47 protein-coding genes and 7 pseudogenes (1 of these 54 running past the window's edge) are annotated in these 57,671 nt (G+C 60.9%); 27 read left to right on the forward strand and 27 right to left on the reverse strand.

Annotation, left to right across the window (positions count from 1 at the left end):
- On the forward strand, positions 1-182 hold a 182-nt coding region (locus NKH57_RS17580; protein ID WP_352945737.1), incomplete at its 5' end, for a hypothetical protein.
- A 1,471-nt stretch (positions 183-1,653) separates the two neighbouring features.
- On the opposite strand, the gene NKH57_RS17585 is transcribed toward NKH57_RS17580, so the two are convergent.
- Positions 1,654-1,947 carry a hypothetical protein gene (locus NKH57_RS17585; RefSeq protein WP_352945739.1) on the reverse strand — a complete coding sequence of 98 codons (294 nt, stop codon included), beginning with the start codon at positions 1,945-1,947 and terminating at the stop codon, positions 1,654-1,656.
- Between the two features lie 91 nt (positions 1,948-2,038).
- Here NKH57_RS17585 and NKH57_RS17590 point away from each other — a divergent pair.
- Positions 2,039-2,199 (forward strand): annotated as a pseudogene (locus NKH57_RS17590) (Dyp-type peroxidase); the annotation flags it as partial.
- 239 nt (positions 2,200-2,438) lie between these two features.
- Here NKH57_RS17590 and NKH57_RS17595 read toward each other — a convergent pair.
- The 10 genes and pseudogenes from NKH57_RS17595 to NKH57_RS17640 form a co-directional block, all read right to left on the reverse strand.
- A pseudogene (locus NKH57_RS17595) lies at positions 2,439-2,862 on the reverse strand (type II toxin-antitoxin system VapC family toxin).
- The gene (locus tag NKH57_RS17600; protein ID WP_352945741.1) at positions 2,862-3,104 is read right to left on the reverse strand and encodes a type II toxin-antitoxin system Phd/YefM family antitoxin; all 243 of its coding nucleotides are present in this window, start codon (positions 3,102-3,104) and stop codon (positions 2,862-2,864) included. The pseudogene NKH57_RS17595 and the gene NKH57_RS17600 overlap by 1 nt, the downstream one beginning before the upstream one ends.
- Positions 3,105-3,649: 545 nt before the next feature.
- On the reverse strand, positions 3,650-4,972 hold the full coding sequence (locus NKH57_RS17605; protein WP_352945743.1) for an NAD(P)/FAD-dependent oxidoreductase: 1,323 nt from the start codon (positions 4,970-4,972) through the stop codon (positions 3,650-3,652).
- 11 nt (positions 4,973-4,983) lie between these two features.
- Entirely contained in the window at positions 4,984-5,871 is an 888-nt protein-coding gene (locus NKH57_RS17610) for an ABC transporter permease (RefSeq protein ID WP_031260063.1), read from the reverse strand.
- 10 nt (positions 5,872-5,881) lie between these two features.
- Positions 5,882-6,832, reverse strand: a complete 951-nt coding sequence (locus NKH57_RS17615) for an ABC transporter permease (RefSeq protein ID WP_352945745.1) — start codon at positions 6,830-6,832, stop codon at positions 5,882-5,884.
- 103 nt (positions 6,833-6,935) lie between these two features.
- A complete protein-coding gene (locus NKH57_RS17620; RefSeq protein WP_352945747.1) occupies positions 6,936-8,606 on the reverse strand; it encodes a peptide ABC transporter substrate-binding protein in 1,671 nt (556 codons plus the stop codon).
- A 59-nt stretch (positions 8,607-8,665) separates the two neighbouring features.
- Complete coding sequence (locus NKH57_RS17625) at positions 8,666-9,997, reverse strand: NAD(P)/FAD-dependent oxidoreductase (protein ID WP_352945749.1); 1,332 nt, start codon at positions 9,995-9,997, stop codon at positions 8,666-8,668.
- A 2-nt stretch (positions 9,998-9,999) separates the two neighbouring features.
- A pseudogene (locus NKH57_RS17630) lies at positions 10,000-10,718 on the reverse strand (SDR family NAD(P)-dependent oxidoreductase).
- The gene (locus NKH57_RS17635; protein WP_023758780.1) at positions 10,715-11,206 is read right to left on the reverse strand and encodes a MarR family winged helix-turn-helix transcriptional regulator; all 492 of its coding nucleotides are present in this window, start codon (positions 11,204-11,206) and stop codon (positions 10,715-10,717) included. The pseudogene NKH57_RS17630 and the gene NKH57_RS17635 overlap by 4 nt, the downstream one beginning before the upstream one ends.
- 265 nt (positions 11,207-11,471) lie before the next feature.
- The gene (locus NKH57_RS17640) at positions 11,472-13,103 is read right to left on the reverse strand and encodes an ABC transporter ATP-binding protein (RefSeq protein ID WP_352945802.1); all 1,632 of its coding nucleotides are present in this window, start codon (positions 13,101-13,103) and stop codon (positions 11,472-11,474) included.
- Positions 13,104-13,209: 106 nt separating this feature from the next.
- On the opposite strand from NKH57_RS17640, the pseudogene NKH57_RS17645 reads away from it, so the two are divergent.
- From NKH57_RS17645 to NKH57_RS17655, 3 genes and pseudogenes are all read left to right on the forward strand, one after another.
- Positions 13,210-13,424: pseudogene (locus tag NKH57_RS17645) on the forward strand (DUF1236 domain-containing protein); the annotation flags it as partial.
- A 201-nt stretch (positions 13,425-13,625) separates the two neighbouring features.
- The gene (locus NKH57_RS17650) at positions 13,626-13,763 is read left to right on the forward strand and encodes a hypothetical protein (protein ID WP_352945751.1); all 138 of its coding nucleotides are present in this window, start codon (positions 13,626-13,628) and stop codon (positions 13,761-13,763) included.
- A gap of 124 nt (positions 13,764-13,887) precedes the next feature.
- Positions 13,888-14,090: pseudogene (locus tag NKH57_RS17655) on the forward strand (CsbD family protein).
- Positions 14,091-14,366: 276 nt separating this feature from the next.
- Here NKH57_RS17655 and NKH57_RS17660 read toward each other — a convergent pair.
- A complete protein-coding gene (locus tag NKH57_RS17660; RefSeq protein ID WP_352945753.1) occupies positions 14,367-14,804 on the reverse strand; it encodes a DUF7940 domain-containing protein in 438 nt (145 codons plus the stop codon).
- Between the two features lie 511 nt (positions 14,805-15,315).
- Here NKH57_RS17660 and NKH57_RS17665 point away from each other — a divergent pair.
- A complete protein-coding gene (locus NKH57_RS17665) occupies positions 15,316-15,663 on the forward strand; it encodes a hypothetical protein (protein WP_023758767.1) in 348 nt (115 codons plus the stop codon).
- Between the two features lie 176 nt (positions 15,664-15,839).
- On the opposite strand, the gene NKH57_RS17670 is transcribed toward NKH57_RS17665, so the two are convergent.
- From NKH57_RS17670 to NKH57_RS17680, 3 genes are all read right to left on the reverse strand, one after another.
- A complete protein-coding gene (locus tag NKH57_RS17670) occupies positions 15,840-16,565 on the reverse strand; it encodes a DUF4055 domain-containing protein (RefSeq protein WP_352945755.1) in 726 nt (241 codons plus the stop codon).
- Between the two features lie 54 nt (positions 16,566-16,619).
- Positions 16,620-16,973, reverse strand: coding sequence for a hypothetical protein (locus NKH57_RS17675; RefSeq protein ID WP_352945757.1), 354 nt, complete (start codon positions 16,971-16,973; stop codon positions 16,620-16,622).
- 397 nt (positions 16,974-17,370) lie between these two features.
- A complete protein-coding gene (locus tag NKH57_RS17680; RefSeq protein ID WP_352945804.1) occupies positions 17,371-18,279 on the reverse strand; it encodes a LysR substrate-binding domain-containing protein in 909 nt (302 codons plus the stop codon).
- Between the two features lie 92 nt (positions 18,280-18,371).
- On the opposite strand from NKH57_RS17680, the gene NKH57_RS17685 reads away from it, so the two are divergent.
- The 3 genes from NKH57_RS17685 (at position 18,372) to NKH57_RS17695 (ending at position 22,393) form a co-directional block, all read left to right on the forward strand.
- Complete coding sequence (locus tag NKH57_RS17685; protein ID WP_352945759.1) at positions 18,372-19,922, forward strand: trimethylamine methyltransferase family protein; 1,551 nt, start codon at positions 18,372-18,374, stop codon at positions 19,920-19,922.
- 30 nt (positions 19,923-19,952) lie between these two features.
- A complete protein-coding gene (locus tag NKH57_RS17690; RefSeq protein WP_352945761.1) occupies positions 19,953-21,602 on the forward strand; it encodes an ABC transporter substrate-binding protein in 1,650 nt (549 codons plus the stop codon).
- Between the two features lie 95 nt (positions 21,603-21,697).
- On the forward strand, positions 21,698-22,393 hold the full coding sequence (locus tag NKH57_RS17695; RefSeq protein WP_352485956.1) for a cobalamin B12-binding domain-containing protein: 696 nt from the start codon (positions 21,698-21,700) through the stop codon (positions 22,391-22,393).
- Here the strand turns inward: NKH57_RS17695 and NKH57_RS17700 are convergent.
- The 3 genes from NKH57_RS17700 to NKH57_RS17710 are packed head-to-tail and all read right to left on the reverse strand — an operon-like array spanning position 22,388 to position 25,855.
- Positions 22,388-24,373, reverse strand: coding sequence for an oxidoreductase (locus NKH57_RS17700; protein WP_352945763.1), 1,986 nt, complete (start codon positions 24,371-24,373; stop codon positions 22,388-22,390). The two genes, NKH57_RS17695 and NKH57_RS17700, sit on opposite strands and share 6 nt — an antisense overlap.
- A 44-nt stretch (positions 24,374-24,417) precedes the next feature.
- Positions 24,418-25,212 carry a pyrroline-5-carboxylate reductase family protein gene (locus tag NKH57_RS17705; RefSeq protein WP_352945765.1) on the reverse strand — a complete coding sequence of 265 codons (795 nt, stop codon included), beginning with the start codon at positions 25,210-25,212 and terminating at the stop codon, positions 24,418-24,420.
- Positions 25,213-25,225: 13 nt separating this feature from the next.
- Complete coding sequence (locus tag NKH57_RS17710; protein WP_352945806.1) at positions 25,226-25,855, reverse strand: TetR/AcrR family transcriptional regulator; 630 nt, start codon at positions 25,853-25,855, stop codon at positions 25,226-25,228.
- Positions 25,856-26,002: 147 nt separating this feature from the next.
- Between NKH57_RS17710 and NKH57_RS17715 the strand changes: the two genes are divergently transcribed.
- The 4 genes and pseudogenes from NKH57_RS17715 to NKH57_RS17730 all read left to right on the forward strand — a co-directional run bounded on the left by NKH57_RS17715 (position 26,003) and on the right by NKH57_RS17730 (position 29,743).
- Positions 26,003-28,039 (forward strand): oxidoreductase, encoded by a 2,037-nt coding sequence (locus NKH57_RS17715; RefSeq protein ID WP_352945767.1) that lies wholly within the window; start codon positions 26,003-26,005, stop codon positions 28,037-28,039.
- A gap of 50 nt (positions 28,040-28,089) precedes the next feature.
- A pseudogene (locus NKH57_RS17720) lies at positions 28,090-28,690 on the forward strand (dimethylsulfoniopropionate lyase).
- A gap of 581 nt (positions 28,691-29,271) precedes the next feature.
- Positions 29,272-29,589 (forward strand): IS66 family insertion sequence element accessory protein TnpB, encoded by a 318-nt coding sequence (locus NKH57_RS17725; RefSeq protein ID WP_352945769.1) that lies wholly within the window; start codon positions 29,272-29,274, stop codon positions 29,587-29,589.
- 19 nt (positions 29,590-29,608) lie between these two features.
- Positions 29,609-29,743, forward strand: a complete 135-nt coding sequence (locus tag NKH57_RS17730; protein WP_023758752.1) for a hypothetical protein — start codon at positions 29,609-29,611, stop codon at positions 29,741-29,743.
- 628 nt (positions 29,744-30,371) lie between these two features.
- Here the strand turns inward: NKH57_RS17730 and NKH57_RS17735 are convergent.
- From NKH57_RS17735 to NKH57_RS17765, 7 genes are all read right to left on the reverse strand, one after another.
- Positions 30,372-31,412, reverse strand: a complete 1,041-nt coding sequence (locus NKH57_RS17735; RefSeq protein WP_352945771.1) for an EscU/YscU/HrcU family type III secretion system export apparatus switch protein — start codon at positions 31,410-31,412, stop codon at positions 30,372-30,374.
- Positions 31,413-31,529: 117 nt separating this feature from the next.
- Positions 31,530-32,069 carry a pilus assembly protein N-terminal domain-containing protein gene (locus NKH57_RS17740; protein WP_352945773.1) on the reverse strand — a complete coding sequence of 180 codons (540 nt, stop codon included), beginning with the start codon at positions 32,067-32,069 and terminating at the stop codon, positions 31,530-31,532.
- 48 nt (positions 32,070-32,117) lie between these two features.
- Entirely contained in the window at positions 32,118-34,280 is a 2,163-nt protein-coding gene (gene sctV, locus NKH57_RS17745) for a type III secretion system export apparatus subunit SctV (RefSeq protein ID WP_023758749.1), read from the reverse strand.
- Positions 34,277-34,480, reverse strand: a complete 204-nt coding sequence (locus NKH57_RS17750; RefSeq protein WP_352485947.1) for a hypothetical protein — start codon at positions 34,478-34,480, stop codon at positions 34,277-34,279. The genes sctV and NKH57_RS17750 overlap by 4 nt, the downstream gene beginning before the upstream one ends.
- 125 nt (positions 34,481-34,605) lie before the next feature.
- Positions 34,606-35,046, reverse strand: coding sequence for a hypothetical protein (locus tag NKH57_RS17755; RefSeq protein ID WP_031260040.1), 441 nt, complete (start codon positions 35,044-35,046; stop codon positions 34,606-34,608).
- Positions 35,043-36,044 carry a SctD/MshK family protein gene (locus NKH57_RS17760; protein WP_352945776.1) on the reverse strand — a complete coding sequence of 334 codons (1,002 nt, stop codon included), beginning with the start codon at positions 36,042-36,044 and terminating at the stop codon, positions 35,043-35,045. Before NKH57_RS17760 ends, NKH57_RS17755 begins: the two co-directional genes overlap by 4 nt.
- Before the next feature lie 116 nt (positions 36,045-36,160).
- On the reverse strand, positions 36,161-36,343 hold the full coding sequence (locus NKH57_RS17765; protein WP_031260038.1) for a hypothetical protein: 183 nt from the start codon (positions 36,341-36,343) through the stop codon (positions 36,161-36,163).
- Between the two features lie 212 nt (positions 36,344-36,555).
- Between NKH57_RS17765 and NKH57_RS17770 the strand changes: the two genes are divergently transcribed.
- Together NKH57_RS17770 and NKH57_RS17775 are read left to right on the forward strand one after the other, a co-directional pair.
- Positions 36,556-37,416, forward strand: coding sequence for a MurR/RpiR family transcriptional regulator (locus NKH57_RS17770; protein ID WP_352945778.1), 861 nt, complete (start codon positions 36,556-36,558; stop codon positions 37,414-37,416).
- A gap of 2,512 nt (positions 37,417-39,928) precedes the next feature.
- On the forward strand, positions 39,929-47,329 hold the full coding sequence (locus NKH57_RS17775; RefSeq protein ID WP_352945780.1) for a hypothetical protein: 7,401 nt from the start codon (positions 39,929-39,931) through the stop codon (positions 47,327-47,329).
- A 17-nt stretch (positions 47,330-47,346) separates the two neighbouring features.
- On the opposite strand, the gene NKH57_RS17780 is transcribed toward NKH57_RS17775, so the two are convergent.
- A complete protein-coding gene (locus NKH57_RS17780; protein WP_352945782.1) occupies positions 47,347-48,279 on the reverse strand; it encodes a LysR family transcriptional regulator in 933 nt (310 codons plus the stop codon).
- A 3-nt stretch (positions 48,280-48,282) separates the two neighbouring features.
- Positions 48,283-48,868 (reverse strand): annotated as a pseudogene (locus tag NKH57_RS17785) (L,D-transpeptidase).
- A gap of 85 nt (positions 48,869-48,953) precedes the next feature.
- Here NKH57_RS17785 and NKH57_RS17790 point away from each other — a divergent pair.
- The 12 genes from NKH57_RS17790 to NKH57_RS17845 all read left to right on the forward strand — a co-directional run.
- A complete protein-coding gene (locus NKH57_RS17790; RefSeq protein ID WP_352945784.1) occupies positions 48,954-49,886 on the forward strand; it encodes a hypothetical protein in 933 nt (310 codons plus the stop codon).
- 18 nt (positions 49,887-49,904) lie between these two features.
- Positions 49,905-50,537, forward strand: a complete 633-nt coding sequence (locus tag NKH57_RS17795; protein WP_352945786.1) for a hypothetical protein — start codon at positions 49,905-49,907, stop codon at positions 50,535-50,537.
- An 80-nt stretch (positions 50,538-50,617) separates the two neighbouring features.
- On the forward strand, positions 50,618-51,388 hold the full coding sequence (gene sctJ / locus NKH57_RS17800; protein WP_352601165.1) for a type III secretion system inner membrane ring lipoprotein SctJ: 771 nt from the start codon (positions 50,618-50,620) through the stop codon (positions 51,386-51,388).
- Entirely contained in the window at positions 51,385-52,014 is a 630-nt protein-coding gene (locus NKH57_RS17805; RefSeq protein WP_023758736.1) for a SctK family type III secretion system sorting platform protein, read from the forward strand. Before sctJ ends, NKH57_RS17805 begins: the two co-directional genes overlap by 4 nt.
- A complete protein-coding gene (gene sctL / locus NKH57_RS17810; RefSeq protein WP_352945788.1) occupies positions 52,011-52,628 on the forward strand; it encodes a type III secretion system stator protein SctL in 618 nt (205 codons plus the stop codon). Before NKH57_RS17805 ends, sctL begins: the two co-directional genes overlap by 4 nt.
- Positions 52,625-53,983: a FliI/YscN family ATPase gene (locus NKH57_RS17815; protein ID WP_352485939.1), complete on the forward strand. Its 1,359-nt coding sequence runs from the start codon at positions 52,625-52,627 to the stop codon at positions 53,981-53,983. Before sctL ends, NKH57_RS17815 begins: the two co-directional genes overlap by 4 nt.
- A gap of 13 nt (positions 53,984-53,996) precedes the next feature.
- On the forward strand, positions 53,997-54,458 hold the full coding sequence (locus NKH57_RS17820) for a hypothetical protein (RefSeq protein ID WP_156938522.1): 462 nt from the start codon (positions 53,997-53,999) through the stop codon (positions 54,456-54,458).
- A gap of 78 nt (positions 54,459-54,536) precedes the next feature.
- A complete protein-coding gene (gene sctQ, locus NKH57_RS17825) occupies positions 54,537-55,595 on the forward strand; it encodes a type III secretion system cytoplasmic ring protein SctQ (protein WP_352485938.1) in 1,059 nt (352 codons plus the stop codon).
- Positions 55,588-56,241 carry a type III secretion system export apparatus subunit SctR gene (gene sctR, locus NKH57_RS17830; RefSeq protein ID WP_352485937.1) on the forward strand — a complete coding sequence of 218 codons (654 nt, stop codon included), beginning with the start codon at positions 55,588-55,590 and terminating at the stop codon, positions 56,239-56,241. The genes sctQ and sctR overlap by 8 nt, the downstream gene beginning before the upstream one ends.
- Before the next feature lie 16 nt (positions 56,242-56,257).
- Positions 56,258-56,527 (forward strand): EscS/YscS/HrcS family type III secretion system export apparatus protein, encoded by a 270-nt coding sequence (locus NKH57_RS17835; RefSeq protein WP_023758730.1) that lies wholly within the window; start codon positions 56,258-56,260, stop codon positions 56,525-56,527.
- A gap of 9 nt (positions 56,528-56,536) precedes the next feature.
- Positions 56,537-57,352 (forward strand): type III secretion system export apparatus subunit SctT, encoded by an 816-nt coding sequence (sctT, locus tag NKH57_RS17840; RefSeq protein ID WP_352485936.1) that lies wholly within the window; start codon positions 56,537-56,539, stop codon positions 57,350-57,352.
- A gap of 170 nt (positions 57,353-57,522) precedes the next feature.
- A protein-coding gene (locus NKH57_RS17845; RefSeq protein WP_352485935.1) for a D-glutamate cyclase family protein crosses the window boundary here: on the forward strand, positions 57,523-57,671 show its start. It continues 700 nt past the right edge of the window; 149 of the gene's 849 nt are visible here — the first part of the coding sequence; its start codon is at positions 57,523-57,525; the stop codon falls past the right edge of the window.

The following is a 57,671-nucleotide window of genomic DNA, read 5'->3' on the forward strand; positions in this document are numbered from 1 at the left end:
ACACCACCGAAATCGACACCAGGAAGATCGACTTCGACGATGCGGATTTCTCCGCCGCGCTGTCGACCGGCTTCAACCTGAAGATATCGGACTCGACCACCGTCAACGGCGAAGTCCGTGGCAAGGCGTCTTCAGACAGTTCCACCATCGGCGCCAAGTTCGGATTGAAGATCGCCTTCTAGCTAAAAGCAACTCAGGGAAAGTGCGAACGGTTTTCCCTCCGGAATTCTTATGGACGTTCATTCGGTCCTCCGAGAAGCGCTAAAGCTTCAGCAACTTCAGCTTCCTCGCTCAGGGCCGAATGAACGACCTACTGAAACTCACATCTAGATGAGCTTTGATCTCGGAAGACGAGTAACTTTTTCATTGTTACTCTCAGGGGGACGGTAAATTTTTGTATTTTGGCTTTATTTGGCGATAAGCCCGATTTGGGTAAAGACCATTAGTTTGCACGAAATCGGAAATCCACGTTGTGCCGTCATAGATAGCCATGTGCCCGGAAGTATGTGCTTCTATTGGTTGTATAACTGCAACGTCTCCAGCAATTGGCATAATTGTATTTGTCTCAATAAATCCGGAGTCTTTTAGATTCCGTCCGTAATCTTTAGCCTAATTAGTCGGGATTAACGTTATGCCGCCGCTTACAATTGCCTCCCTTACAGATCTTGCACAATGGCCGTCGCTATGCCCAGCATGGCCTTGTGCAAAGGAAATAGCCCTATTTCTATCCCAAGGCATAATAATACTCCCTGGCTTGAACGGTATCAGCTTGCGCAGCAATTTAGCCCAATACCGGCCGTTTGAAAACCGGACACATGCGGGGCAACATTTCCGCCGTCGATCGCCGAAGTACCTTGCGTGTTTTGTGTACCCCCACCAACAAAACGTCTGTGCGATCATCTCCGAGCCATCATCGTCGCACTTCTGGAATAGAATTTTACACCGACCTTGGTCTTTTTGGCGGATACACGTCCGGGGATGTCAGGTTAGACTCGTTCTTTCGCGCAAGCGCCTTGATGAAACGGAACATGTGAGGGCCATCAACGCCACGATCGCCGTTCTCGCTGATAGGACCTGCAGTTCCGGCCAAACGAAGAGGGCCGTGACGATACCCAAGCACCAGCGCGGCTTACGCCTCATGCGGCGGCCAGTGTCCGATAGACGCTACGCTCGCTTATCCCGAGCAGAGCAATGAACGTTGTTCCTCCCGTCGCAAAATGCTAATTTAACCAGCGATCAAACCGCGCTGTCTCATATCATCAATGCTAAGAATTTCAGGAACTCTTCTCAGTGTGGTTCGTCCCGACTTTGGCGGTGGCCATATTCGGCATGGTGTCGAAACGCCAAGTCTCGAAACATGGGAACGTGTCTCGCCGCCGAGGACCATAGACGGGCTTGTTCGAGCACTGCAGCGCCAATTTCCCCACATGGCCATACATCTTACTGGCGGAGTGCGGACAGTCCGCCGACAAGCTGAGTTGATGGCGGAACGACGGCTTTTGAACCGGACGCAGTTCCTGAGGGTATATCGTCAAGCCCAGCATATTAGCGAGATGGACGAATGGGTCACTCAACATCCTCACGCTACTCGATCACAAACCACTGAGGCGTTCGAACAGATAATACACCGCGCCCGCGGACGCGGGGCTACGGTTAGCAATCATTTGGACGACCGCGCCCGCGATATTTCCATTCCACTTGGAAATCATCACCAGCAAGACGACGTGCAGCGCGCGCTGGAAAGTTGGGGTGCGCATGTCGGCCCGGAACCGGATGCAACCCACGGGCCGCATTGGCACGTTGACTACACGCCACCAATCGCGCCACCAATCGGGCGCAGGCCTTGATGAGGCGTTGCTGCAAGAGCGGCTCGAAGCGCTCGCCGCGCGCAGCGCAGTTCCTGATGTCGTTGAGCCGAGCAACCATAGCCGAGATCCAGTCGCTCATGGCTTTGTCAGGACGGGCAGGGCAGCGGATAATCATTACCCGACCGCTAATTGTGACCGCGAAATCCTGACTTAACTACCTTGCTCCTTGCTACGCCCGCTCGCCGCGTAGAATCGAGCCAATGCTGGAGAACATGTTCGTTGGCCGGCCGCCAGGCAATTACGACCGGTTGCTGGATTTTAGCCGCGCATCACCGGCACTCTGTTCTTCGTGCCGTCGGCGACATTCCTCGAAAACGTAGCGACGGAGTAAGCGGTCACCTCGACCGCTGGCCCGGCCCATCGGGCGGACCTCATTCTAATAAGCCGTCGTCGTAGATTCGCAGATCGGATTCCCCAACAGCTGAAATTCGTCAATGAAATCGCTCTCCGAAGCTGCCATTCCGCTCCCGGTATCGCGAGATAGTCCGCGACGATCGCGTCATTCTGCTCGTCGGTCCAGTCTCCGGCCATGGATGCCTCAGACAAGGGCAGAGTGGGAGAGGGCCCGCTTCATGTCATCAACCGCGTCGGCACGCCGAGTGCCGGACCGGCCTTGCCGAGCCGCTGGTCGAGCGTGTGCACCGTGGCGCCATGCTCCGATGCAATGGCGAGATGCAGCGCATCGCCGGCCGAAGCCAAGCATATGCTGATCGGCAAACTTCGCCGCAGTCCGGAATTGCCCGCCCGTCACGCCGAGCACGGTGAAGCTCTCGGCGACCAGTTTGTTGAACATGGCGAGCGCCCCAGCGCGCTGTTCAAGGCTGATCTGGCTGGTCCGCAGCTTGATCGCCATGACCGAAGACATCTCGGTGATGGTCCAGTCGCTGATCAGAAGCTGCGCCGCATCCTGCTCCGCCAACCAAGTCTGGACGCGCGGCGTCATCGCTTCATTGGAGAGCGCCGCGACGATCAGCGACGTGTCTAGATAAAGCATCAGTAGCGGTCGCCGTCCCGCATCGCGCGCACCAGGTCAGCAGCGCTTTCAGTCTGCGGCGGCATAATCGCCGTCAGAGACCGGAGCAGGGCAGCGTCGATTGGTTTGCGAGGATTGGCCACCGCGGTGAGCCGTGCAACCGGCTTGCCGCGCCGAGTGATGTCGATTGAATGGCCTGCCTCGACCCGGTCGACCAACTCGCTCAGATGGGCCTTGGCGTCTGCCAGATCGATCACGTCCATGACATTCTCCTGACCATGTAGGTGGTCATATAGCCAGTTCAGCTTAAGAATTCCAGCGCGACCTCTCGACGTCCGTCGTGGCGAGTACCCCGGTAGAACCGGCGTCGGTTGGCGCGCTTGCCATGCGGGCTTCAACCAGATGCGAATTCCGCGAGTTCGTCGGCCGCTTCACTGATACCGCAGGTAGCCGCGCGCTCGAGCCATAGTCGACCCGCCACCAGGTCAGGCTCGCCGCTGGAACCAGGGGCTGTCGTTGCCACGTTCGGGTTTGGCGGCAGCTTTTGCTGCTATATCCCGTGGTCAAACTTTGTTCCCTTCTATCGAAGCAGAATTGACTGCCGCTTCCCTTTCTGTCGGGACTATAAAGCCCTCCGCCGCGCAAAGCGCTTGATTCAGGCGTTCCTTGGTATGTCTTGTGGGGCTTGACCAGCTCGGGTGCCGGTTTCCGCCGGAACAAGGTCGATCGATCGAATGGCGCATACCTTTGTATGCCAGTGCCAGACTCAGATCCGAAAGGCGTCGCGAAATCTTCCATTCGACCCTGGCTAGGCGTGGGGTGGGAGTTGAGACCCGCTGGCCTTTGCCCGCAGCCAGTCCGAGACGCGATAGTACCGTAACATCGCGGCGGGAGCGAACGACATGAAGAAGGGTGCCCGCCGGAGTGGTTCGAGCTTCAGCGACAGGTCTTTTTCAGGGACGCCCTTCGCCCATTCGCCGAGTATGCCGCCGAGCATGCTTCCGGTCGGCACGCCACGACCGGACAGTCCTGTCAGGGCGACGACGCCCGGCGCGAGCTCATAGAATCGCGGGATGGTGCGCTTCTGCATGTCCAGCTCGCCGAACCAGAAATACTCCCATCTCAGGTCGCTGCTGATCTGCGGATGAAGCCAGCGCAGGCGATCGGACATGAGGCGGTGTGTGAACGCCATGTCCCTTCCACGACGGCCCATCGGGAACATCGAAGCGACGATGCGTCCCTCGGCGTTGTACTTGTAGACAAAGATGTCGCCGCGCCCGTCATGCATCGTCGTGTTGCGCGGCAGGATGGTTTGGCGTTCGCTGGCGGTCAGCGGTTGGGTGGCGGCGACGAACACCCTCTGGATCTTGTAAGTCTGGTCGAGGTCGGGCCATCCGCCGACGGTGTAGGCGCCGGTCGCAAAGATGACCTTGTCGGCGACGACGGTTCCTTCGCCGGCATGCACTGCCCAGGCACCATCCTGCCGCACGACGTCGCGGACCCGCGACCTCGTGTGGATTGTGCCACCTTCCTCCATGACGGCACGGGCCAAGCCTCTTGCGTATCCCAATGGATTGAGGTGACCAGCTTCGGAATGAAACCAGCCGCCATAATATCGCGGGCTGCCGGTCATCTCCTCGGTCGCCAGTCTGTCGAGCACCTGCGTCCTGGCGCCAACGGAATTGTACTGCTGCGCCTTTGCCTCGAGCTTGGCGACGGCACCCGGCGTCAGCGCGCCCATGACGTAGCCGTTCTGCTGCCATTCGCAATCGATGCCATAGCGCTCGATCATCCCGGCGACTTGTCCATTGGCTCCTGTCTGCCGGGCGATCAGCCTTTCGGCCCACGGCTCGCCCAGCATGGCACGCAGTTCAGGCAGGCTGTAATGGGTGAAGGTTGGCGTACAGTGGCCGGCATTGCGCCCCGAGCCACCGAACCCGATCTCCTGCGCTTCGAGCAGAACGACGTCTATGCCGTCACGGGCGAGATCGAGTGCGGTGGTCAACCCGGTGTAGCCACCGCCGACGATGCAGACGTCCGCCCGCCTGCGTCCTTGCAGTGGGCTGGTCTCTGGCGGCGGCGCTGCGGTCGCATACCAGAGCGAGACTTCAAACGGCGAAAACCTTGCCATTCCGGGCGGCTTCACAGCATGTCGCTTCGAGCGTCGAGCGCATCGCGCAAGCCGTCGCCGATGAAGTTGAAACTGGTGACTGCCAGGGTAATGGCGGCACCGGGAACGATTGCCAGCCACGGCGCGCTGTCGAGATACTGCTGGGCGCCGTTCAGCATGTTGCCCCAACTCGGCAGCGGAGGCTGGATGCCGTAGCCGAGGAAGCTGACATAGGCTTCCAGAAGGATGGCGCGGGCTACGGTAAGCGTGGCCGCGACGATGATCGGGCCGATCGCATTGGGCAACAGTTCGCGAAACATGATGTGGCTGTTGCTCAAGCCCAGCATGCGGGCGGCGACGACGAAGTCGCGTTCGCGCAGCGATCGCACTTCCGCCTCGACGATGCGCGCGATTTCCATCCAGCTCGTTGCCGCGATGATCAGAGTGATCATGATCGGGCTCGGCTTGATGAAGGCCGCCATCGCCAGCAGTAGGAAGATGTTGGGAAAGGACAGCATCGCGTCGACGAAACGCATCAGCACCGTGCCGATGCGGCCGCCGAAGAAGCCGGCAGCGATACCGAGCACGGTTCCAAAGACTGTGCTGATGACCATCGCAGCGAAGCCGACCAGGAGCGAAATGCGTCCAGCCATGAAGAGCCGCGCCGCGATGTCGCGGCCGAGCGGATCGGTGCCGAAGAAATGATAGCCCGTGAACGGCGGCGAGAACCGGCCACGCAGGTCGATGTAGAGATCGTCAAAGGGCAGCAGCAAGGGGCCGAAGACGCAGGCCAACACCAGAACGACGATCATCACCAGGCCGAACATCGCCAGTCGGTGACGGGCAAATCGGCGCACGGAGCGGCTTTGCCACCAGCGGTGCCTGGCGTGGGTGGGGATGAGGAAATCCGACTGGGTCATCTATTCGTCCTCAGCTCAATCGAATGCGCGGATCGACGAATGCGACGGTGAGGTCCGCGGCCAGATTGCCGACCAGGACAAGAACCGCGGACATCATCAGCAGACCCATCACGACGGGGTAGTCGCTGTAACCGAGGCTATCGAGGAACAGCCGTCCCATGCCGGGCCAGGTAAAGACCGTTTCCGTCACCAGCGCCCCACCCAGTATCGTTGGCAGCTGCAGCCCCAGCAGGGAGATCATCGGCAGCAGGGCGTTTCCGAGGATGTGGCGGATCAATACGCGCCGGGAACTCAGCCCCTTGGCCCGGGCCGTTCGGACAAAATCCTGACTGATGACGTCGAGCGTGGCGGTGCGCATGTAGCGGCTCCACACGGCGACATTGACCAGCGCAAGAACGATGCTCGGCATGATGAGATGGATCGCGTAGTCGCCGAGCGAGCCATTGCCGATCGTGTACATGTTGCCGGCCGGCAGCCATCTGAGCCGCAGCGAGAATATGTAGATCGCGATCAACCCGAACCAGAAGGTCGGGATCGACAGTGCCACCATCGCGCCAACCGTCGCTGCGTAATCGAAGATCGAGTATCGTCTAAGCGCGCCCAGGACACCAATCCACGTCCCTACAAAGATGGCGATCGCGGTCGATACGCCCATCAGCAGCAATGTCGCGACAAGGTGCTCCCAGATGATATCAAGCACGGGCCTGCCGTCCCGGTAGGAATGACCCCAGTCACCGCGAAGCAGGTGGCTCAGCCAGTCGAGGTACTGGATGGGGAGGGGGCGATTGAGTCCCATTTGCGTGGCGATCCGGTCAAGATCGGCCTGCGTCATTCCTGGCGTGAGAGTGAATTGCGAGAGCGGTCCGCCCGGAGCCAGGTTCAGGACGGCAAAGCCGATCACCGAAACCAGCAGGAGCAGGACGAGACTCTGCCAGAAGCGGCCCAGCAGATAGCGAAACATGCCGGCTGTCTCCGTTTTGCTGTACGTCGGATTCGTCGCGCCAGAGGCACTTTATCGACGATGGAGGACGAGCCGGTGATGGCCGGCTCGGCCTATTCCGGCGCTATGACCAGTACCAGGTGGCCACATCCCAGGAGTCGATGCGTACGTTGATGTTCGGCTCGACGCCTTCGACACCGGACTTGTGTCCGCGCACCGTCGCGTATTGGAACATCGGCAGGAATGGCAGGTCGTTGCGTACGGTCTCCTGGATTTTCAGGTAGGCTTGCTTGCGCTTCTCCGGCACGAATTCAACGCCACCGGATTCGAGCAGCTTGTCCACCTCCGGGCTGGCATACTGCCAGGTATTCTGGCCGGCACCACCCTTGGCCGGAATCGACTTCGAGCTGAGATAGTCCGAAGTGTCGGGATCGGAGCCCGTCAGAAAGTTGATGCCGACGACGACGGAATCGAATTCCGACTTCATCCAGTAGTCGCCCCACATCACGGCCGGCGGCAGGTTGGAGATCACCACCTCGACGCCGATGTCGCGATATGATTGCTGGATGAACTGCTGCGCCTGCTCGCGGATATGATTGCCTGCCGTGGTCGAATTCTTGAACGAGAGGCGGACACCGTCCTTGACGCGGATGCCGTCCGCACCGGGGACCCACCCCGCGTCGTCCAGCAGTTTCTTTGCCTTGTCCACGTCGTATTCCTGCTTCGGCAAATCCGGATTGTAGTAGAAGGACTGCTGCGGCATGTAGGTTTCGGTTGGGGCCGGCAGCCCGTAGTAGAGGGCGTCGATGATCGTCTTCTTGTCCAGCGCATAATACAGCGCCTGGCGAACGGCGAGTTCCTTGAACTGCGGGCGCTCCATGTTGAAGCTGAGCGACTCGACCGTGGCGGCGGGAATGACGGCGACCGACGTTCCGCTCAATGCCTTGGCTTCCTCATAGTGGTCGGCTGTGATCCACTGTAGTCCGATGACGTCGATATCACCGGTTTTGAACTGGGTGTAGAGAACGGTCAGATCCGGAATGTACTTGTAGATCAGGCTCTTCAGGTAGGGGCCGTCGGCGAAGTAGTCGGTGTTGGCGGCCAGTTCGATATGGTCGCCGGCCATGCGTTCCACCCATTTGAACGGGCCAGTGCCGATCGGGGCATTGTTGAACGGCGCGCTGTTCTTGTCCTCCGCCGCACCGAGCACATGTTTGGGAACGATGAAGGTCGCGGCCAGGATCGACGGGTAGGGCGCGTAAGGCTCCTTCATCTTCCATTTGATCTGGGTTGGCGAGACGACAGTCAGGTCCTGGACAAGTTCGTGGCCGGCGCGTCGCCAGCTGCGAAACTTCGGGTCGACCAGCAGTTCGAGCGTGAACTTGACGTCCTCGGCGGTGAACGGCTGTCCGTCATGCCACTTCACGTCGTCGCGCAGCTTGACGTGCCACTCGAGCCCGTCGGCCGAGATGCCGCCGTTTTCGACGGTCGGCACCTCCTTGGCGAGCGCGGGGAAAAAATTGCCCTTGGGATCGACACCAAACAGCGGATCGAAGACGCTGAAGTGTATGCCCTCGTCGACCTCGATATGGGGCAAATGCGGGTTGAAGACGGTGGGCTCCTGGGAAAAGCCGACGATCACCTGTCCCTTGGGTTCGCTCGGCGGGGTTGCCGCGAGGGCCCTGCCTGCTCCCGTCAGGTTGGGCATGGTGAGGCCGGCGGCACCGGCGATTGCCATTCCAAGCGCCTGACGACGCGTCGGTCGAAAGATTATGCTGCTGCTCTTGTCTGACATTGGAGGCTCCTTTTCATAGTGTTCCACTTTCGCTGCGTCACGCTCTCTTGTCGGAGCGCTTATAATCCAGTGATCGGCGCGACCTTCGATCCGTCCGAGAACCGCGACCACCGGAAGTCCTTGGGATCGACGATCGGCGGCCGTCCGGTGACGATATCGGCCATCAGCCTACCTGCCGCGGGGCCGATGCCGAAACCATGGCCCGAGAAACCGGTCGCCACGTGAAAGCCGGGTACGCTGTCGACCGCCGAAATGACGGGAATGGCGTCGGGCGTGACGTCGATATAGCCGGCCCAGCGCTGCGCCACCTGTGCCTTTTCCAGAACCGGAAATGCTTTGCGGGCATTTGCAAGGACGCGCTCCGAGCTTTTCTTGGAAGGCTTTGGATCGAGCACGCGGCAGTATTCGAAGGGGCTCGCCTCATCCATCGCCCAGCGGGTCGGCATCCTTGCTTCGTCTAGGAAACGACCGCCCAGGCGGAATTGCAGCGATCGCCACTCTGTCTTCCAGGCCGGAAGAAAATCGCGCGCATAGCGAAAGGAGTTCGGCACGAGGTCGACGACATTGCTCATGCTGGAGGCGACGGTGTAGCCACCGTCCTGGCGCTTGCGTATGGCGAAGTTGTTTGCCCACACGGCCTGGTCCGGCCCGTTCTCGACCGGCGTCGTGCGAAGAACCGTGTTCATGACCTTCAACTGCGGCAGGTTGAGACCAAGCGTTCCGCAAAACAGGTTCGACCAGGCCCCTCCGGCAAGGACGACCGCCTTGCAGGCAATGAAGCCGCGTTCGGTCACCACGCCCGAGACGGCACCATTCGTCGTCTCCACGCCGCGCACGGCGCATTCCGTCAGTATGGCGGCGCCGCGGTCGCGTGCGGCTTCGGCAATCGCAGGCGCGGCCTTCTGGGGCTCGGCGCGACCGTCGGCGGGCGTGTAGAGCGCCCCTTTGACGTCGAGATTGGAGCCGGGGAGGAGGTCACGCAGTTCACCCGGGCCGATCATTCGCGACTCGAACTGATAGCCTTCGAGATGGCGTCCCCAGCGCTCGTGCTGTTCGTATTCCTTGTCGTCCGCGCATGTGAACACAATTCCGGCCCGGGCATAGCCAGTGTCTCGTCCGGTCCGTTCGGAGAGCCTCGCCCATATGCGCAAGGCCTCCGCCATCAGCGGAACCTCGCGTGGATCCCGCCGGGAAATGCGAACCCAGCCCCAGTTGCGACTGGACTGCTCCTGTCCGATCCCGCCCTTCTCGCACAGGGCGACCCGCAAGCCTGTCTCGGCCAGTTCAAGTGCCGTCGCGGTGCCGATGATGCCGCCGCCGACGACGACACAGTCGACCTCCTTTGGCAGCTCGGTATCTCCATGGACGGGGACGACGAACGGTCCGGGCATGCTCAGTAGGACTCCTCGAGCTGGCAATTGATAGAAAATTCCGCGACGCTCGCATGATCGGGCAGATCGAGAAGCAACCCGATGATCCGTGCGAGGTCGTCCGGATCGGTCATCAGCGCATCGGAGCGATCGGTGATGCCGCGGGCCATGTCGGTGGCGACGAAACCTGGACAGACGGCAGTGGCCCGAATTCCGAGGTCCCACCCCGCCTGCCGAATGCCGTGGGCAGCGCGACTGCGGCAAATTTGGAGATCGAGTAGGATCCCGCGGTCACGGACTTGACCCGCTTGCCAGACAACGAGGCCAGTATGATCACCCGGCCCGCGGGGCTCGCCGCAAGCGACGCCCATGACGCGCGCACCAGACGGCGCGGAGCCTTGACGTTGATCTCGAACATCAGATCGAGATCCGCGTCGTCGATGTCGATGACCGACTTCGGAATCATGATGCCGGCGCTGGCGACAACCGCGTCGATCCGGTTGAAGGCATCAATGGTGCCGTCGACCCACGTTTGTTCACTGCCGGCTTCCGCGGCATCGTACGGGAACACGCGGACGCGTTCGCTATCGGCCCAGTCGGGCTGCACCGATGCGCGCATGCCAAGCGACAATGTCCAGCCCGTCTCGAACAGGTGCCGGGCGCAAGCCGCACCAATGCCGCGGCTGGCACCGGACACGAGTGCCACACGCTGGCCGGCTCGGATTCCCGCGGGTTTCCTCATTGGTCGAGTCCCGCGGTGCGGCGATAGACACGCCGCAATATGTCCAGCAGACGCTTCTGGTCTTTCTCAGGCACATCGGCGAAGAAATCGCTGGATTGCTTGGTGGCGATCTTGCGCACCTTGCGGGCGAGGTCTGCCCCCTTTTGGGTGATGTGGAGCTCCTGTGCGCGTCCATCGTCCGGCGCAGCCTGACGCGTGATCAGTTCGTGATCGATCATCTGGTCGACCAGCCTGCCCATGGCGGAGCGATCGCGCATAATGAGCTGCGCGATGACCGATGGCCGTATTCCTGGATGGCTGTCGACAAGGAGCAGGGTGGTGATCTTGCCCGTTCCCCGGGCAACATCGAGACCTTCCAGACGGTCATCGAGATCGCGAGAAAGCGCTATGTTGATGCTGCGGATATAAAAGCTCAACGTGTCTTCGAGGACATCCAGCCCGACCGTCTCGACAGGATAAGGCGGACCTTTGTTCTTCTTCACCGGCATCGAACACTCTCCAGAGGCTGTCGTGGACAGCCTTCATCGAGATCGCCGCAGCCCCATCCGGGGTTGTCGAGGGTCTTCCAGGGTATGATTGAGCGAGTAGTGGATAAATGCAACTACTTTTAGTGGACAAACGCAACTATTCCACTCAGCAGGAGACCGGCGCGGCACGCATCGGCAGCCTGATCAAGGAGCAGACATGCGGCCGCGCCTTTGTCGGCACGTTCATTTATTGTTCAGGGGAGGAGAGCTTCAGGGTGGCCGCGGCTCAAGCCGCCGGGATCCAATCCTTGCCGGGAATGGCGGAGATCAGTTGCCTCGTATAGGGGTGATGTGGCGACCGGAATATCTGCGACGGCGGGCCATACTCCACGACTTCGCCGCGGTTCATCACCAGAATTTCGTCGCAGATCCGGCTTGCCACCCGCAGGTCGTGAGTGATGAAGATCATGGCGATCTTTATTTCTTCCTGGATGCTCGCCAGCAGATCGAGAATCTGCGCCTGGATGGAGACATCGAGAGCCGAGACCGCTTCGTCGGCGACCAGGACCTTGGGGTCCATCATCAGGGCTCGTGCGATGCCGATCCGCTGACGCTGGCCGCCAGAGAATTCGTGCGGAAAGCGGTCATAGGCACCCTCGTCGAGGCCGACCAGACGCAGCAGCTGCAGCGCCTTTGCGCGCGCTTCCTGGGCAGACAAACCATGCGCCATCGGGCCGACGGTGAGGATCTTGGCGATCGTCTGGCGCGGATTGAGAGAGGCGAACGGATCCTGGAAGATCATCTGGATGTGCGGCCGCATCGGCCGGAATTGGGAGTCCGAAAGTGCCGCGATATCCTTGCCGTCGAACAGGATGCTGCCTCCGTCGCTGTCCAGGAGTTTCAGCAAGACGCGGCCCAGCGACGATTTCCCCGAGCCGGACTCGCCGACGATGCCGAGCGTTCTGCCCTGGCGAACCTCGAAGCTGACCTGCTTGACGGCATGCACGATGCGGGACCGCGAGAAGAAGCCGATGCCCGGGCGATATGTCTTGTCGAGGTTCTGCACCGCCAGCACGATCGGAGTATCCTCGCGTGCCTTCGTTTCGCACCCGATCATATGCGGGACGGCAGCGATCAGCCGCCTGGTGCAGGGGTGGCTTGGATTGCCCAGTACGTCGGCGGCAGCACCTTGTTCGACCATCGCGCCTTTTTCCATGACGATGACGCGATCGGCGATTTCCGCGACAACGCCAAAATCGTGGGTGATGAACATGACGCTCATGTTCCTTTCGCGCTGCAGCCGCCGGATCAGGGCAAGGATCTGCGCCTGGGTGGTGACGTCGAGAGCGGTGGTTGGCTCGTCGGCGATCAAAAGATCGGGCTTGAGCGCCAGCGCCATGGCGATCATGACGCGCTGGCGTTGTCCGCCAGAGAGCTGGAACGGATACTGGTGGCGCAAAACCTCCGGTTCCGGCAGGCCGACTTCGCCAAGCAGGTCGACAACCGCCCTGGCGCGGGTCGCCGAGGTGCCGGACCGGTGTGCTTCCATGACCTCCGCCACCTGCTGGCCGACATTCATCAGCGGATTGAGCGCGGAAAGCGGATCCTGGAAGATGATGGAGACCGAACGGCCACGCAGACTGCGCATCACGTCTTCCGCGGCGCTGGCAAGATCGTGACCCTTGAAGCGGATGCTTCCCTGGGCGATCCGCACCGAAGACGGCAGCAGGCCCATGATCGCGTTTGCGGTGACGGACTTGCCGGAGCCGGATTCGCCGACGATGCAGAGCATCTCACCCATCCGCATGTCGAAGGATATGTTTTCGACCGCGTTCTGCCGCTCCATGTTCTTTGGCAGGCGGACGGTCAGATTTCGAACAGAGAGAACAGTTTGCTCGCTCAGCTCGTGGGTGGTCATTTCGCTCGGCGGCATTGCTTGGCCCTTCAAAGTCCAATGATCTGACAGCATACTAGTCGCACGCCCTGCCATCAGCGCAAGCCCCAACGTGAAGTCGCGTGGTGGGGAGCCTGAGCAGGACACGGTCATCCACGAGTATGTGAAGAAGCAGCCTTTGGCATCGGTGAAGGTTCCCGGCGTGGAACTCAATATCGGCTCACGCTGCCAGACACCGTCGAGCTTCACGAAGTTCCGAAGGTTAAATACCGCTATGTCGTAATCGACAATCGGACGGTTCTTGTCGATCCTGGCACTCGCAAGATTGTCAAGGTCTACGACTGAACCAGCCCTCCGGCCCGCCGCTGGCGGCGAGCCGACCCAACAAACCGTTCTAACAGGCGCAAAAGCCCGCCACCTCCGGGAGAGGTGACGGGCCTCTTAGATACCAGCGAGGTGGACTATGAAATGCTGGCGATCCATAAACGTAAAAAAGCCGACCGAGTTTCCTGAAATATTAGACGGTACGAAAATGGACAAACCGTCGTGATCGTCTCGATCCGCACCTTGTCGCTTGTGCAATTGAGCCCGCGCCACTTGCGGGAGGCGCGGGCCGATCGGGCCGGTGAAATCCCGATCTTCGGCAGTGATGGGGTGAGCATCGCTTGCCGCAATCACAAATAGTTAGAGGTTGCTAATGTTTGGTCAAGCCGTATCGAACGTCGGCTTCCAGTCGCGGTTGTCGCTTCTGCGGTATTGTAGCGGAACCTCACGGCCATACGACCGTTTTTCCAACGAGGTCGCCACCATGGATTGGAACCGCGTCGAAGGAAATTGGAAGCAGGTCAAAGGTAAGGTCAAGGAACAGTGGGGCAAACTCACTGATGATGATCTCGACCGCATCGCCGGTAAGCGCGATCAGCTCGAAGGCAAAACCAGGAGCGCTATGGCATTGAGAAGGATCGCGTACGCCGCGACATCGACGACTGGTATGCTCGACAAGGCTGGTAGGGAAGCGTTGAACCCGTCAATTCAGGGCGCCGTCACGGACCGCGCCCTTTTTTCAGCGGTCGAATGATGTTGGCTTCCAAGTCGCGGTTGCGCTCCCGCTTCTGACCCCCGTAGTCAGGAATGCGGAAGAAGACTGGCCGGCGGTCGCGTCCCGCTGGATCTGGACCCGCTTCTGATCACTGTTGGCGCATTCGTGGAGCGCACGCCACCATGCGCTTCTCATGGTTGACGATATCCTTCGCCGTGATGGCGTCGCATTCGGCCGGCGTCTAGCGCTTACCGGGAAACGATATTCGTGATCCCGGTATGGCCGCGACACACGGTAAGGACAAGGCCGACATCGTAGTAAGGGACATACTTCGTCCCCTCCCACGACCCGGTGTAAGCGGTGGCGGCGGCCAGCAAAGCAAGTCCCGCTGCGCCGGTCTGGAGATAACGACTTTTCATTGGTTTGATCCTTTGGTTGTTGCGCCACAAAGGGGCGATGAGCGCCGCGCCGATCGTGACGAAGAGAAGGGGAGGCGAAGACGTTTGGCGGGACCGATCGCTGTAGAGCGGCAAGACCGCTTCAGCGCCGGAGAGAATGCCGGCAATCGCAAGGATGCGAACCGACCAAGCCCGCTTCAGGACATCGGGCCAGTTGTCGATGATCCTGATTTCGGTCGCACGAAGTGGCCTCCAGACGGCTTTCGCCGACAGAGGGAGGGCAGACATAGCGATGGTCCTTGGTTTGGGATCATTTTCCCGGCGTCGGGAAAATGGTCAGGCCGGCGACAAAAATGCCCCGACCGACGTTGCAGTGGATGAACGACGCTCGACGGAAGTCTAAGGTCGATCTAGCCCGCGCCGAATTGACGAAGATTCTTCGTGACCGGCCGCCAGCAAGGAACATCGCGGTCTGCCACAAAGGGACCGACCATGACGCGCCTTTCAAGCCTGAAGCGGAGCATTTCGTGATTTGCCCCATATGCGGCCAAGAGATCGACATGGGGGAGTTAGGCGAAGTGCTTCACCACGCCGAACCCGACCACAAGCCGTTGCAGTACCGCGACTAGCCGGTGATGCCGTCCGGAGCCGGCGTGATGACGATCAGCTTGACAGCCTCCGCCTCGGCGAAGGTCCTGGCGCGAAGGTTGCTTGCAGACGGCGCGCGAGAATATTAGCGATCGGGAACATACGGTTCCTGCTGGCGTTTATCGGGTGATCGGCCTTCTGGGAGGTTGCTATGAGAAAACTGTTACTTGCTTCGGTGATTGCCATCGCCTCCGCCGCCGCCACGGTCGTGCCTGCGGATGCACAATTCTTCGGTCCTGGCATCGGCTTTTTTGGTCCGTTCGGCGGCCTCGGCCCGTTCGGTGGTGGCCCCTTCTACGGCGGCGGCCCGTTTTACGACTATGGCGGCCGCTATTACGGCCCCCGCTATTATCGCGATTATTATCCCGGCTACGTGGCGCGCTACCCGCATCGCTACTATTACCGGCATCGTCACTATAACCGCTGTCACGTGAAGTGGGTGAGGCACTGGCACCATCACCACCGGGTGCTGGAACGCGTTCGGGTTTGCCGGTACTGACAGGGCCCGATTTGCTGCGGTTGCGCGGTAGGCGTGGAAGGTGCTGCGGCCGTTCATAGGAACACCTTCCAAGCGACAAAGGGGGTGTAGGCGACGCCGACGACGAAGCCGCCGGCCGCCCACAAGAGCCGATCAATCCACGGAGCGACCAAGGCTTTAGCTGCATGATGTGCCTCCTATGCCACGGCCGCTGAAGGGTCATCGACGTAGTCTTTGATGGCGTTCGGGTCGACGTTGTCCGTGGCGTCTTCCTCTGCGCCCATCCCGGTTGCTTCAGACGCGAGCGCATCGGCTTCCTTAACGGCATCGAACGAAGACGAAAGCTCGCCACGGCGCTGCAATTCGCTCCAGAACGTTTCGCGCGTGATCTCGCCAGCGACGCGGACCTTCAAGAGGCTGTCGACCGACTGGCTGTCTTTGCCCGTCTCCTGGTCATACTCCGTCGCGACATTGACCGAGGGCGCCCGAAACGTGTCGGCCGCACCGCGATAGCGCTCCGCGAACACGAAAGCCCTCTCCAGCGCATCCTTCAGGTTGAGCGCCATGTTCTTGATCGCCAAGTTCTCGCGGTTCTCCCCGGCCTTGACAGAGGTCGCCGTGATGACGCCGGAACCCTTTTGGTGCGGCTTCATCGACAGTTCGTCCATTTCGGCCACAAGCCGATCAAGGTCTTTCTGACCGGCCTCGATCGCCTTGCCCTCCGCCTCGACGAAATACCACTTGCCTTGGTCTTCCGTGATCAGCAGCGAGTGGGGGCCGAGTGTGGCGATCGGCTCTTGATCCCGGCCAGGTTTCTTCGCCGGCATCTTCACGCCGGAGCCTGCCAGCATCGGGAAGCGGGCATATTTCAGAATGTTGCGCTGATCAGAACCCGACTGCCAATGCTCGATCAGTTCTTCCATGCGAGATCGAGGAAGGGCGGCTTGACCGCGAACCCGGTCTTCGTGGTGCGGCGGTCAGTGAAGTAGATGGACGATCGAGACTTCGCCGAGAGTGTTCGGGCCGGATTGGATGATGCCCCACTTGCCTTCATTGCCCTTGTCGTCGGTCGCCAGTTCCCACAAATCCCATCCGTCGGAACGCCAATGGCGAACCCGCTTGACCGTGACCTCCGCAAAGCCGACGACGCGCTTGGTGTTCTCCCAAATGCGAGCGTCGATACATTGCGGCTTGCCCGACGCCGTGGTGATCGTGCAGGACAGCACGTCTTCAGCCCGGTAGTGAATGAAGTAGGGCCGAATGTTGCGGACTCGTAGCGATCTGCTGGCGGCGAGTTTGGCCGCAACGTCTCCGTTGCCAATCCGTCCCAAGAGCGCTCCAAACGGCCTCTTCAATGGGCTGATATGATCTGGGCGAAGGACGACTGAAGCCTAGGCCACAACGGCGCATCTCGACTTCCCTGCCGGCCCCCACCCCGTGCGGCAAGCCGAATGGGGACCCCGGGCGCCGCCATTCTTCGCGAGACAAGAAAGTCGTTCCTGCGCCGTCCTCCGCTTTGCTTTGGTCGCAAGCGATGCGTCGTCGGTCGCCTCCGGCCAATTGATCGCTATCGAGGCCGCATGGTGCGGGCTCGGGAACAGAAAACGGAGACTTACAATGGCTACCATCGGCACCTTCAAGAAGACCACCGCGAACGAATTCACCGGCGAAATCGTCAGATGCAGCAGCGCACCACTAGCACTCGATTTTGCATAACTTCGGGGCGACTTAAAACGAACTCTGCTTCGCTAGCCAATCTCTGACAACTGCCACATGCCCGGTAACTTCCTGAGACTTGGACCAGGCGACGTTGAATGATTTTCCGGTACGATGAACATGGTTGGTTATCCGAACCAGGCTCCCATTGCTTACCAGTCGGTCGGTTAGATGTGCCCAGCCGAGGGCAATGCCCTGACCTTCCAGGACCGACTGAATCACCGAGACATAGTCGTTGATGCGAAGGCCCTGGGGGGCGAGGGCGCCGTCAACCCCGGCCGCGGCCAGCCAGTCTGGCCAAGTTACCGCCGGCCGATGCGGCTCATCCAGGTGGATCAGTCGATGCTTGCATAAGTCCTCGATCGTTTGCGGCGTTCCGTGGCGATCGAGATACAAGGGGCTGCACAGAGGATATATTTCCTCTGGCGCCATCGGTAGCAGCCCGTAATCCGGCATGTCATCAGCGTCACCGCCCCTGATGCCGAGGGGTATGCCTTCAGCGGCAAGATCGAGATCGCGATCGCTGGTTTGGATGCGCAACTCTATTCCCGGCAACTCTTCCCGAAAACGCTGCAGTCTAGGAACAATCCATAACGTAGCGAACGCGGTCGATGCCGACAGCGTGACGTGGTTGCCACCGGCAGATGCCTTGAGGCGTTCCGCAGACTTCTGAATATGAGAAAGCCCAAGTGTCACGTCGGCAAAGAAGCGGGCCCCCGGTTCGGTGAGTTCGACTTTTCGATGCCGGCGGACAAAAAGCTTCGTACCGAACTGCTCCTCGAGGCGTATGATCGAGAGTGAAACCGCTGCCTGGGACATGCCAAGTTCCTTGCCGGCTGCTGTGAAATTGAGCAGACGGCCAGCTGCCTCAAAAGCGATTAGCCCATTCGCGGAGGGCAAGAGATGTCGCAAGCTACCCATAATCAAAGCTTATCGCATTGATTAGAATTTTCCAGCGTCACAGCCGAATTTCGTCTCGCTAAGATAACTGAATCTGGGAGGATGGAGTTTCCATGAACGCACCGGCCGCTGAAATAACCGAACCTGCCAACCGTCGAGCGGGTGGCCGCGTGGGGCGCAAGACGCTGCGCGGAATTCCCATGGCCTCTTTTCCGACCCTGGTCCGCAAGATCCCTGTGTATGAAATGGTCCCGGATGAGGCGGTGGAGTTGATCCATCAGGAGTCGCTCTCGATTCTCGAAGAGGTTGGTTGCGAATTCCGCGACGACGAGGCGATTGCCCTGTGGAAGGCCGCCGGAGCCGATGTTTCCGAGACGCGCGTCCGTATCGACCGTGCGCTGCTGATGGAACTGGTATCGAAAGTCCCGTCAGAGTTTACGCTCAATGCGAGGAATCCGCAGCGTACGGTGCGGGTAGGCGGCAACAACTCCATCTTCGTGCCGATGTACGGCGCGCCCTACGTGCGCGACCTCGACAACAACAGGCGTTACGGCTCGCTCGCCGACCTCAACAATTTCCACAAGCTCGCCTACATGGCGCCGGCACTGCACTCGTCGAGCTCGGTCATCTGCGAGCCGATGGAAATTGCGGTGCCGAAGCGTCACCTCCACATCATCCATTCGGCGCTAAAGCATTCCGACAAGCCGTTCATGGGCATCGTTACGTCGAAGGAACGCGCTGAAGACACGATGGCGATGGCCGGCATCGTGTTCGGCGAGGATTATGTCCGCGACAATCCGGTGCTGGTGTCGATTACCAACTGCAATTCGCCGCTGGTCTGGGACGCCACCATGCTGGACGCGATGAAGGTCTATGCGCGCAGCAACCAGCCGGTGATCCTGGCGCCCTTCGCGCTGTGCGGCGCCTCGACCTCGGCCTCCGCCGTGGGGGCGGTCGCGCAGGTCAACGCGGAAGCGCTGGCGGGTGTCGCCTTCACCCAGCTGTTGCGACCAGGGTCGCCGCAGATCTATGGCCAGTTCATGGTCACCGTCGACATGAAGACCGGCGCTCCGATGGGCGGCACGCCGGAGGCCGCGCAGATGATGTATCTGATGGGTGCGCTGGCGCGGAAATACCGCCTGCCGTGGCGCACGTCGGGCTTCCATGTCGGCTCGAAGCTGAACGACGCCCAGGCGGGCTACGAGGCGAACATGCTGATGCATGCCGCCATCCTTTCAGGCGCCAACTACATCTGGCATTCCGCCGGATGGCTCGAGGCCGGTCTGAGCTGCGGCTATTCAAAATTCGCGACGGACTGCGAACAGCTTGTCGGCTGGTACAAATATGCCGGCGGGCTTCCGTTCGACGATTTCAAGGAGGCGATGGCGGCAGTCCGCGAGGTGGGCCCGCAGGGCCATTTCCTCGGCACCAAACACACGCTCGAACATTTCGAGTCGGCCTTCTTCATACCCAGCATCATGGACTTCAATTCGTACGAACAATGGAAGGCTGAAGGGGCGAAGGACCACGACACGCGCGGTCGCGAGAAGGCGCGCAACATGCTCGCCGACTATGAGGAACCGAAGCTTGACGAGGGCATCGCCGACGGCCTGACGGATTTCATCGCGCGGCGCGAGGAGCGGCTGCCGGACAGCGTCAGTTAAAGACGTAACGGGAACAAAAGGGAGGAAAAAATGACACTCTTCAGAAGCAATGGCGACCGCGTCCCGGGCGCTATCGAGGCAATGGCGAAAGAGACGCGTGCAGGCCATATGGACCGGCGCGAATTCCTGGCGCTGGCCAGCGCCTTCGGCGCGTCGACGGCTTTCGCCTACAGCATGATCGGCCTTGCCGAGCCGACCAAAGCCCTGGCTGATGAACCGAAAAAGGGCGGAACGCTGCGTGTCGCGATGTCGGTCAAGGCGCAGAAGGATCCGCGCACCTATGACTGGACCGAGATGGCAAACGTCACCCGCAGCTGGCTGGAGCCGCTCGTCCGCTACACGCACGAGTTCACCTTCGAGCCGGTCCTGCTCGAAAGCTGGGACGTCAATGACGACGCCACCGAATACACACTGCATCTGCGCAAAGGCGTCACCTGGAACAATGGCGATGCCTTCAACGCCGATGACGTGGTCGCCAATCTGAACCGCTGGTGCGAGAAGGGTGCGTCCGGCAATTCCATGGCGGCACGCGTCGGCGCGCTGATCGACACAAAGACCGGCAAGGCCAAGGATGGCGCCATCACCAAGGTCGATGACCTCACGGTCAAGCTGAAGCTGACCGAACCCGACATCGCGATCATACCGGGCTTCACCGACTATCCGGCGCTGGTCGTGCATCGCGACTTCGACAAGGATGGCGCCGACCCGATCAAGAAGCCAATCGGCACCGGACCTTTCGAAATGGTGTCTTATGCGGTGGGTACGAAGGCGGTCGTCAAGCGTCGCGAGAACAGCAAGTGGTGGGGTGGCGAAACGCCGCTCGACGGGGTCGAGTTCATCGACTACGGCACCGACTTCAACGCCACGCTAAATGCCTTCGAGTCCGGCGAGATCGACCTCGATTTCGAAACGCCGGCCGACTTCATCGACGCCCTCGACAAGATGGATCTGGTAAAGTCGGAGGTCGCGACAGCGACCACGCTCGTTGCCCGCACCAACATCACCCACAAGCCCTATGACGACCAGCGGGTGCGCAATGCGCTGCAGATGGCCGTCGACAACAATGCCGTCATGCAGCTCGGCTACGCCGGGCTCGGCACGGTCGGCGAGAACCACCACGTCGCCCCGATCCATCCCGAATACTATCCGCTGCCCAAGAAGACACGCGATGCCGCCGCCGCCAAGAAGCTGATGGCGGATGCGGGGCAGGCCGACTTCGAGCACGAACTGATCACCGTCGAGGACGAATGGCAGAAGAACACCGGCGATGCGATCGCCGGCCAATTGCGCGATGCCGGCATCAAGGTCAAGCGTACGGTGCTGCCGGGCTCGACCTTCTGGAATGACTGGACGAAATATCCGTACTCGATGACCATCTGGTACATGCGGCCGCTGGGCGTCCAGGTGCTGGCGCTCGGCTATCGCACCGGCGAAGCATGGAACGAAACGGCCTATGCCAACCCGGATTTCGACGCCAAGCTGAAGCAGGCGCTCTCGCTGGCCGATCCTGCCAAGCGCAAGGAAGTGATGAAGGACGTCGAGCAGATCTTGCAGGATTCCGGCGTCATCATCCAGCCGTTCTGGCAGAAGCTCTACTGCCACATGAGCAAGAAGGTGAAGAACTACGGAATGCACCAGACCTACGAAATGGACTTCCAGAACGTCTGGCTGGACGCCTGATTTAACTCCCGCGACTTGCAAGCAAATGCTGCCGGCACCTATGACAAAGGTGCCGGCAGCCCGTAAATCACTGACAAGCAATTGGCGTAGGCAAAATGTCCGACGACGAGATCATCCTTTCCGAACTTTCCGACGACGAGTTGGTGCAGCAGATGCACGACGATCTCTATGACGGGTTGAAGGAAGAGATCGAGGAAGGCACCAACATCCTGCTCGAGCGCGGCTGGGCGCCCTACAAGGTGCTCACCGAGGCGCTGGTCGAAGGCATGCGCATTGTCGGCGAGGATTTTCGCGACGGCATCCTGTTCGTTCCCGAAGTGCTGCTGTCGGCCAACGCCATGAAGGCCGGCATGTTCATCCTGCGTCCGCTGCTCGCCGCCACCGGCGCGCCGAAGCAGGGCAAGATGGTGATCGGGACCGTCAAGGGCGACATCCATGACATTGGCAAGAACCTTGTCGGCATGATGATGGAGGGCGCCGGCTTCGACGTCATCGACCTCGGCATCAACAATGCGGTCGAGAAATATCTCGATGCGATCGAGAAGCATCAGCCCGACATCATCGGCATGTCGGCCCTGCTGACTACGACCATGCCCTACATGAAGGTCGTCATCGACACGATGAAGGAAAAGGGCATCCGCGACGACTATGTCGTGCTGGTCGGTGGCGCCCCGCTAAACGAGGAATTCGGCAAGGCCGTCGGTGCCGATGCCTATTGCCGCGACGCGGCGGTGGCGGTCGAGACCGCCAAGGATTACATGAAGCGCAAGCACAACGTTCGCGCTTCATAGCCCCAAGGCAATCTTCCGTCCTTCGTGGAAGGCATAGGGCGCCTGGCGCGGGGCGACGCCATCGCCGACCTCCATGAAAGGCTGGGATGTGTTTTCCAACTCTTTTGCCAGCCAATTCGCTGCCACATTGGTGGTTGCGAGGACAAGGCAATCGCCGGGCACGAAGCTTTCTTCACCGGTGTTGTGATCAACGATGGTTGCGCCATCCCCGTGCCACGCCAGCACGCTGACATCCACCAGCCATGTAGCGCCAAGCTGACGCAATGTCCGCCGCAGCGGGAAATCGGCAGCGGTGCGCTGCAGTTCCTTGCCGACCAGCGGATCGGGCGTGAGAATGGTGACTTGGTGGCCATCCTCGGCAAGTTTCCAGGCTGTGCCACCGCCTCGCCAACCGCCGCCCTCATCGAGCAAAAGCACGCGCTTACCCGGCCGCGCAACGCGGGCCATAACGGATTCGATCGAGAAGACATTGCCTTTTTCGATGCCGGGCAGGCTCGGCATTGCCGGCAGAGCTTTCTGAAACCCGGTTTCAGGAGACACGGACCCCGTAGCAAGGATGACGGTATCAGCTTTGAATGAGGCGATTTCCGAAGCTTCGACATAGGTGTTCAGTCGTACGTCGACGTTCAGTTGGCCGAGCTGGCGCTCATACCACCCAAGAAGGTCGAGGATTTGGCCGCGGCGCGGCTGCAGCCCGGCAAGCAGAAAGTTCCCGCCCAATCTGCTGGAGGCTTCGGTCAGAACCACGTCGTGACCCCGCTCGGCGGCAACGCGAGCCGCCTCGAGGCCGGCGGGACCGCCGCCGACGACAAGCACCCGTTTCTTGATGGCGGCTGCCGTGAACCGGTCACCACCCCACTCAAACTCGCGCCCCGCCGAGGGATTGATAAGGCAGCTGATCCAGTAGTCGCGGGAACGGCGGCCCCAGCACATCTGGTTGCAGGATATGCATCCGCGCACGTCTTCCGGCCGGTCCGCCGCGGCCTTGCGTGCCAGGTGCGGATCGGCGATCTGGCCCCGCACGATCGAGACCAGGTCTGCAGCCTTCTCGCCAAGCACCGTTTCGGCGTTTTCAGGCGTCCTGATATGGCTTTCGGCGATCACGAGCGCCGTCGTGACCACACCCTTCAGGACCGTCGCGAGATCGGTGCCAAGCTTTTCCGGATAGAGAAAGGTCGGCATTATCTTGTAGAAATCGAGGTAGCTGCCGGTGCCACAGGTCACGTAATCGATCAGCCCCTGCTCATCATGCAGCCGAACGATCTCCGCCAGTTCCTGGCGACTGAGCGCGACTGGGTAGTCGGGCTCGTCGCTGACCGACAGTCCGACGATAAAATCGCGGCCGCATGTTTCGCGGATGCGGGTCAGAATCTCGCGGGAGATCCGCGTGCGGTTTTCGAGCGAGCCTCCCCATTGATCCTCGCGTTGGTTTGTCCAGGGTGTCCAGAACTGATCGACCAGTCCGAGATAGGCCGCCCAGACTTCGACGCCATCGAAACCGGCCTCCTGGCAACGGCGGGCAGCCTGAACAAAGCTGTCGATGGTCTCCCAAATCTCATCCTCGGACATAGCGTGGGAACCGTCGCTGTCATGGTAGCTTGGAAGGCCCGAGGGCGACCAATGTGCATGAAACGAGTTGTCCGAATCGCCATGCGCACCGACATGATAGAGCTGCTGGATGGCGATCGCCCCGTGGTCCTTGATCGCGCGTGTGACCCGCTCGAAATGAGGAATGACGCTATCATCGCCAGGTCGAAAATTGCCGCGTGTCAGTACGGCGGCCTGATGGACGGGCATGGGCTCGACAACAATCATGCCGGCCCCGCCGATAGCTCGTTCAGCATAGTAGGCAACGTGTCGTTCGGTCGGCACGCCATTTTCGGCCATGTTGGCCGTATGAGCCCCGAACACGATCCGGTTTCGCAGCGTGCGGCTGCCCAGCTTTACCGGCGAGAAGAGATGCGGAAAGAGTTTTGACATAGTATCTCACCAGCGGTCGGAGGGAGGCACGGCTCGTGCGGCTGTCAGGTGGCTTGTCCCATAGTCACGGATTTCTGAAGCGCTGCGGCAAGGCCGTCTCGCACGGCGGCTTCAAACCCGGCTGCGCGCATGGCCTCGATCGCTGCCGCGGTGGTGCCGCGGTAATCGAGGAAGGTCTGGACGATATCTTTGGGATTGTCTGCGCGGGCCGCGAGGAGTTTTCCGGTTCCAACGAGCAGCGCGCTGACGCCCCGCCGGGCAATATCTGGGTTCATTCCTCGGCTGACCGCATCGTCGATCATCGCTGCCGCCAAAAGCGCCGGAAAGGCTGGGCCGGAGCCTGTAAGGCCCGTCATATAGTCGATATCTGCTTCGCTTTTGACCTCATCGGCAGCACCACAGGCCTCCAGAATACGGCGAACGACATTGCGGTCATCCGCGGTGACCTCCTGGGAGCCTATCCAGGGACTATAGGAATACCGCACCTCTGCCGCTGCATTCGGAAGCGTGCGGACGACACGGTCGGTCTTGAGACGTTTAGCCAATTGGTCGAGAGGGATTCCGGCCATGACCGACATGACGAGCTTGCCATACGCAGAAATCTCGATAGCAGGCCAATCCTGGGGGCGGACCGATACGATGATGACATCAGATCGATCCGCCAGCTCCTGATTGTCCCTGGTCCATGTTGCGCTTGGCTGAAAGCCGGGTTGCCCGCTTCTATGAGAGAGAGTGAGTTGCTCGGGGGACACTATTTGCGCATCGATGATGGCCTCGGCGAAGGCGCGTCCAAGCCAGCCACCTCCGCCGATTATTCCGATGCTCAAGGGTTCGCCCATTGTCAAACCTGCCTCACCCCCCCGAATAGCCATGTCTGGCGAAGAACCGGTCTAGCTCGCGCTGCTGCGGGGCCTCACCTGTAAAGATCTCTACGTACCCGGGAATGCGGTTCATGCGGTTCGCGAGATCTTCCTTGGTCTGCATTGAGATGTAGCCAATCTGCACAAGGTAGATGGTGCGCGCTCGAACATCGGCTGAGCTTTCCTTGTAACCGAAGCGGACGAACATTTGGCTCATTGCATTGAGACGCGCCTGGTCGGCTTTATGCACCTCTGAGAGAATGTCAGGGGATTGAATCGCCCAGCTTCTGACTGCGAACTCAAACTGGGCATCGAACAAGGACTTGTCGAGCCAGCAGTCGAAAACGTTCAGCATCGCTTCGGCCACCGTCTCGGCATACGCCTCGGCCTGCTTGACGAGGTTGCCAGTGTTCTTGTCGCGCCAACGGGTCACGAGGGCAGCCAAGAGTTCTTCTCTGTCCTTGAAGAACCAATAGAAGCTGGTGCGCGACAGGCCCAACTTCTTGGCCAATGGCGAAATTCTCACCGAGTCGACGCCGGATTCGAGAAGCAGGTCGTAGGCGGCTTCAAGCCATCCCTCCGGCGATCCGCGCCACCCGCTATCGTTTGAAACCTGCTCCATGAGCGGCCAGCCTAACAAAATGTCAAAGTGAAAACCAGCAAAATGTACACCTATGTCGACTCTGCCGACTTCCTGGAAACTAAACTTGACATGCATGTACATTTCCAGATAGCGTTCGTACTTGCCCTCCCAGTCTCGGAGTCCGTCATGTCGAGCGATCCCCTTCTGCAGCCGTACAAACTCAAGCATTTAACCCTGCGCAATCGCATTATCGTGACGTCCCACGAGCCTGCCTATCCGGAGGATGGCATGCCGAAGCAGCGCTATCTTGCTTACACGGTGGAGCGGGCGAAAGGCGGTGTGGCGATGACGATGACGGCCGGGTCCGCGGCCGTCTCGAAAGACAGTCCTCCGGTTTTCAACAACCTGCTCGCCTACAAGGACGAGATCGTGCCGTGGATCAGGCAGATGACCGATGCGGTGCACGAAGAGGGTGCCGCCATCATGATCCAGCTAACCCATCTTGGACGGCGTACACGCTGGGACAAAGGCGATTGGCTTCCGGTTGTGGCGCCGTCCCATCATCGAGAAGCCTCACACCGCTCATTTCCCAAGAAAATTGAAGACTGGGATATCGAACGCATCATCAAGGACTTCGCGGACGCAGCGGAGCGAATGAAAGCAGGCGGGATGGATGGCGTCGAGCTCGAGGCCTACGGCCACTTGCTCGACCAGTTCACGTCTCCTCTCACGAACGAACTTGACGGTCCTTATGGCGGTGCGCTTGATAACCGCATGCGCTTCTGCATGGATGTCTTGAAGGCGATCCGGTCACGGGTCGGCGAGGACTTCATCCTGGGCGTGCGCTATACTGCGGATGAGGCTCTTCCAGGCGGCAATGGCGTGTCGGAGGGAATAGAAATCTCCAAGCGCCTCAAGGAAAGCGGACTTGTCGATTACCTTAACGTGATCCGCGGCCATATCGACACCGATGCGGGCCTGACGGACGTCATTCCGATCCAGGGAATGGCGAATGCGCCGCATCTTGATTTTGCCGGCGAGATTCGCGCCGCGACCAACTTTCCAACCTTCCATGCAGCGAAAATACCGGATGTGGCGACTGCGCGCCACGCGATTGCATCGGGCAAAGTTGACATGATCGGCATGACGCGTGCCCACATGACTGACCCACACATCGTGCGGAAGATCATTGAAAAGCGCGAAGACGAAATCAGGCCCTGCGTGGGTGCCAACTATTGCCTTGACCGCATCTATCAGGGCGGAGCGGCATACTGCATTCACAACGCCGCGACCGGCCGCGAACTGACCATGCCGCACATCGTCCCCAAGGCAGAAACCCGCAGGAAGATTGTCGTGGTCGGCGCAGGTCCGGCTGGCCTCGAGGCCGCCCGCGTGGCGGGTGAGCGAGGACACGAGGTCGTGGTCTTTGAGGCCGCCAGCGACCCTGGCGGGCAGATCCGCCTGACAGCGCTGAGCCCGCGCCGCAAGGAGATGATGAGCATCATCGACTGGCGCATGGCCCAGTGCGAAAAGCATGGAGTGACCATCAAGTTCAATAGCTGGGCGGAGGCCGAAACCATCGAGGCGGAAAATCCCGACGTCGTCATCGTTGCGACGGGCGGGGTGGCGCATACCGACGTCCTTTCCAAGGGCAACGAGTTCGTGGTGTCGTCATGGGACATCATTTCCGGAGACGTGAAGCCGGGAAGCAATGTCCTCATCTTCGACGACGCCGGTGACCACGCGGCACTCCAGGCCGCGGAATTCCTCGCTGGCGCGGGAGCGAAGGTTGAGATCATGACACCGGACCGGTCCTTCTCACCCGAGGTCATGGCTATGAACCTCGTGCCCTACATGAGATCTCTTCAAAAACTCGATGTGACCTTCACCGTTACCTATCGACTCGAGTCTGTTGAAAAGAATGGCAACCAGCTCATTGCAAACGTCGGCAGCGACTACGGCGGTATATCCAAGCAGCGCGTCGTGGACCAGGTTGTCGTCAATCACGGCACCCTTCCGCTCGATGACATCTATTTCGAACTGAAACCGAAATCGACCAATCACGGCGAGATTTCGCATGATGAGCTCATTGCCGGACAAGCGCAGTCGGTGGTGCGGAATCCGCAAGGCCTATTCCAGCTCTTCCGCATCGGAGATGCCGTTTCAGCTCGCAACACCCACGCTGCGATCTACGACGCACTTCGCTTGGCGAAAGATATCTGATTGCCGGGCGGCGGACGACAACGTTCGCTCTTCATAACAAGGGTTCGGTCATGGTCAGAAGTGACGCGCTGCAATATTTTGTAGACACCGCATTCGTGGCATTCGACCGGTTCTCCCACGACCTGCGGTCGCGCCGATCGATCATCCAGCTCTTCGCCCAAGCGGAGGTTCCCGGGCCTGAAAGGACCACGGCTGGGAGCCGTTTGCTTCTGTTCCTATCTCGGCCCGGCGTTGGCAGAAGAGACGGTTCCGTCCACACTTCGCAATCTGGTCGAACGCTTCAAGGCGATCGAGCCGTTGCTCGAATGGCGGCTGAAATCGAACCCCGACCCGTCTGCAAGCAGCAATTTCCGCGACGGTCATGCCAACGCGATGATACTTGGCCCAGGCGGCATTGAGGACAGAAACGATCTGTGGCTCGGCGTCACGTTGATGGCGCCTCACGTCCGCTATCCCGACCACGATCATCCGCCGGAAGAGACCTACCTCGTGCTTTCACATGGCGAGTTCAAGCAGGGTGACAAGGCCTGGTTTTCGCCGGGCATCGGCGGATCATTCTACAATCCGCCAGGCATCAAACACGCCATGAGATCGCTGGATGCGCCGCTGTTCGCTTTCTGGGCGCTGTTGGTGGATCAAACTCATCACTGAGCTTGGCCGAAACCCGGCCGCGGCTCGAGGAAGCAGCCAATCAAGGTTGCCCTGTCGGTGAAGCGCGTTTCATCAACAGCTTCGCCTATCGACTTGGGTTGACCGCGGACCGTCAAGGCGCCGCCGCGCTTGAAGACGCACCTTGATCAAAGATCGCGGAATGGTTGCTATACGTCGACTTTCACATGGCCGACCGGGTTCGAACAGCAAGCAAGGATATAACCGTCGGCAATCTCTTCGTCGGTGTGTCAATTACCACCGAATCGGACCCTGGTTTTTCGCGCAAAAGGAATTTTGTACGCCGATCCACACATTGCGCAGCCTGACGGCTCCTTTGCCTGCATACCGGTTGGATGACGCGCGAGACGGCGACGCACTTCAAGCTGTCGGCGGAGCCGCAGTTTTCCCGTAACCGCCCGATTGTCACCGCCTGCCTGACATCGTCGTGATGGCGTCGTTTGCGGCGTGTCTTGTGCGACGTTTGCGATGCGTGTCGAGATTCTTGGTGCTGAACGGCGGCGTCGCTGGGGTGATAACAAGAAGCTCGACATCGTCATGTCGGTTGGAATTGAGGGGCGACCGTGACTGAGGTTGCCGAGCGGCATGATGTGACGCGGCAGCAGATTTACATCTGGCGGCGAGAGCTGAGGAGGAAGGGGCTCTTGTTGCCGTCGGCGGGTCCCATGTTCCTTCCCGTGGACATGCCCGTGGCGCAGAGCGAACCCCGTATGGGCAACGGCACTGACAGTTTGTCAGCGTCGCTGGTTGAGTTGCAACTATGCTGTGGGCGGAACCTGCGCTTTGACAGAGAGATCGATCTTGCCACTCTGACCCGGCGAACAATCGCGGCCGGATCGAGAGAGAGCTTGCCAAGCGGCGCGGTGAATTGGAGCGGATGATCGACCTCGGATCAAAGGCGTGATCTCGGCCGATCGCGTGGTCGAGCGCAAGGCTCCGCTCGACGCCGAGATTGCTTGGCTTGAGGCCGAGCTTGTCGTCGCGCCGCCGATCAGTGCCGTGGAACTTCATCCGGGCGGGCGCCTTCGCCTTTGAAGGAGAAGTTCTGGCGCGGGCGTTCCAGACGACCTTCGAGCGCCGTGAAACGCCGCTTCCCACCGAGACGCCATTGGCGCTGACGACGGGCTTCGCCGAGGCAAAGCAAGTCCAGTGGGCGGCGTTTCTGAGACGGACCGAGGTCGCCCTCGCACAAGAACCACTTCGGAAATCCAGGCGCGCATCGCCGAGCTTGTCATGCCGCCCACGATCGCAACGACGGAGGCTGCGCCTTTCAATGCGCGTTGGGCGGCAGGCGGTCCCTGGGTCGACAGATAAACATTTGCGCAACATCAATGCAGCCAGTGCCGAGACCTGCCGAGACCCCGATGGCATTGGTTTTCTAAGCGCGATATGGTTTGATGACGCTGGTTTTAGGGGCAGATTCGGGCGCGTCGCCAGAGGACGAGAAGGGCATAAATCGTCCGACTGGTCCCGATAGTTGGCGAAACCTCATAAAAATTTTCACGGCGATTTTCTTTTTAAATTCAATACTGTGACTTTTTGACGGGCCCAGCTTCGGAATCTTCTCACCGTCAGAATAAATTTGTCAGCAATTTCAGTTGGTGCATACTGTTTAAACAATTGAGTGGGAATGCTTGCCGGGCACTTCTGCGGCGATCCTGCCTCAGGTGAGCCCGTGCCGGACGAGATGGCGAACGACCGGCGAAAACATCTGCTGGCCGATATAAGATCCGGTGTTCGCCTGCTCGAAGAGTGTTTCGGCGGCTGCCGCATCCTCAACTATGGGGATACCTGCCTGGCGCGCTTGAGCCATTATCTCGTGGGCGGCGCGGCCCTGACCCTTGCCGACGACCGTCGGCACAGGCGTTTCGCCCTTAACGTAGCGCAACGCCACGGCGCGGTCGGCGGACGCGAAAACGATGACGGCATTTTTCACGCCCAGCTTCGCAGGTTGCATCACCGTTTCGCGCCGCTGTCGCTGCTGTTCATGGCGGATCAATGGATCTCCTTCGAGATCCTTGTGCTCGCGCTTGTATTCAGTTGTCGTCATGCGCATGTCGCGAAGGAACAGCCAGCGCTGAACGGGAACATCGATCAAGCCGATAACGACAAAGGCCAGGGCAGCGGCAACTCCAAGGGGCGTCAGCACCGCCTTGATAATCGGCTCCAGACATGACTGACCGCAGCCTGGCGCATCGAAGAGCGGCTGCAGCCATTCGGCCAAGACGAATACGAACAGGCTTGCCAGCAACACCACCTTGATCAGGCCCTTGATGAACTCGACGACGTTGCGGAGCGACAGGACTTTCTGAAGGCCCTTCGCCGGGTTTATGTGATCGAACTGCGGCTTGAGCTGCTCAAACGAGAAGACCGGCCCGAATGTCCCCAGCATGCCGAAGGCCATGGTGAAAACGACAACGATCCCGACCAGCGGCAATGTCGCAAGCATCAGCAACGAAAACGAATGCCGGATGGCCCGCAAACTGACCTCCCCGAACGAGCCGCCGGGCACCGTCACGGTCTGCACGAGTTCCGAAAGGCGGCTGAAGAGCATCGGCCAGGAAAAATAAAGATACGCGAGCGCTGCGAAAAGCGTGAAGCCGGAGACCAGGTCGCGGCTTTGCGAAACCTGGCCTTTGCGGCGGGCGTCACGAAGCTTCTTGTCGGACGCTGGTAATTTCTTTTCCTCAGCTTCTTCGGCCATGTTGCAATCTTATCGCACTGTCGTGGTTCCAGTGGGCCGCGCTGGCCTGTGTAAGGTGGGGCGGGCTTGAATACGGAGAGGTGGATATGCGGTTGCGTGCCGTATTCTTGCCCGTCGTCATCGCGCTGGCGCCGGCGAGAATGTCCGGGCGACATTGTCGAGATCCCTTGCCTCGTCGACGCCGCGTGCCTCGCCCTTCGCAACAATGCGGGTTCCGAAAATATGGAGATTTGTCGCCGAGTTCGGCTGCATTGCATGCTTCGCTTCATTGGCGGGCGTGACATCGGGCGTGACGCGGAATTGGGCCGTTGCCTCGATCTGCTCATCGGTGGCGATCGCGATGAGGTTGGTCAGGCCGGGTTTGAGGCCGAACACATAGACCATGCTCGGCGACACGACTTGAAGGTCTGCAATCGTGGTGTCGGCGATGAGGACGGATTCGACCGGTTCGTAGATCCGCAGCAAGCGTCCTTGCCCGACCGGCAGGTCGAGCGCTGGCTTGCTCGACAAGGGCGAAACCTTCTGCGCCGACGCGTCGGCAAATGTGAACAAGACTGCCAGCAGGAAGCCAACCGTCGCGATAGCGAGCCGGCGCAAATCCGTCCGCCTGGCGACAGCGGCTGATCGAACGCCTGCTGCGCTATCGTGGATTGTCATGCCGTTCCTCTCCTGATTCCCCAAATGTCCCCGTCCGTCCGGCTGGCGTCATGAGGTTGCCTCTTGCCCGGCCTTCGGCTGAGCCGATGGCAACGACTGGGAGACGCTGCGCGCGCCGGCTTTGCCCGAGCGGCCCGAGATCGTGGCCAGCGGCTGGACGTTGAATTCTTGCGCGAGTTCCTGGAAGGACAGAACCGGAAGCTCGATGGCATTGTGCATGAGCAGGCTACGCATATGACGCCGCACATCCATCGCGGCGAGGACCACCGGCGAGACATCGGTGGAGTTCTGCGCCAGCGCCCGCTCGATTTCGGTGACCAGGGCCTGCGCATCATCGTCGGAAAGATTCAGGAATGTCCCGGTCGAAGTGCTTTGCACTGCGTTTCGCAGGATATCCTCGGCCGACCGCTGCAGGACATAGGCGGCGATGATGTTGGTGCGGCCGGCGGAGCGGAAGCTGATCTGGCGTTTCAGGGATGTGCGAACATATTCCGTCAGCAGGACGACGTCCTGCTCGCGCTGGCCCCATTCGATCAGGGCTTCGAGGATCAGGCGCAGATTGCGGATCGGCACGTTTTCACCGACGAGCCGGCGAAGCACTTCCGCGATCTTCTGCAGTGGCACGATCTCCTGTGCCTGCCTGACCAGGTCTGCATAATCCGGCTCCATGTCCGACAGAAGCCTGCGTGTTTCCTGAATCCCGACGAAATGGCCGGCATAAAGCCGAAGCGAATTTCCGGTCCATCTGGCCGCTGTTTCGGCCGGTGTGGAGAAGGCGAAGCCGGCTTCCTTCAGCACCGATATGTCGCTGTCATCGACCCACACGAATTTGCGCTGACCGGCAACCGAAGGACCTTTTTCGTAGGTCACTTCGAGCAGATCGAGATGCGTTGCGTCCGCTTCGACAAGAACGCGGTCGGCTGGAATTTCGGCATCCAGGATGGGTGCTCCTTCCAGATCGATGCGGATGCTTCGTGGTGAAAGCATCTCGTCGACCTGCGTGCCGATAGCCGGAACGTCGATGCCGAGATCGCCGAAGAGTTCGCGGCGCACGCCGTCGGCGAGCGCGGCGAATTCGGGCTCGGGAATCGAGCGTCCGAGTTCTGTTCCGAGGCGTACCACGACGCGATAGGAAGGAGGCAGTATTCCGGTGGGGATTGCTGAAAGCGAGGCGGAATTCCCCGACCGTTCGGGCAGCTGGCCGATGTCCTTGGGCTCGGATTCCTGGGCTGTGCGCCGATTGACTGCATAGGCGCCCGCTCCGAAGCAGGCACCAAGCATCAGGAACACGATAAAGGGGAAGCCCGGCACCATGGCAAGGCCGACCATGATCACCGCGGCCAGCGCGAGCGCTCGGGAATCCCGCAGGAGCTGGCTGGTTATTTGCTGGCCAAGATCGCCAGTTCCGTCGGCGCTGCCGACGCGCGTCACCATCGTACCGGCGGCCACGGCGACGAGCAGTGCCGGTATCTGCGCCACCAGCCCGTCACCCACGGTGAGCAGCGAGTAGGTGGCAGCCGCGTCCCCCAGGGACATATCGTGCTGCAGCGTTCCGACGGCGAACCCACCGACAAGGTTGACCAGAATGATCACGATCCCGGCGATGACGTCGCCCTTGACGAATTTCATGGCGCCGTCCATCGCGCCGAACAGCTGGCTCTCGCGCTCCAACTGCTGGCGCAGACGGCGTGCCTCCGCCTGGTCAATGTCGCCGTTGCGCAACTCGGCATCGATACTCATCTGCTTGCCCGGCAGCGCATCGAGCGTGAAGCGCGCGGCCACCTCGGCGACGCGTTCGGCACCCCGTGCAACCACGATGAACTGCGCGACGGTGATGATCAGGAAGATGACCAAGCCCACCGCAATACTGCCGCCGACGACGAAGGTACCGAAAGCGGTAATGATATCCCCGGCGTCGGCCTGGAGCAGGATCAGTCGCGTGGTCGTGATCGTGATGGCCAGCCGGAACAAGGTGGCGATGAGGATGACCGACGGCAGCGACGAGAACTGGAGCGGATGAGAAACGTAAAACGAAGCCAGCAAGATAAGCACGCTGATGGCGATATTGGCGGTGATGAGAATGTCGACGAGGAATGTCGGCAACGGGATAAGCATCATCACCACTGCGACGAGCAGCAGGACGGCAATGACCAGGTCGCTGCGGCGTGAAAGCCTGGCCAGGAATCGCAGAAGTCGCTCCGATATGGTCATTCAACACCTCGGTGCGACAGGAAGCTCAGCAAGGCACTGCGCGCCTCGGTCTTGCGCCCGGCCACGAGCAAGGCGCGGCTCTTCAGCAATGCAAGCGCCGGGTGGTCCATTCCGTCCAAGGTCTCCAGCCTGGCGATCGTGGCAAGCGCCTTTTCCGCCTCGCCATCGAGTATGAGCAGGTGCGCCAATGTCCGCAGCACGCCGGCATTTCCCGGCGAGAGCTGTGCAGCGATAAGCAGGTACGCCGCGCCCCGCTTTGCCTGCCCGTGACATCCATAGAGACAGCCCAAGACATGCAGCAGGTGTACGGTGTCATGCGGGTCGGTCAGATTTCGATTCCTTCCTGCATGCGACCAAGCAGATCGCGATGACGCTCGATTTCATCCTCCATCAGCGTTCTGGCGAGTGTCTTGAGTTGCTCGCCGCCCTCAAGGTCAGGGACCAGGTGCGTTACAAAATGCTGGAGAATTGGCACGGAGCGCCGCAGGATGGCTGGCTCGGGAATATTGGGCATGACGAAGTTGACGAGTATCTCATCGAGCGATTCCCCGGCGGCACCCTGAGAGCGCTGGAATTCCGCAGTTTCTGACATTTCCGTGCCAGCGGCTGACTTCGTTCCCTGGGCACGGTTTGTGGCTTTGTCGGCACCATTCATCCGTCGCCGGTGGATGGATTGACCGCGTACGCTTTCGGCCTGCCGGACCTCGCGGCCGGGTGTGTCAACCCTTGCCGTGTCGAACCGCGGCCCTTCAAGCCGGCGGTTCACGGATATTTCAGCGCGACCGTGGCGCCGCCCTTGGTCAGGAGAAGTTCCGTCTCGCCGATGTGCTTTATGGTCCAGCCGTCATTCGTGAATGCGCCTTCGTGATAGCGTGCGCCGTCGGCGGTAATGACGTATGGCCGCTCGCCATACCAGATTGCCTGCAGCGTCAGGCGCGGAGCCTGCTCCGCGTTGCCGATCATGACGTTGGAGACCAGCGCAATATGCGCGCCAAACGCCTGGTCGAACCAGGATTGCGTTTCCGTCCAGACACCACTTTTGTCATTGGGGATCATCCCCGAGACCACGAGGCGTCCCGATGATCGCTGAACGGTCAATGTACTTATGCCGGATTGCTCGAGATGCTGCTTGAGCTGGCTTTCCGCGTCGGCGGCACTTTGGATTTGCGCCGGCGATGAATCGTCCAGGACTTCTTGCCCTGCGTCACCCGCAAAGGCCATCCTGACCGGTTCGCCGTCTTGTGAGGCCAGCTTCTGGCCAATATCGGGCTTGGCGAAGGAGAACCCGTTCGCCGCGACGGAAACAGCGAATACAGCAAGCAGAACGCTGCCTGCAACCAGGAGAGGGCGATTGGAAACAGCCCACCGATTCGATGGGCGTTCGGAGTTGACCAACTGGATGCCGGCGTCACCGACGCTTAGGGTGAACGGCAGCCTGCAGCGGCTGCCATGTCCCTCGTGGATGGTCTCGCCTGTGGCCAGTGCGACATCGCCGCCAATGGCTTCGATTTCAAACTGGCTGCCCTGGCGCCGCAGCCTTGCATGGATCGGCGCGATGCCGGCATCCCTGAGGACGATGTCCGACTCCGTGCTGGAACCGATCGTAAAGACTGGGTCGACCAGACTGATTTCGGCGCCGGCGTGAAATCCGTGGGTTACGCTGAGCGCGACGGAATGTCCGGCTGCCGGGGAGGGAGCGATAATCGAGCGGAACCGGCGCGCCGGCGCCGGATCCAGATATCTGCCGATAGGGCTAGCGGTCATGCCACTTCATCTCCCGCCGATGACGATTTCAAATGCAGCCAGACGACGGCGTTGAAAGGCCGTGCAGTACGCCGCCGATTGCTTGCGGCGGCGTATGGGTTCGAGAATCCGCTGGCTCAGGCCTTTTCAGCCGATTGGCCGAGCGTCTTCGCGGTGCTCATCAGCATGTCATGTTGGGATTTCGCGATCTCTTTCGTGATCTCCAGCCCAAACATGCGCTCCTGTTGCTTGATCATCTTGTCCAGGTTCTGTTCCGGCGACCCGGTAGAGCCGGAGGTAATGGGAGGGGTAGCAGCCATCATTGTCTCCTTGAGGGACTATTCATTACGAACTCCGGACTCACACCGCTGCGATCCGGCAGGTTGCCAAGGCACTCTAAGGCAGCATGGCCGAAATTGAAAGTCCATTTGGAATATATGAGCCACTCAAGTTCCAAGTGTTGCATTGCCAACGTGTGAGGAGTAATCTGCCAGGCGGGTGAATGGGGTATTTCAGGATGGAAAAAGGTCCTTTGGCCGAGTTGTTGGTCGAACGGTTTGAGAATATGCCGCCTCAACTGCGGGTCGCCGCGCGTTTCGTGCTGGATCATCCCAAGGATGTCGCACTGATGTCGATGCGCGAGCAGGCGAACCAGGCCGGTGTTTCGCACAGCACGATGATGCGGCTGGCGCGATGGCTTGGGCTTGAAGGCTACGAGGATATGCGCAGCCTTTATGCGCGCGCTCTGCGGGAGACGATCGCCGGGGAGCCGGCGCGACAGGGTATCGAACAGCGTGGCGATCCGGGATATTCGACGGCCGGCGTCGTTGCCGACACGCTTGCGGCCCAGATTTCAAGTCTTGGTGAATACGGCAATGCCATGCAGTTCATTGCCGCCGCCGACCTGCTTGCAAGATCGCGCGATCTTTTCGGTCTCGGCTCACGCTCCGCCTACCCGGTCGCAAGCCACTTCGTTCACGTCATGTCGTTTCTGGCTGGCGCTGGCCGCAAGGTGACGCTTGTCGGCGAGATGGCCGGACAAGGCCTGAATGCCCTGCAGCACGCGGGACGTGGCGACGTGCTGCTGGCTGTGGGCACGGCGCCTTATGAACGCACGACCATCGACGTGGCGCGCCAGGCGGCTCGGCAGGGCGTCGGCGTGGTGGCAATCACTGACAGCAGCGTGTCTCCGCTGACGCGGATCGCGCGGGAGACAATCATCGTCACGTCGAATTCGCAGTCGTTCTTCCGAAGCATGGCGCCGGCGTTCGCCGCCGTCGAACTTCTGGCGGCACTGACGGCAGCGCGGTCCGAAACGGATGCCGCAGAACGGGTAAAACAGTCGGAAGAGCAGCTTGCCGCTTTCGGCATTTATTGGAAGCCCCCTCGATAACATCCGAAAGGGTGCGATCGGGCGGGCGTGCCGGCGGCCAGGCTGCCGGCAACAGTGATTCCGGAGGTCGTCCAGATGGTTCGCCTGGTAACGCTCAACAAGCCGCCCGTCCAGCCGCAAAAGGTCAATGCCACGGCAAACGCCGAGCAGATAGCGCGGCTGGAGGCGCAGGCGGCGAAGCTCCGGGAGCAGATCAGGCTCGCCAACCGGATGGGTGAGCGCGACTGGGCGGCGCAGGCCCGCCAGGAACTGGCGCAGGTGAACACGCAACTGAGTTCCCTTCAGCCGCCGCCGGCTGCGGCTCCGGCAGCGCCGGCGTTGAACGCCAGCACCGGCACATCCGGCAACGGCACGACGGTGACGCCGGCGCTCTATGTGCGGACTGATCTCGCGGCACCCACGCTGATGCCGGTGAAACTTGACGCAAGCAAGCCCGACGACAACGCCGCGGAAGCGACGACTGCCCGCAACATCGTCAACGACGTTACCGGTGGCAAAAGCATCGACCAGATTGCGTCTGCCCGCGGCACGACGCGCGACCAGGTCATCGCCGCGCTCAGGTCTGGCGGGATGACCGTGTCGACCGCCGACCCCAGCGGCAATGGCGACGTGCAGACAACGAAAATCACGGATGCCAGCGGCCGAACCGTCACGCAATATTATGACTATCAACACGACAGCTACTATACGAGCGTCGAGCAACCCAACGGCACCGCGACCACCACACCGATCCGGGATGGGCTCGGGCGCAAGGAAACCAGCAACTACAATCCCGATACCGGCGCCATCACGACGCGTTACGAAGACGATCTCGGCAAGGGCACCGTCACCGAGCGAACGTCGCTGCCCAACGGTGCTTCGGTGGAAACGGTGACGCCAGGCGCCGGTCCGTCCCTTCCCGTGACCACCGTCACCGGTCCTGACGGCCACAAAACCATATTGGCGGCCGCGCAGGATCCGGGTGGGAAAAGCACGCAGAACATCAAGCAAGGTCTGGCCGACGGGAAAAGCATCGAGCAGATCGCGCAGGACAACGGCCTCACCAGCGAGCATGTGATGGCCGAACTGCAGGCCGCCGGCTATCAGGTCAAGACGCAGGCAGCGGCAAGCGGCAATGGCGACGTGCAGTCGGTGGAGCTCGTTGACCCGCACACCGGCGACAAGACCGTCTACTCGCACGACTATCAGCACGACGAACGCTCCGTCGTGACCACGGCCGACGGCAAGGAAACCTCGCAATCCGTCGATGGCAACGGCAAGACCCGCAACAGTGTGCACAACACCAAAACGGGCGAGACCACGACCACGATCGTCGATCCGAAAACGGGGACCGAAACCAAGATCGTCACCAACAAGGACGGCCGGGTGACGACGACCATCACCGAGAAGATCAATGGCGGCAAGCCCGTCGAGCACGAGGTCAAGCCCGGCGACAATTTGACCCTTATCGCGCAGCAATATGGCGTATCGCTGGATGATCTCAGACGGACGAATCCTGAGCTTTTCGATTCGTCCCGAGATCCGGACATCATCAAGCCCGGAGAAAAGGTCACCATCGAAAACGGGACGCGCACTACCGTGGAGGTCACCTTCAACGGCTATACGCTGACCACTAAGCCCGATGGCAGCATGACGCTGCACAACAACACCACCGGCACCGACCTGAAGATCGAGGCAGGAAGCACGCAGGCCGCTTTGGCCAGGACGCTATTGGCGGTGAACCCCAACAGCAGCAATTTCGAGGAGGCAAAGGAAGGCCAGGTCGTGAAGACCTTTGTCGAAGGGCTGTTGGCCGGTGAGACCTTGCCCAGCCTCATCGACGCCGCGGAGAAGGCCGGACAGGACAAACAGGCCTTGATCGACAAATACGGTTTGGGCACGGCCGCCAAGCCCAAGCTGGATGGGCAAAACAGGGTTGTCGATCCGTTCGGCGATCCGCCACAGGGCAACGCACCTTCCGGCGGGAAGTGGACGCCGATGAAGATCGACGGCGTCTGGACCTGGGTCGATCCCCAGGTCGCCCAGGCCATCATTTCCGAGAACATCGCCCTGTCGCGCATCACCGAGACGCGAGCTCTGGCCGGCCAGCAGCAGGAGCAGTTCAACGTCGATATGCTCGATCCCGCCTACAAAGATGCCGTTGATGGCGCGCAGACCATCATAAACAGGGCACTGGCGCCTAACGGTCTGCAATGGACCGCGCAGAAACCGAAGGGCACGCTCGCCGATGCGCGGGAGCGGCTGAGCAAGGCCAACACCTTGCTACAGAACGCACGCGATGCCCGTGGCGAATATGAGAATGCCGCACGCGTCCTCAAGGATGCCATTGCCGGGCAGAGCAAGCTGACGCCGCTGGGTGATCCCGATGCAACAGCTGTCGGCCCTGTCAACGGCCCGAACCGGTATACCGAACACGCTCAGGGTGTCGCCGAGCACGCGGCCGTCGACAAGCTGTTTTCCGAGGTCGGCCTGCATTCTGAGCAAGGGCGACAAGCTCACCATCGATTTCCTGGTGGGCAAGGCCGAACTGGACGGCGTCCCCACGGACTCGAAGGAATACAAGGACCTCAAGGCGCTGCAGACGACAGCAGGCAGTCAGCTCGAACTGGCGCAGGCCTACCAGAACTACTTCGACGCTCATACCACTGCCGCACAGGTCGGCGCGCAGCAGACGGATCTCGAGCAAAAGCTGCTTGGCCAGTATCTTGGCGAACAGGAGTTCGACCCCAACGAGGAATACAACCGGTATAGCGGCGACTACCTCGGACACTACAAGACATCGACGCTCGAGGTCCGCGACGGCCAGCTCTGGGTCGTCAATCATTTCGACAAGGGAACGACGGAGCAGCAGCTCACCTACAGTCTGAACGACAAGAATGTCACGGACGAATATCGGGACCGCCAGCTCAACAAGGATTGGCAACAGCTTCTGAGCGGTTCGACGGAGAAGATGTGCACCGCCAACGGCCTGGAAACCGCGAAGGCCGGCGAGGCGCAAGCGGCAAAGAATCTGAACGATGTCCTAGACAAGCAGCTCGGCAACAGCATCACCGATCTGAAAACGAAGCTGACGAGCCTGCAGACCAACTTCAACAATGCGCTGACGCAACACGGGCCTGGAGCGGTCGATGCGCCCCAAGGGACGCTGCCCGATGGCGTGCAGCCGGTCGAAATCGAGGTCGCAGGACAGACGATCAAGGTGGCGCCGGAGGTTGCCCAGAAATACAACCAGACAGGGATCGATGCGCTGACCCAGGGCGGCAAGGCAATCTGGATCGACCTGGACACACAGGATAACGATCATGGTGGCCGCTGGGTCGACCCCGAACTGGCGGTCTCCAAGCTCAAGCTTGATGCGACAAGAGCTCAGATAGCACAGGCCGAGGATCTGCGCCGAGTGGTGCAAGGGTTCAGCGATTACCATGAGCTTCGGCTCAGCGATCCCTCGCTCTTGGCCGACCGCAACAGCATGGTGGACAAGACCTATCTGGACGAACATCAGCAGCAGACGCTCGACGGCATCTATCAGCCGAAGTTCCAGCAACTGCTCGACAGCGGCTACGACAACGAGTTCCGGGAACAACCTGGTCCGACCCTCGATGACACGGTCGCCAGAACGTTCGGCCTGAATTCTTCGACCGATGATGGCCGCGAGGCGATCGAGAATGTGACGCATGAGATCCGCGATATTGGCGGCGACGATCCGTATGTGCGCAGCGTGCCGATCTTCTATGTCGACGACGAGGTCGGGACGCAGCAGGTCACGCTCTTTGCCGTGCGCGACGGAGACGGCAGCACTCGCTATGTCGACGTGACAGGCGAGAAGTTCGACGACCTCGGCGACTTCCAGGACAACAACACCCAGTTTGGTGAGAGCGGCAAGCTCGTCGTTCCCAAAGGACTGGAGATGAAGGCGGGAGACGACGGCAAGATCGCGCTTGAAGTGGTGAAGGCGCGCAACGTCTCGGTCTGGGACAAGGTCGTCGATCCGCTGGTTGGCATCGGGACCGGCATCGCCACCATCCTGTCGTTCACGCCGGCCGCGCCGATCGCGGCCCCGCTGGCCTATACGGGTGCTGCCTATCTCGGAACCCGAGCGGTCATAAACCAGGTCAACCATCTGGAACATGGCGGCGAGTGGGACGATAGAGAGTCACTGATGAACATCGCCAGCGCGGCGACCACGGTTCTGCCCATGGCATCCAGCGGCCTGCGCACCATTGGCCTGGCAGGAAAGGAAATAACCGCGCTGCAGGCTTTCCGTGGCAGCATAGGTGCGACACGATCCGGCTCTTCCCTGGCGCTCGAAACCCGCGGCTACATGCAATCGACCGCCGGCCTGAACAAGGCGGCGTGGGGAATGGATGTCGGCTCGGTGATTGTCGGCGCACCCTTGCTGGCGACCTCTGCCTACGATCTTGCCGTCAACGGAGATCAGATGAATGGTCTCCAGCTGGCCAATGCGCTTACCGGTCTTGGCACCGGCATCACCGGCACGGGCCTCGGCATCCACGGCCTGCGTACGTTGCGGCCGGGAACGGGCACGCAGGCGAGCTCCAACGGTCCGGACGCCAGTCCGCCACCGGGCAGCGACGGACCGCACCAGCAGCCGCCTGGCGGCAACGGACCGCGGCAATTGCCGCCGGCGCCGGAGCCCAATTCCTCGGGGCGCCCAATGAATGTCTATGAGATCGGTGCCGATGGCGTTTACAGGCCGACAGGGAAGCAGGTTTTCCACGACCCCAGCCATCCGGTGATACCTGGAGAAGTGATCAAGGCCGATGATGGCAGGGGCGATGGTTCGACAATGCAGCCGGGCCACGATCCTCAGGGGTCGACCCCGCCCGGTACTGCCCATCCCGCCGATGGCGATCCCATTATCGTACCGGGCAAGCCGACAGGACAAGACGGAACGGTGCGCCTCGTCTGGGACCCGGAGACACGCAGCTTTGCCGGCACGCCCGGACACGACACGAGCGGGTATGTCTACACCAGCGGCAAGGATCCGAGGACGCCCTCGGCCTATCTCGACGGCTTGACCGTCGAACAGCTTGTGGCCCGCTACGAGCAGGAGAAGGGCTATTATTCCAGCCGCGAGATGGCCGAGCGCTATGGGCCGGACGGCGTTCAGATTCCGCGCACGCTGCTTCGTGACATTCTGCCGGACTTCCGCGTCGGTGTCACCTTCCGGGTCCGGTTGAACACCGGCGATGCATTCGGGATCGGCTCGCCGACAATCGCGGCCATTGGCTTCGGTGTCGGAACCAAGACCGATGTCGGCATGATCGGGTGGTCGATCGTCGACAGCGTCAGCCAACGCAGCCTGACGCCGTTCAAGGACGCACTCGGCACCCAGGGCGTCGTATCCTACCGGGCACGCGAATACAGGAACATCACAGGCCTCCAGGCCGGTGTCTGGCCGGTGTCCAATCAGACGGCCTTCCCGGTTCGCAGCAGCGATCTGTCGGCGGCGGCGAGCAAGGCGATATTCAGCGATGCGACCGGCTATGACGCCAAGCCGCTGGACGCTGCCATCGTTGGGATGACACCCGATGGCGAAGGCACCGTGATCGAGATGGCCTACACGCCTTTGCTCAAGGGCGAGGAGGTCACGCTGGCACCTGGCCAGCATGACTTCTTTGGCGTGCCGGCGGAAAACAGATCCGGCCACGTCCAGCTGCAAGGCGCGCTTCCGTTCGACCGTGTCATGACCGAGACCAAAGCCGGTATACGCCTGCCGATCGTGGCCAATCATGTCGCGGCGGTGGACCAGATGCCGCGCGTCGGCTTGGAGAAGCGCCCGGAACTGTCCGTGAAGGACACGTTCCAGCCGGGCGACATCGTGTCGACGCAGGCATACCACCAGATCCAGTCCGCTCTCGGCTCGACAAGCCTGAAAATCCAGTTCGCGGTCAAGGACCCGGCGAAGGCGTCCGAACTCATCGCAGCCATCGGCCAGGGCGATGGCATCCGCTCGATCCGTGATCTCGTCAACGCCGGCCAGATCGATCCGTCGAACACGGTTTCTCTGGTCGATGAGCCGACGCTGAGCGGATTGCGTCTTTCGGCAGTACCGGGCAAGGCGCCGACGGCAGACATCGTTTTGCTGACCGGCGAGAAGGCTCGAATTGTAAATCCCGAGGCGATGCTGGTCGACGTCATCTTCAACGATCACAACAGGCTGCCTGGCGTAGTGGGTTTCAATCCCGACCGGATGGTCACGTCCGCGACCTACAAGGTGAAATCGACGGTACAATCATGGCTTCCCGCGCGCTTCCAACCCGACGGATCACCGCAGTCCCGCTACATGCCGAGCGCCGGCAACATCTATAAGAACCTCTACGGTTCGCACGGCACCCCGGCCACGCGCTACACGCTTTCACTCTCGACGCATCCTCTGCCTGCAGGTGCGTTGAATTTCAGCGCCGAGGTGAGAATCCAGTACAAGTCCAGAGCGGCCAGCATCGCGCCGTCGATCGCCAAGAACGAAACCGCGACACTGACCTTCGATCGCGCCGACGGGCAAAATGAGGAATTGACGATCCCCGCCTGGCTCGCCCACGCCGTGGAAACCTCGCGCGACGGGGCGGCGACAGGCATCCCGAAGGGCGGCAAGGCCTCCCTGGAGCAGTTCCTCGGCGAACTGGAAAAGAATGCAAGACCCGACCAGCGCGCGGCGATCGAGCAGTTCCGGACGGAATTCGGCCCATCGATCGTCGATGGCGGCTTCATGCGCCAGAACGTTGCCGACGGCGTGCTGACCTTCCTCTCCTCGCAGGTGGGCAGCCGCCGAAACGGCCCGATCCAGATAAGGGACGAGCACGGTCAATCCGTGACCGCCACCCGTTATGGACCGCTGCCAAAGAGCGCAGAGAATGTCTATGTGCCGCCCGCCGACGGACCGCCAGCGCGCGGCGACGAACCGGAGCTGATGCACAAGTCGCATATTCTGTTCCGCGATCCCGAGACCGGAGAGGCATACGTCCTGCCATGGATGCGCGGCGCCTCCGAGGACCATGTGCCGGGCACTCAGGGGCGGCCGGAGGGCGAAAGCGTGCCGCCGGCGGCGAACCCTGCCAGGAAGGCAATCGAGGCGGCGCCTCCCACGACCTATTCGCTGCAACAGGTCCGCAACATGCGCCAGCCTGAGAAATGGCAGGCCGGCGAGATCTATACGCGCGAACTCAATGGGTCGCCTGGAGAAGCGCATTTCCCGGTCGATGCCAACCTGGGTGGGTCCCACCCCGTCTCAGGCGTGGGTGGGCGATATGTGGATTCGCCCGTCTTCAAGAGCGACGACGTGATCGAGGCGATCGAGGTCAAGACCTATCATTGCTGGACGACGATCAACGGCGTCGCGCAGATGCGCGAAGTGCCGCTCACGCCGAAACTGCAGGAGCAGATCAACAAGGATGTGGCACTGCGGAACGAGAACCCGGGCTATCAACCGCGCTGGGTTTTCCTCGATGCGCCGCCTTCCGCGGACTTGCAGCGGGCGCTCGACGATGCGGGAATTGTCGGCAACATCTTCGGACACAACAGACCCGCCACGGCTGCGCCGCAGCTACAATCGGCAACGGCCGGAACCGGTCCCGGCCGAACCCTGCAGCTCAAGGACGAGAGCGGCAAGGTGATCACCGCGACAATGTTGGGCACCGAGCCGAGGGGCTCGGAACAGGTCTATGTGCCGCCTTCCGACGGGCCTCGCGCGCCGGCCGATGCACCGGAGCTGGCGGACAAGACGCACATACTGGTGTACGACCCCGACACCGGCGAAGCCGTCGTGCTGCCGTGGATACGCGGTGCTTCCGGCGGCCACGCGCTCACCCGAGATGGCGTCAGGGCGACTTCGCTTGACCAGGTGCCGGATCTCAACATGGCCGATTTCGAGCCAAACCAGATCCCCTGGCTCAGGCGTGAGCAGGTGGCCGAACTGACGGAACAGCAGTTCCGCGACATGGATCAGGCCGGCTTGCTGCCCTCTCTGACCAGGAGCCAAATGCGGGGTATCGCGAAGGCAAAGATAGGCCAGGTCAACATCGCGGGCCTCGACGGGAAACAGATTCCTTGGCTGACCGAGGGCCACATCCGGAATATGACCGGCCAGCAGTTCCGGGATCTCGGCAAAGCCGGTTTGACGCCTCACCTGACGAAACCACAATTGCAGGCGATCAAAGGAGACAAGGTCGAGTTTGTCGACGTGTCGAAGTTGGAAGCGCGCCAGGTTCCGTGGTTCAAGCCCGGCCAGGTCGCGAAGTTCACGTCACAGCAATTCAAGGATCTGGGCGAGGCCGGATTGCTGAAGAACCTCACCGAGCGCCAGGTTGCGGCGATCCCCGAAACCATGGTCGGTTCCGTGGACGTGGCGAAGCTCGATCCCAAGCAGGTGCCGTGGCTGACCGCGAAGCAGATCCCGGCGTTGACCCGCGATCAATGGGGCGCCTTCACGATCCACCACACCGAAGCGCTGACCCAGCCGCAAATCGAAGCGGTGACACCAAAACAGTTCGAGGAAATGAGCCCCGGCCAGTTCCGCAAGTTCACGCTTGAGCAGTTCGAGTGGATGAGCTGGGATCACACGAACGGCCTCTCCGTGCTGCAACTGACGACCTATCGGGCAACCCATAAAAAGGCGATGACGCCGGATCAAGCGACCCGCGTCGATCTGGCGCTGAGCCATGCCAGGATGAGGGAAAACGCTCAGGCGCTCGCTACCTTTGGTGGCATGTCGACCACCTCCTACACGCTGTGGACTTCGTTGCCGCCAACTTGGACCGCCACCGCAAGTGGAGTGGCATTTGGCGTGCGAGGCTTCGTTTTCGGGGCGCAGGCGCTCTTCCCCAACGCAACCGCGGCTCACAAGCCGTTCGGGCGATTCCTCAACGCGCTCGGCGGAGCCACATTCATTGCCGCAGCACCAGGTGCCGCGACCGGGATGATCCAGGGTAAGGATCTTGTCGTCAACAGCACGTTTACGCTCGGCAACGTCGTCTATGGCACAAAGTCGATGCTGCAGTCGTTCACCGGCAGACCGGTGATCCGAAACCTGGCCGAACATCTGGCTGGACCAGGCTATGTGCTTGGCTGCGCCGTCTATACGCTGCATTCCTGGCCGGCGCCGATCGCAACAGTCGCCGGCACCATGTTCACGTTCGGCTGCGCGGAATTCTGGGCGTCGGCCATAAGGACGGACCGAATTAATAGCCGTTCGGTACCGCGAACCGATGCCGATATCGCGGCGGCGGAAAAGTCCGACAAGAGATGGACCGCATGGGATCGGTGGACCCTGGGCATCACCTTCGGCGTTGGAATGCTTCTCTTCTCGCTGGACTCCCTGCTCGCGGAGCCTTGGAAGGGCGCGAAGACGGCCCCTCCACCCGACCCGAAAAAACCGGCTGGCGATGCCTCGTCCCAGCGATCCGATGATCCTTCGGACGTTCCAGGTGGGGAACAAACCCCGCCAGAGACCTTTCCGCAACTTGTCGTCCAAGCGGATGACGGCCTGAATTTGCGGACCCAGCCCGACGGGCATTCGGCAGTGGCGACGGTTCTGCAACCCGGCACATTCGTCGAACAGACCGCGAAACCTTCGACCGATCCTTCGGGAGAAGCCTGGATACCCGTCGCAGGTTTCGGACCGGACGGCGAAATGCATAGCGGCTGGGTCTCCGGCGACTATGTCGATGTTCACCCCAAGGGCAGCAGCAATTCCGAGGGCCGCACGAATCCAACGCTGGAGAAGAATGGCTATCAGTGGGTCGACGTCAAGAACGGCGACTCTATCCGCCTGATCGCCAGGACCCATTCAGCGGATGTGGCGGCCACGGTGGTGCTCAACATGGATCATATCCTGAGTCCGGACATGATTTTCTCCGGCGACCGCATCTACCTGCCGGTCACGTCGGTCGGCTGAAGAACTGCCGGCCCAATCTAGCGTCCGTCAGCAGGCTGCGCCTTGCCGCTTCTCGCGGCATAGGCGTGCGCGACGCAGGCGGCCAGCTTCGCCGCCCGCTCCACTATCGGATTGGATGGTTCGGAAGAATAGGAGGCGGTAAACCGCAGGTCGGACGGGTGCCATTCGCAGTCGACAATGCGCAATGTGCCGCTTGCGGTATAGTCGTGGACGACTTCCTCGGGGAGCGAGGCTATCCCGATACCGTTGAGAGTCATCTTGATGGAGGCGGCCAGCGAATTGGCCGGAAAGATACGCGGCGTCTTTTCCAGTTCGCTGGTGAGCTTGCGGTAAAGTTCGCTGTAGGGTCTGGTGGTGCGCGCGTAGCTGATGATCGGAAACTGCATCAGATCATTCAGCGTCAGCTTGCTTCGGTTGGCCAATTTCAATTGCGGCGAACAGACCCAGACGAGCGGAAAGGATGGCAGCTCGATGTTCTCGATGCTGTGCTCCAGAATCGGGCCCATCAGCACTGCAAGATCGAGCCTGTGGGACATGAGTTCGTTGCGAAGGGTCGTCGTCGCATCAACGACAATATCCGTATCGACAAGCGGGTAGTTTGCTTGCAATTCCTTCAGGAAATCCGGAAGCCAGGTGTGCACGATGGATTCGGCAACCCCGAGCCGAAGCACCCCTGCCGTCTCTGAAAGAGAGTTGGCCGCCAGCTGCAGCCGTTCCGCTACGCGCAGGACCCGTTGAGCAGGTGGCAGCAGCCGTTGTCCCTCGGCGGTCAGCCTGACGGTGCTGCTGTGCCGTTCGAACAGCTTGGCGCCCAGCGCTTCTTCCAGGCCGGCAATTCGGGTGGATACCGCCGGCTGCGTCGTGTTCAGGCGTTCCGCTGCCTTTCGAAAGCTTCCGAACGTGGCAACCAGGAGAAAGGTTTCGAGCTGCTTGATGTTGAAAGGGATCACGATTCAATGCCGCACAATAATCTGAGCTCCAATCTTTACGCGGTCATATAGATCGATAACGTCTTCATTGGTCATGCGGATGCATCCCGAGGAGTTGGCCTGTCCGACGGTCCATGGCTGGTTGGTGCCGCGGACGCGATAAAGCGTATTTCCGATATAAAGGGCGCGGGCGCCCAATGGGGTTTGGTCCTCCCGCGACATGAGCGGGCAGCAAGCGACCCTTGGATGCTTTCCCGGATCGCATATCGGCAGGCGGTCGCCAATCCGGCCAGTTTCTCTTGCTCGAAATCGTGTCGCGACCGGCCCACTCCAGGCCCTCCTTGCCAACCCCCACTGCATATCGCAGCGCTTTGCCGTCCCCAAGGATGTAGTAAAGACGCCGCTCCGTGGTGTTGATGACGATCGATCCCTTCGGTTGAGCCTCGCTGAAGTTCACGACTTGCCTTGGGATCGCTAACCGCTCCGGCAGCATTCCTTCGTCCGACGTCTGGTCGGGAGCGGAAGGGGAGACCAGCACATTTCTCGCCTGATCGTAAGTCCAGCATCTAGGGTCATAAGCGCTGTTCGATTGGGCCTGCGCTGAAGCCATGGCGGCAACCAGCGTGGCAGCAACCAAGGCTGCCGCTGCCAGTCTCCGGCTGAGACGTGGGCCGAACAGGATACTGCCTCCCGCTATGCTGGCGGGAGCGAACGCGTTCGCGAGCAGGGCCCTGTTTGCCACCACCGACACCTTTCTGCATCCAGGCGTTGAACAGGGGATCACACACGGGTCCCGCCTGATTCCAGCGCGCACCATATCGCTTTGCTCACTGTTCGCAACATTTGGCACCGAACTAGCATCGGCAATCCAATTGGACTTCCAATTTCGCAGTGCGCACGATACAGTGAACCCGGCGGGCAAAACCATGAAGCGAGCGATGCGGGTCACCACTCGTGGGTCGCTTGCAATAGGACAAAAGTTGACGGGACGCGGTATTTGCCATGCGGATCGGTTGTCGGGAGCCAGGGCTGCCTTTGTCGCCTGTGGCCTTGCCGTGGTCCTGGCGCTCGGCTTTGGCTCGCAGCACGCATACGCTGCCGAACCGCGATGGCCACCTGGCCCTTACAAATACATCACGGTCGACCAGTCGGTGGCAGACGCGCTGGTCGAGTTTGGCCGCAACATGCGAGTGCCGATGCGCGTCAGCAAGCTTGTAAAAGGACGCCTGAGCGCCGGCATGCCGGCGGGGACGGCCCACGAGTTTCTGGAACAGATTTGCAATCGATACGGGCTGGTCTGGCATTTCGACGGCATCGTCATGAACGTTGCGACCGAAGCCGAAATCCAGACGGAAATGATCCCGCTTGATGCAAACACGGCTGCCGGTGCGGAAGATCGGCTTTCGCGGCTGGGCGTCATCGATCCGAGGTTTCCGGTAAAGGTTTCCAAGCAAGACGATGTCGTCTCGGTATCGGGGCCACCCTCCTACATCGAACTGGTCAGGAAAACGCTCGGAGTTCCCGCGGCAACGGGCACGAAGCCGGAGCCGGGCAAGGTTGTTTCGGTCCGCGTTTTCCGCGGAAGGCAGGTGGAGGCGTATGACGTCCCCTCCGCCGAGAAGAACTAGGGAACGGGAGGCAGGTTCATGGAGATCGCACCGATTGGAGCCTTGGAGGCTACGCTTGCAAACTTGACCACCAGCATAAGCTCACAACAGCAGATCACCGCTGGCGCCGCGGCGCAGCCTGGCAATCGAATGGCCAGTGCCAAGCAGGAAAAGCACGACGCCGTGAGGGTCAACACGCCTGAGCGCGGTGATGTCGCCACACGGGAAGGTCAGCAGGTGGCACAAGCGTCGTCCGGTGCCAATCCGGCAATGGCTGGGCAATCCTCCAAGCCGGAAAGGACGGAAGCGATCGTCGAACGCCAACTCTTCGACTATCTGGCCGAGGCAGAGAAGGCAGGGGGCGGGGCGTTCACGGATCCGTCGGCCCTGTTCGGGTCGGCCGTTCGGTCGTTGGACGGAACCATGCAGCAGGTCCAGAAAGCCCTGGGCCAGACGAACGCCCCGGTGAGCGCCGATGCAGCTACGGTGCAGGATGCCGCCGGCAAGACGGCCCCGTCAGGCAAGGAAGCCGAAAATTCCCCGGCAAAGAATGCCGAGCAACTTCTCGAACGGTCCATTTCGGTGATGTGGGCAGCCGCCAATCTCGAGGTAGTGACGAGCAGCGTGACGGCCGTCACGTCGTCCACCAGCACGCTGATCAAACAACAGTGAATGCCGCGGGGTTTTTCGTGCCGACGCTAACCTTGCCGTGGCGGTCAACGCTATTGAATCGATGCGGCGCCCGGTGGCGCGTGGCGTTGATTGTTATCGGCATGCTTGCGTTGCAGGCGTGCTCGGAGGAGCTCTATTCCAACCTCAACCAGCGGCAGGCCAACGAGATCGTGGCCACGTTGATGCGTCATGGGATTCCTGCCCAACGCGAGACCGCTAAAGATGGGAAAATGACGGTTTCCGTGCAGAAAAATCGGTTCGCCGACGCAATGGCGATTCTGGATGAAAGCGGATTGCCCAAACAGGAATTCCAGACGCTGGGCGACGTGTTCAAGAGAGGTGGGCTGGTGTCCTCGCCGGTGGAAGAGCGGGCGGCGATGATCTATGGCCTGAGCCAGGAGCTGTCGCAGACGATCTCGGATATCGACGGCGTGCTTTCCGCGCGCGTCCATCTTGTCCTGCCCGAAAACGATCCGCTGAGACAGCAGCTGGTGCCGTCGTCCGCCTCCGTCTTCATCCGGCATCGCGCATCGGTTCCGATGAATGAGCTGATCCCACAGGTCAAGATGCTGGTGGCCAAGGGTATCGCCGGACTGACCTATGACAATGTTTCCGTCACCCTCATTCCGGTAACGGCGGCGGCCCCCGAGCAGGGAACCGGCGAGGCGGGCTTCACGACGTTCCTCGGCCTTTGGTTGCATCCGGACAGCGTCGTCGCCGCGATGTGGCTGTTCTACGGCATGGCGGCGGCCATACTCGCGCTGGCTGCCCGGCTGGCCTACCTCCAGTGGTACCGACAGCCCGGCGTCTATGCGCTCGATGCTTCGGCAATGTCTGTGAAAAAGACATGACCGAGACCGGCTCGAAGCAAACCGCCAGCCCGGAATGGCAGGCATTCGTATCCAACCCCGCATCCTATGTGGATGCGGCCAGGCTCGCGGAATGCCTTGACGGCACGATCGGCGAGGCTGCCTGCGAGCGCATGCTGCAGTCGCGACGCCTGCATGAACGATTATCGGAGCTTCTGGTGGAGCGTCATAAGCTGTCTTCAGCAGTCGAAGAGCCGGCCGACGAGGTTGATCGAGCGATCGCCTTGTCCTCCGGCGAGGAGCTGGAGGAACTTGCGCTTCGCGCCGGCGCGATCTACTGGGCCGGCAGTCTGGCCGCTGTCATTGTTGGACGCGAAGCGGCCGCGTGGCAGGCAGCGCTTGGCGCGGATCTCTGCGCTTTCGCGGTCGCCAACCGAGATCTGGCCGGTCCGATGCAGCGGTTGGAACCCCTGGAGGACATTTACGGCCGTGTCTATGCCCACGGCCTGAGTTGCCTTGGCGCCTGGTGTCAGGCGATGCCTGGCGATACGAGCATGCGGGTGCGCCTCAAGCTGGTGCCGCACGAGCTTGTCGATCAGACGGCAGGCGAACCCTTTGCCGAGACCGGTCCCGCGATTGTTCGACGAGCGATGAGCTCGGCGGGATGATCGAACCGGGCAAAGCGACCGATGCCGTGCCGGGGCGCCCTTTCGCCCGGATCCTGCGCGCCGCCGAGGTGCGCGCCCTGCAGGATGGGCATGCCTTTCTCGATGAAGCAAGGCGCGATGCGCAGCAGTTGCGTGATGCCGCTCGGCGAGCCTATGCGGCTGAATATGCGCAGGGCTATGAAGACGGCAAGGCGCAAGGCGATGCGGACGCCACACGCTTGATCAGCGAGACGGCGGTCAAGGTGGACCACTATTTTGGCGGGCTGGAAGCCGAAGTCATCAGCCTGGCCCTCGATGTCGTCAGGCGAATGCTTGGAGAATTCGACGTCAGCACGCTTGTCGCGAAGGCGGCAAGGCAGGCTGTGATTGAAATTCGCCGCGCCAAATATCTGAAAGTCCGAGTTCATCCCGCTTCCGTCGACAGGGTTCGCGATGAGCTGGACGCTGTCTTGCGCGAGAGTGATCTGGGCATGACGGTCGAGATCGACGCGGATGACGCATTGGCAACCGGCGCCTGCATCGTTTCGACCGACTTTGCCGTCGTCGATGCCAGCATCGACGCGCAGCTCCAAGCCATAGCTGCCGCGATTGCGTCAAAGGCGGAGGTTCCATGAAAGAGCCCGCTATTGATATCGAAAGCCGTCTGGCGTCCCTCATTCCGAACCTGCGCTCCGCCCTCCGCAACGATGCCAGCCGGCCGAGGAAAGGGCGTGTACGGCGGGTCACCGGCACGATCATCCATGCGACCGTCGAGGAGGCCCGGATCGGCGAGATATGCGAACTGGTCGACCCCAGGACCGGCAAGACGACCAAGGCGGAAGTCGTCGGCCTCATGGACGAAATGGCGATCCTTGTTCCGCTTGGCGATCTGAGCGGTCTTTCAAGCCTGACGGAGGTCGTCGCGACCGGAAAGGACCAGCGTGTGCCCGTCGGTCCCGGGCTTCTCGGCCGGGTGATCAGCGCGCTCGGCGAGCCCTTGGACGGCAAGCCGCTTTCGCAGGATGGCATGACCGGCAGCTATCCGGTCAATGCCTATCCGCCATCTCCGCTGGAGCGCAGCTTGATTTCCGAGCCGATCCAGCTCGGAATCCGCGTCCTCGACGGGCTGCTCACCTGCGCGCGCGGGCAGCGCGTCGGCATCTTCGGCGAACCTGGCGTCGGCAAGTCGATCCTGCTTTCCGACATCGTTAGAGGCACCGATGCCGATGTTGCCGTGGTCGCCCTTGTTGGAGAGCGCGGACGTGAAGTGCGTGAGTTCCTCGAACATCAGCTTGGACCGGAAGGGCGGCAGCGGGCAATCGTCGTCGTCGCGACCTCCGACCGGCCTGCCATCGAGCGCGTCAAGGCCGCCTATGTGGCGACCAGCATTGCCGAATATTTTCGCGACCAGGGTAAGCATGTGCTGCTTACGATGGACAACATAACGCGGTTTGCCCGTGCGCAGCGCGAGATTGGCCTGGCCTCGGGCGAGCCATCGACGCGTCGCGGCTTTCCATCTTCGCTGTTCGCGGTCTTGCCCCGCCTGCTCGAGCGCTCAGGCCCCGGCCGCGTCGGTTCCATCACAAGCCTCTACAGCGTTCTGTTGGAAGGCGACGGCACGCTGGATCCTGTCGCCGAGGAAATTCAGGCGCTCCTCGATGGCCACGTCTTCCTGTCGAACGAACTCGCGCAGCGGAACCATTTCCCGGCCATCGACGTCCTGCGCAGCCGAAGCCGCCTCATGGATGCGGTTGTACCGCCGGCCCATCGGTCTGACGCCAGCCGCCTGCGTGAGTTGCTTGCCCGCTACGCCGACATCGAACTTCTCCTGCGGGTCGGTGAATACGAAAAGGGAAGCGATGCCGTCGCGGACGAGGCGGTGGCGAAGATCGATGCCATCAACGCCTTTCTGCGTCAGGCGTCCGCTACACACGAGAGCATCGACAAGACGCGCCAACTCATGCGGGAAATCGTCAATGAAAGATCGTGACATGATCGCTCGATTGGGCGACCTCAGACGCCGCCGGGAAGAACGCGCCAAGGAAGGCGTGATCAGAAGGCACGCCGCTGCGCATCGGGCCGCGAAGGAGGTTCAGGCGGCAGCCGCTGCGGTCACCGAACACCTCCGGCGCACGGTTGACGCAGAAGAGGCAGCGTTCGGTTCGCTGGTTGGGCAGCCGGTAAAGGCTGCCAGCTTCCATCGGCTTCAGGGACGGTTCGAAATCGCCGCCAGAAAAACCGAGCAGTTGCGCGAAAACGAGAAGATTGCCGGCGCCGCCGAGGAGCGACGGAAAGAGGAGTTGTCGGCAGCCCGCAATGATCATCGTGCGAGCCTGAAGGCGGTGACGAAGCTGGATGGCCTGTTGGAGCATCTGACCAAACGCAGCGCGCGCCGTCGCCTCGCTCTTTCCGAGCTTGTCGAGGAAGAGGAACGCGATCCGCCGCGCTTGCCAACAGAACGATAGCCCATCCGTGATCGTGGATATGGAAGTGTAATGCCTCAGGCCCTGGCGTCGGCAAAAACGAAAGCGCGCGGAAAACCGGTGAAACGCTCAGCAGGACTGCCGGGCGTCGGCGAACGGCTGACACTGGAATCCGTCGCGGCCGCGGAAGTCGGGGCATTGAACGCCTTCTACCGCCGCCGCGCCCCAGCGCAGATCACCATCGCGGGGAAGGCAATGACGATTGCTGCCGTCTGGCCGGCGGCGAACCCTGCGGACCAGCGGCTGTGCACGATTGCGTTCACCGTCGCAGGCAAGGTCGCCAAATTGCGCCTGCCGCTTTCTGTGGTCGAACGAGCCTTCGCCAAGGCGGACGAGCTGGTCGACATGAAACGACTGGCGCCCACTCACGCCGCACTGCTGCTGGAATCCGCATTCGAAGAGGACCTCGAAAGGATTGAGAGCAAGCTGGGTGAGAGGATCGCGCTCACCTCGGTTGAGCGAAGAGATACGGTTTCGGAGCAAATCCCCCTCGCTTTTGTCATGGCCGGCAACGACGAAACGATAGACTGCGTGTTGAACACGACGGACGCCGGCCTGGCGGTTCGGATCGGCCGCCTTCTCGACGAGATCGGCAAAGCGAGGCCGCCGATTCCGGCCGAATTCCCACTGTCGGTGTGCCTTCGACGTGGCGCGCTGACGATCACCCTTGGCGAGCTTCAAAGCCTGCAGCCTGGCGATGTGGTGCTTTTCAGGGATGCGGAGGAAGAACGCATGGCGGCACTCATCATTGCCGAGCGTCTTTATGCGCCGGTGACCTTGACTGCCGGTGGGCCGCAATTGCTTGCCGCGCCGTCTGCAATCGCTGGATCGAATTGGGAGTGGACCATGAACCAGAACACGCCGCCGCCAGCCGGCCAGACATTGGAAGAGTCGACTCTGGACGAGTTGCCGGTCGCGCTTGCCTTCGAGATCGGCCGCACGGCAATGCCTCTTGGGGACGTAAGGCAGCTTGCGCCCGGCGCTATCATTGCGCTCACCGATGTAACGCAGGAGACTGTCGACATCATCGCCAACGGCAAGCGTGTCGGTCGTGGCGAGATCGTGCGGATTGGGGAAAACCTGGGCGTGCGGATCGTCCGTATGTTCGACAATGCTTGAGAATTCGCCCAACCTCCTTGGGATTCTGATCGCTGTAGGCTTCGTCGGGTTGCTGCCGCTGGCCGTCGTCACGATGACGGGCTTCCTGAAAATTTCGGTCGTGCTGTTTCTTGTCCGCAACGCGCTTGGCGTCCAGCAGATGCCGCCCAATCTGGTGCTCTACGGAATAGCGCTTGTGCTTACGGTCTATGTCACCACGCCGTTGCTGAGCGAGATGTCGGGCCGGCTTCAGGAAGGACAAGTTCAGTTCCAGACTACGGACGACCTTGCCAGGGCGGCACAAATGGTCAGGGAACCATTGCAGCGACATCTGATGAAATTCACCCAGCCGGAAGAACGGCAGTTCTTTCTCGATGGCACAAGCCGCCTGTGGCCGGAACAGGCGCGGCAGAATCTCAAGGATGACGATCTCTCGATCCTTGTTCCCGCCTTCGTCGCATCCGAGCTTACCCGCGCCTTCGAGATCGGCTTCCTGCTTTATCTTCCTTTCCTCATCATCGATATCGTTGTTGCGAACGTCCTGATGACGCTCGGCATGATCATGGTCTCGCCGGTTCTCATTTCGATCCCGCTGAAACTGTTCCTTTTCGTCGCAATTGATGGCTGGTCGCGGCTGATGCATGGCCTCATCCTGAGTTACGTCTGACACCGCTGGGGTTCCCATGAGCAATGACTTCATCCTGGCGAAGGTCCAAAGCGCGCTTCTGACGGTGCTGCTCGCGTCCAGTCCGGCGATCATCGCGGCGCTGGCTGTCGGCATCCTTGTCGGCCTTGCCCAGGCGCTGACGCAGATTCAGGACCAATCGCTGCCGCAGACGATCAAGCTCGTGGTGATCCTGTTGGTCATCATCGTCTTCGGTCCGCTGCTTGGCCAGCAGATCGCGGAGCAGGCCTCGACGGCGCTGGACGAATTCCCCGTCGTCACGCGCTGAGGCACGCGGATGCCGGTCGAACCACTCTTCGCGTCGGTCAAAGAGCTTCAGTTCTATCTTCTGGCAGGGGCTTTCGCGCTCGCACGCCTGACCGGTTTCATGCTCCTGATGCCGCTCTTTTCACGCGTGCCGCTATCCGGCCTTCTGCGCAACGGGGTGGCCCTGGCGTTGGCGGTTCCGGTCTTTCCGATGATCGTGACCAAACTGACGAACACCGATATCACGACAACGATGATCGTTCTGTACATGCTCAAGGAGGTCGTTGTCGGGGTGACGCTCGGGCTGGCAATGGGCATACCGTTCTGGGCGGCGGAGGCTGCGGGCGATATCCTGGACCTGCAGCGCGGTTCCACGATGGGGACCCTGATCGATCCGATGATGACCCATGAGACGAGTGCCACCGGCACCTTGCTCGCCGTCATCATGGTGACGATCTATCTGGCAGCCGGTGGCCTGCAGCTCTCCCTGACGAGCCTCTACGACAGCTACGGCCTTTGGCCGATCGACCAACTTCTGCCTGTGTTCAGCAAGGATGCTGCCTGGATATTTCTCGATCTGCTGAATCGCATCCTGGTGATGGCGTTGACCCTTGTGTTCCCGGTCGTTGTCAGCATGCTCTTGTCCGACATTGTGCTGGCTTTCCTGGCGCGCGCCTCGCCGCACCTGAATGTCTTTGCGCTCTCGCTGGTCGTCAAGACGCTGGTGTTCAGCCTCGTACTTGTCCTCTACGCGGCTTTCCTGCTCTTCTACATGAACCGGGACCTGGCCTTTCTGCACGAAGCAGCACGACAGATAGAAGCGATCGGCTGCCGCAGCTGCCAATGAGAGCGAAAGATTTATGAGCAGAGGCTAATAATAACAGAGGCCTCTGTTTGTCGACCAATAAATACAATTTATCGACGAGGAAAGATTCTGATAATTTGACAGGCGGCCGACCCGTCGATGATCTTACGCCTTCTCGACGTGTCTCTGAAACATGCACATCCTCGGAATCCATGGCTCGCCAGACCACTTCATTGATCTACGAGGACTTGCGACTGGTCGATGCAGATAGGCTGCGCAGACTGGTTAGAACGGGCGCCTATGATGGGCATACGGGAGGGCTTGCGCGCGGCAAATTGCAGGCCAACGTTGTGATTGTGCC

It is taken from the genome of Mesorhizobium sp. M1050, from assembly GCF_040318715.1.
Classification (GTDB): Bacteria; Pseudomonadota; Alphaproteobacteria; order Rhizobiales; family Rhizobiaceae; genus Mesorhizobium.

Bases quoted from the DNA above. Each gene is read 5' to 3' on its own strand.
- NKH57_RS17585 (WP_352945739.1), bottom strand. From the start codon at position 1,947: ATGAGCGACTGGATCTCGGCTATGGTTGCTCGGCTCAACGACATCAGG.
- NKH57_RS17600 (WP_352945741.1), bottom strand. From the start codon at position 3,104: ATGGACGTGATCGATCTGGCAGACGCCAAGGCCCATCTGAGCGAGTTG.
- NKH57_RS17605 (WP_352945743.1), bottom strand. From the start codon at position 4,972: ATGGCAAGGTTTTCGCCGTTTGAAGTCTCGCTCTGGTATGCGACCGCA.
- NKH57_RS17610 (WP_031260063.1), bottom strand. From the start codon at position 5,871: ATGACCCAGTCGGATTTCCTCATCCCCACCCACGCCAGGCACCGCTGG.
- NKH57_RS17615 (WP_352945745.1), bottom strand. From the start codon at position 6,832: ATGTTTCGCTATCTGCTGGGCCGCTTCTGGCAGAGTCTCGTCCTGCTC.
- NKH57_RS17620 (WP_352945747.1), bottom strand. From the start codon at position 8,606: ATGTCAGACAAGAGCAGCAGCATAATCTTTCGACCGACGCGTCGTCAG.
- NKH57_RS17625 (WP_352945749.1), bottom strand. From the start codon at position 9,997: ATGCCCGGACCGTTCGTCGTCCCCGTCCATGGAGATACCGAGCTGCCA.
- NKH57_RS17635 (WP_023758780.1), bottom strand. From the start codon at position 11,206: ATGCCGGTGAAGAAGAACAAAGGTCCGCCTTATCCTGTCGAGACGGTC.
- NKH57_RS17640 (WP_352945802.1), bottom strand. From the start codon at position 13,103: ATGACCACCCACGAGCTGAGCGAGCAAACTGTTCTCTCTGTTCGAAAT.
- NKH57_RS17660 (WP_352945753.1), bottom strand. From the start codon at position 14,804: ATGTCTGCCCTCCCTCTGTCGGCGAAAGCCGTCTGGAGGCCACTTCGT.
- NKH57_RS17665 (WP_023758767.1), top strand. From the start codon at position 15,316: ATGAGAAAACTGTTACTTGCTTCGGTGATTGCCATCGCCTCCGCCGCC.
- NKH57_RS17670 (WP_352945755.1), bottom strand. From the start codon at position 16,565: ATGGAAGAACTGATCGAGCATTGGCAGTCGGGTTCTGATCAGCGCAAC.
- NKH57_RS17680 (WP_352945804.1), bottom strand. From the start codon at position 18,279: ATGGGTAGCTTGCGACATCTCTTGCCCTCCGCGAATGGGCTAATCGCT.
- NKH57_RS17685 (WP_352945759.1), top strand. From the start codon at position 18,372: ATGAACGCACCGGCCGCTGAAATAACCGAACCTGCCAACCGTCGAGCG.
- NKH57_RS17690 (WP_352945761.1), top strand. From the start codon at position 19,953: ATGACACTCTTCAGAAGCAATGGCGACCGCGTCCCGGGCGCTATCGAG.
- NKH57_RS17695 (WP_352485956.1), top strand. From the start codon at position 21,698: ATGTCCGACGACGAGATCATCCTTTCCGAACTTTCCGACGACGAGTTG.
- NKH57_RS17700 (WP_352945763.1), bottom strand. From the start codon at position 24,373: ATGTCAAAACTCTTTCCGCATCTCTTCTCGCCGGTAAAGCTGGGCAGC.
- NKH57_RS17705 (WP_352945765.1), bottom strand. From the start codon at position 25,212: ATGGGCGAACCCTTGAGCATCGGAATAATCGGCGGAGGTGGCTGGCTT.
- NKH57_RS17710 (WP_352945806.1), bottom strand. From the start codon at position 25,855: ATGGAGCAGGTTTCAAACGATAGCGGGTGGCGCGGATCGCCGGAGGGA.
- NKH57_RS17715 (WP_352945767.1), top strand. From the start codon at position 26,003: ATGTCGAGCGATCCCCTTCTGCAGCCGTACAAACTCAAGCATTTAACC.
- NKH57_RS17735 (WP_352945771.1), bottom strand. From the start codon at position 31,412: ATGGCCGAAGAAGCTGAGGAAAAGAAATTACCAGCGTCCGACAAGAAG.
- NKH57_RS17740 (WP_352945773.1), bottom strand. From the start codon at position 32,069: ATGACAATCCACGATAGCGCAGCAGGCGTTCGATCAGCCGCTGTCGCC.
- sctV (WP_023758749.1), bottom strand. From the start codon at position 34,280: ATGACCATATCGGAGCGACTTCTGCGATTCCTGGCCAGGCTTTCACGC.
- NKH57_RS17760 (WP_352945776.1), bottom strand. From the start codon at position 36,044: ATGACCGCTAGCCCTATCGGCAGATATCTGGATCCGGCGCCGGCGCGC.
- NKH57_RS17765 (WP_031260038.1), bottom strand. From the start codon at position 36,343: ATGGCTGCTACCCCTCCCATTACCTCCGGCTCTACCGGGTCGCCGGAA.
- NKH57_RS17790 (WP_352945784.1), top strand. From the start codon at position 48,954: ATGCTGGCGGGAGCGAACGCGTTCGCGAGCAGGGCCCTGTTTGCCACC.
- NKH57_RS17795 (WP_352945786.1), top strand. From the start codon at position 49,905: ATGGAGATCGCACCGATTGGAGCCTTGGAGGCTACGCTTGCAAACTTG.
- NKH57_RS17805 (WP_023758736.1), top strand. From the start codon at position 51,385: ATGACCGAGACCGGCTCGAAGCAAACCGCCAGCCCGGAATGGCAGGCA.
- sctL (WP_352945788.1), top strand. From the start codon at position 52,011: ATGATCGAACCGGGCAAAGCGACCGATGCCGTGCCGGGGCGCCCTTTC.
- NKH57_RS17815 (WP_352485939.1), top strand. From the start codon at position 52,625: ATGAAAGAGCCCGCTATTGATATCGAAAGCCGTCTGGCGTCCCTCATT.
- sctR (WP_352485937.1), top strand. From the start codon at position 55,588: ATGCTTGAGAATTCGCCCAACCTCCTTGGGATTCTGATCGCTGTAGGC.
- NKH57_RS17835 (WP_023758730.1), top strand. From the start codon at position 56,258: ATGAGCAATGACTTCATCCTGGCGAAGGTCCAAAGCGCGCTTCTGACG.
- sctT (WP_352485936.1), top strand. From the start codon at position 56,537: ATGCCGGTCGAACCACTCTTCGCGTCGGTCAAAGAGCTTCAGTTCTAT.